The sequence below is a fragment of the Paraburkholderia caledonica genome (assembly GCF_000383275.1).
Classification (GTDB): Bacteria; Pseudomonadota; Gammaproteobacteria; order Burkholderiales; family Burkholderiaceae; genus Paraburkholderia; species Paraburkholderia caledonica.
This window is the reverse complement of the sequence record NZ_KB911044.1, coordinates 173,015-226,197: the sequence shown is the minus strand read 5'-3', so window position 1 is coordinate 226,197 and position 53,183 is coordinate 173,015. Positions and strand designations below refer to the sequence as shown.

The 53,183-nt window shown below is 62.8% G+C and carries 47 protein-coding genes (1 of these 47 cut by a window edge); 14 read left to right on the top strand and 33 right to left on the bottom strand.

The features are described 5' to 3' along the window. From ilvA to mprF, 7 genes are all read right to left on the bottom strand, one after another. Positions 1-957, bottom strand: a 957-nt coding sequence (gene ilvA / locus H281_RS0127055; RefSeq protein ID WP_020070273.1) for a threonine ammonia-lyase, biosynthetic, incomplete at its 3' end; no start/stop codon positions are given. A 242-nt stretch (positions 958-1,199) separates the two neighbouring features. Next, positions 1,200-3,059 (bottom strand): alpha/beta hydrolase family protein, encoded by a 1,860-nt coding sequence (locus H281_RS0127050; RefSeq protein WP_020070272.1) that lies wholly within the window; start codon positions 3,057-3,059, stop codon positions 1,200-1,202. Between the two features lie 40 nt (positions 3,060-3,099). After that, on the bottom strand, positions 3,100-3,360 hold the full coding sequence (locus H281_RS0127045; protein ID WP_020070271.1) for an acyl carrier protein: 261 nt from the start codon (positions 3,358-3,360) through the stop codon (positions 3,100-3,102). Beyond that, entirely contained in the window at positions 3,361-5,034 is a 1,674-nt protein-coding gene (locus H281_RS0127040; protein ID WP_020070270.1) for an amino acid adenylation domain-containing protein, read from the bottom strand. 122 nt (positions 5,035-5,156) lie between these two features. Continuing rightward, positions 5,157-5,552 carry a hypothetical protein gene (locus H281_RS0127035; protein ID WP_020070269.1) on the bottom strand — a complete coding sequence of 132 codons (396 nt, stop codon included), beginning with the start codon at positions 5,550-5,552 and terminating at the stop codon, positions 5,157-5,159. A gap of 33 nt (positions 5,553-5,585) precedes the next feature. Next, the gene (locus H281_RS0127030) at positions 5,586-6,863 is read right to left on the bottom strand and encodes a virulence factor family protein (RefSeq protein WP_020070268.1); all 1,278 of its coding nucleotides are present in this window, start codon (positions 6,861-6,863) and stop codon (positions 5,586-5,588) included. Next, positions 6,860-9,412, bottom strand: a complete 2,553-nt coding sequence (gene mprF / locus H281_RS0127025; protein ID WP_241077915.1) for a bifunctional lysylphosphatidylglycerol flippase/synthetase MprF — start codon at positions 9,410-9,412, stop codon at positions 6,860-6,862. The genes H281_RS0127030 and mprF overlap by 4 nt, the downstream gene beginning before the upstream one ends. A gap of 511 nt (positions 9,413-9,923) precedes the next feature. On the opposite strand from mprF, the gene H281_RS37025 reads away from it, so the two are divergent. After that, entirely contained in the window at positions 9,924-10,064 is a 141-nt protein-coding gene (locus H281_RS37025) for a hypothetical protein (RefSeq protein ID WP_020070266.1), read from the top strand. 193 nt (positions 10,065-10,257) lie between these two features. On the opposite strand, the gene H281_RS37020 is transcribed toward H281_RS37025, so the two are convergent. Next, the gene (locus H281_RS37020; protein WP_020070265.1) at positions 10,258-10,410 is read right to left on the bottom strand and encodes a hypothetical protein; all 153 of its coding nucleotides are present in this window, start codon (positions 10,408-10,410) and stop codon (positions 10,258-10,260) included. 232 nt (positions 10,411-10,642) lie between these two features. Between H281_RS37020 and H281_RS0127010 the strand changes: the two genes are divergently transcribed. Further along, complete coding sequence (locus H281_RS0127010; RefSeq protein ID WP_020070264.1) at positions 10,643-12,040, top strand: MFS transporter; 1,398 nt, start codon at positions 10,643-10,645, stop codon at positions 12,038-12,040. A gap of 23 nt (positions 12,041-12,063) precedes the next feature. Here the strand turns inward: H281_RS0127010 and H281_RS0127005 are convergent, their stop codons facing one another. Continuing rightward, the gene (locus H281_RS0127005; protein ID WP_027804980.1) at positions 12,064-12,558 is read right to left on the bottom strand and encodes a DUF421 domain-containing protein; all 495 of its coding nucleotides are present in this window, start codon (positions 12,556-12,558) and stop codon (positions 12,064-12,066) included. 379 nt (positions 12,559-12,937) lie between these two features. Between H281_RS0127005 and H281_RS0127000 the strand changes: the two genes are divergently transcribed. After that, a complete protein-coding gene (locus H281_RS0127000) occupies positions 12,938-13,174 on the top strand; it encodes a hypothetical protein (RefSeq protein ID WP_020070262.1) in 237 nt (78 codons plus the stop codon). Between the two features lie 74 nt (positions 13,175-13,248). Here the strand turns inward: H281_RS0127000 and H281_RS0126995 are convergent, their stop codons facing one another. Next, on the bottom strand, positions 13,249-14,265 hold the full coding sequence (locus H281_RS0126995; RefSeq protein WP_020070261.1) for an NAD(P)/FAD-dependent oxidoreductase: 1,017 nt from the start codon (positions 14,263-14,265) through the stop codon (positions 13,249-13,251). Positions 14,266-14,624: 359 nt separating this feature from the next. Between H281_RS0126995 and H281_RS0126990 the strand changes: the two genes are divergently transcribed. Continuing rightward, positions 14,625-15,062 carry a carboxymuconolactone decarboxylase family protein gene (locus H281_RS0126990; protein ID WP_020070260.1) on the top strand — a complete coding sequence of 146 codons (438 nt, stop codon included), beginning with the start codon at positions 14,625-14,627 and terminating at the stop codon, positions 15,060-15,062. A 175-nt stretch (positions 15,063-15,237) separates the two neighbouring features. On the opposite strand, the gene H281_RS0126985 is transcribed toward H281_RS0126990, so the two are convergent. Further along, positions 15,238-16,788 (bottom strand): methyl-accepting chemotaxis protein, encoded by a 1,551-nt coding sequence (locus tag H281_RS0126985; RefSeq protein ID WP_020070259.1) that lies wholly within the window; start codon positions 16,786-16,788, stop codon positions 15,238-15,240. A gap of 281 nt (positions 16,789-17,069) precedes the next feature. Between H281_RS0126985 and mdtD the strand changes: the two genes are divergently transcribed. The 5 genes from mdtD (at position 17,070) to H281_RS0126960 (ending at position 21,503) form a co-directional block, all read left to right on the top strand. Next, positions 17,070-18,461 (top strand): multidrug transporter subunit MdtD, encoded by a 1,392-nt coding sequence (mdtD, locus tag H281_RS0126980; RefSeq protein ID WP_020070258.1) that lies wholly within the window; start codon positions 17,070-17,072, stop codon positions 18,459-18,461. A 180-nt stretch (positions 18,462-18,641) separates the two neighbouring features. Continuing rightward, on the top strand, positions 18,642-19,562 hold the full coding sequence (locus H281_RS0126975; protein WP_020070257.1) for a LysR family transcriptional regulator: 921 nt from the start codon (positions 18,642-18,644) through the stop codon (positions 19,560-19,562). 55 nt (positions 19,563-19,617) lie between these two features. Continuing rightward, positions 19,618-19,797 carry a hypothetical protein gene (locus H281_RS0126970; RefSeq protein WP_020070256.1) on the top strand — a complete coding sequence of 60 codons (180 nt, stop codon included), beginning with the start codon at positions 19,618-19,620 and terminating at the stop codon, positions 19,795-19,797. 212 nt (positions 19,798-20,009) lie between these two features. Then, complete coding sequence (locus H281_RS0126965) at positions 20,010-21,137, top strand: glycosyltransferase family 2 protein (RefSeq protein WP_020070255.1); 1,128 nt, start codon at positions 20,010-20,012, stop codon at positions 21,135-21,137. Positions 21,138-21,281: 144 nt separating this feature from the next. After that, positions 21,282-21,503, top strand: a complete 222-nt coding sequence (locus H281_RS0126960; protein ID WP_020070254.1) for a hypothetical protein — start codon at positions 21,282-21,284, stop codon at positions 21,501-21,503. 48 nt (positions 21,504-21,551) lie between these two features. On the opposite strand, the gene H281_RS0126955 is transcribed toward H281_RS0126960, so the two are convergent. Then, positions 21,552-22,856 (bottom strand): MFS family transporter, encoded by a 1,305-nt coding sequence (locus H281_RS0126955; protein ID WP_020070253.1) that lies wholly within the window; start codon positions 22,854-22,856, stop codon positions 21,552-21,554. Between the two features lie 269 nt (positions 22,857-23,125). Here H281_RS0126955 and H281_RS0126950 point away from each other — a divergent pair, with 269 nt between their 5' ends. Further along, positions 23,126-24,163: a GSU2403 family nucleotidyltransferase fold protein gene (locus tag H281_RS0126950; RefSeq protein ID WP_020070252.1), complete on the top strand. Its 1,038-nt coding sequence runs from the start codon at positions 23,126-23,128 to the stop codon at positions 24,161-24,163. A gap of 164 nt (positions 24,164-24,327) precedes the next feature. On the opposite strand, the gene H281_RS0126945 is transcribed toward H281_RS0126950, so the two are convergent. From H281_RS0126945 to corA, 11 genes are all read right to left on the bottom strand, one after another. Next, positions 24,328-26,043 (bottom strand): SpoVR family protein, encoded by a 1,716-nt coding sequence (locus H281_RS0126945; protein ID WP_020070251.1) that lies wholly within the window; start codon positions 26,041-26,043, stop codon positions 24,328-24,330. Further along, positions 26,040-27,311 carry a YeaH/YhbH family protein gene (locus H281_RS0126940; protein ID WP_020070250.1) on the bottom strand — a complete coding sequence of 424 codons (1,272 nt, stop codon included), beginning with the start codon at positions 27,309-27,311 and terminating at the stop codon, positions 26,040-26,042. The genes H281_RS0126945 and H281_RS0126940 overlap by 4 nt, the downstream gene beginning before the upstream one ends. Before the next feature lie 123 nt (positions 27,312-27,434). Further along, a complete protein-coding gene (locus H281_RS0126935) occupies positions 27,435-29,357 on the bottom strand; it encodes a PrkA family serine protein kinase (RefSeq protein WP_013339422.1) in 1,923 nt (640 codons plus the stop codon). Between the two features lie 902 nt (positions 29,358-30,259). After that, positions 30,260-31,021, bottom strand: coding sequence for a 2-keto-4-pentenoate hydratase (locus H281_RS0126930; RefSeq protein ID WP_020070249.1), 762 nt, complete (start codon positions 31,019-31,021; stop codon positions 30,260-30,262). A gap of 426 nt (positions 31,022-31,447) precedes the next feature. Continuing rightward, positions 31,448-33,262, bottom strand: a complete 1,815-nt coding sequence (locus tag H281_RS0126925; RefSeq protein ID WP_020070248.1) for a methyl-accepting chemotaxis protein — start codon at positions 33,260-33,262, stop codon at positions 31,448-31,450. A gap of 488 nt (positions 33,263-33,750) precedes the next feature. Beyond that, positions 33,751-34,674: a ribokinase gene (gene rbsK / locus H281_RS0126920; protein ID WP_020070247.1), complete on the bottom strand. Its 924-nt coding sequence runs from the start codon at positions 34,672-34,674 to the stop codon at positions 33,751-33,753. A gap of 80 nt (positions 34,675-34,754) precedes the next feature. Further along, the gene (locus H281_RS0126915) at positions 34,755-35,795 is read right to left on the bottom strand and encodes a LacI family DNA-binding transcriptional regulator (RefSeq protein WP_020070246.1); all 1,041 of its coding nucleotides are present in this window, start codon (positions 35,793-35,795) and stop codon (positions 34,755-34,757) included. Positions 35,796-35,945: 150 nt separating this feature from the next. Further along, positions 35,946-37,022, bottom strand: coding sequence for an ABC transporter permease (locus H281_RS0126910; protein ID WP_020070245.1), 1,077 nt, complete (start codon positions 37,020-37,022; stop codon positions 35,946-35,948). Next, positions 37,019-38,614 (bottom strand): sugar ABC transporter ATP-binding protein, encoded by a 1,596-nt coding sequence (locus tag H281_RS0126905; RefSeq protein ID WP_020070244.1) that lies wholly within the window; start codon positions 38,612-38,614, stop codon positions 37,019-37,021. The genes H281_RS0126910 and H281_RS0126905 overlap by 4 nt, the downstream gene beginning before the upstream one ends. Positions 38,615-39,135: 521 nt before the next feature. Continuing rightward, positions 39,136-40,098, bottom strand: a complete 963-nt coding sequence (locus H281_RS0126900; RefSeq protein ID WP_020070243.1) for a sugar ABC transporter substrate-binding protein — start codon at positions 40,096-40,098, stop codon at positions 39,136-39,138. 353 nt (positions 40,099-40,451) lie between these two features. Beyond that, complete coding sequence (gene corA / locus H281_RS0126895; protein ID WP_027777171.1) at positions 40,452-41,429, bottom strand: magnesium/cobalt transporter CorA; 978 nt, start codon at positions 41,427-41,429, stop codon at positions 40,452-40,454. 228 nt (positions 41,430-41,657) lie between these two features. Here corA and H281_RS37015 point away from each other — a divergent pair, with 228 nt between their 5' ends. Together H281_RS37015 and H281_RS0126885 are read left to right on the top strand one after the other, a co-directional pair. Continuing rightward, positions 41,658-41,798, top strand: coding sequence for a cytochrome bd-I oxidase subunit CydX (locus H281_RS37015; RefSeq protein WP_164701951.1), 141 nt, complete (start codon positions 41,658-41,660; stop codon positions 41,796-41,798). After that, the gene (locus tag H281_RS0126885; RefSeq protein ID WP_020070240.1) at positions 41,795-42,415 is read left to right on the top strand and encodes an AAA family ATPase; all 621 of its coding nucleotides are present in this window, start codon (positions 41,795-41,797) and stop codon (positions 42,413-42,415) included. Before H281_RS37015 ends, H281_RS0126885 begins: the two co-directional genes overlap by 4 nt. Before the next feature lie 102 nt (positions 42,416-42,517). Here H281_RS0126885 and H281_RS0126880 read toward each other — a convergent pair whose 3' ends face one another. The 3 genes from H281_RS0126880 to H281_RS0126870 form a co-directional block, all read right to left on the bottom strand. Beyond that, on the bottom strand, positions 42,518-43,624 hold the full coding sequence (locus tag H281_RS0126880) for a saccharopine dehydrogenase family protein (RefSeq protein WP_020070239.1): 1,107 nt from the start codon (positions 43,622-43,624) through the stop codon (positions 42,518-42,520). Between the two features lie 406 nt (positions 43,625-44,030). Next, positions 44,031-44,489, bottom strand: a complete 459-nt coding sequence (locus H281_RS0126875; protein WP_020070238.1) for an Lrp/AsnC family transcriptional regulator — start codon at positions 44,487-44,489, stop codon at positions 44,031-44,033. A 66-nt stretch (positions 44,490-44,555) separates the two neighbouring features. Next, complete coding sequence (locus H281_RS0126870; protein WP_020070237.1) at positions 44,556-45,440, bottom strand: LysR family transcriptional regulator; 885 nt, start codon at positions 45,438-45,440, stop codon at positions 44,556-44,558. Positions 45,441-45,639: 199 nt separating this feature from the next. Here H281_RS0126870 and H281_RS0126865 point away from each other — a divergent pair, with 199 nt between their 5' ends. Both H281_RS0126865 and H281_RS0126860 read left to right on the top strand, forming a co-directional pair. Then, entirely contained in the window at positions 45,640-46,158 is a 519-nt protein-coding gene (locus H281_RS0126865; RefSeq protein WP_020070236.1) for a Spy/CpxP family protein refolding chaperone, read from the top strand. 190 nt (positions 46,159-46,348) lie between these two features. After that, the gene (locus H281_RS0126860) at positions 46,349-46,792 is read left to right on the top strand and encodes a PGDYG domain-containing protein (RefSeq protein WP_020070235.1); all 444 of its coding nucleotides are present in this window, start codon (positions 46,349-46,351) and stop codon (positions 46,790-46,792) included. A 5-nt stretch (positions 46,793-46,797) separates the two neighbouring features. Here the strand turns inward: H281_RS0126860 and H281_RS0126855 are convergent, their stop codons facing one another. From H281_RS0126855 to H281_RS0126825, 7 genes are all read right to left on the bottom strand, one after another. Next, positions 46,798-47,163: a DUF3022 domain-containing protein gene (locus H281_RS0126855; RefSeq protein ID WP_020070234.1), complete on the bottom strand. Its 366-nt coding sequence runs from the start codon at positions 47,161-47,163 to the stop codon at positions 46,798-46,800. 100 nt (positions 47,164-47,263) lie between these two features. Then, the gene (locus tag H281_RS0126850; protein WP_020070233.1) at positions 47,264-48,133 is read right to left on the bottom strand and encodes a YhfC family intramembrane metalloprotease; all 870 of its coding nucleotides are present in this window, start codon (positions 48,131-48,133) and stop codon (positions 47,264-47,266) included. A 119-nt stretch (positions 48,134-48,252) separates the two neighbouring features. Beyond that, positions 48,253-49,335 carry a LacI family DNA-binding transcriptional regulator gene (locus H281_RS0126845; RefSeq protein ID WP_027804978.1) on the bottom strand — a complete coding sequence of 361 codons (1,083 nt, stop codon included), beginning with the start codon at positions 49,333-49,335 and terminating at the stop codon, positions 48,253-48,255. Positions 49,336-49,399: 64 nt separating this feature from the next. Beyond that, the gene (locus H281_RS0126840; protein ID WP_020070231.1) at positions 49,400-50,365 is read right to left on the bottom strand and encodes a 2-hydroxyacid dehydrogenase; all 966 of its coding nucleotides are present in this window, start codon (positions 50,363-50,365) and stop codon (positions 49,400-49,402) included. 4 nt (positions 50,366-50,369) lie between these two features. Next, the gene (locus H281_RS0126835) at positions 50,370-51,659 is read right to left on the bottom strand and encodes an MFS transporter (protein ID WP_020070230.1); all 1,290 of its coding nucleotides are present in this window, start codon (positions 51,657-51,659) and stop codon (positions 50,370-50,372) included. 168 nt (positions 51,660-51,827) lie between these two features. After that, positions 51,828-52,817 (bottom strand): sugar kinase, encoded by a 990-nt coding sequence (locus tag H281_RS0126830; protein ID WP_020070229.1) that lies wholly within the window; start codon positions 52,815-52,817, stop codon positions 51,828-51,830. An 88-nt stretch (positions 52,818-52,905) separates the two neighbouring features. Next, on the bottom strand, positions 52,906-53,183 hold the final stretch of the coding sequence (locus H281_RS0126825) for a TIM barrel protein (RefSeq protein WP_020070228.1). 496 nt of this gene lie beyond the right edge of the window; only the last 278 of its 774 coding nucleotides appear in the window; the start codon falls outside the window, past its right edge — the gene reads right to left on this strand; it ends in the stop codon at positions 52,906-52,908.

Here is a 53,183-nt window from a genome sequence, read left to right as displayed (position 1 = left end):
CGTCTGGTTCTCGACCCCTTCGCGCTCCGCATACTGTTTGGCGCCCGCCACAGCGAGCGAGCCCGCCGGTTCGAGCACGCTGCGGGTGTCCTGAAAGACGTCCTTGATCGCGGCGCACAGCGCGTCGGTGTTCACGAGCAGCACGTCGTCCAGATATTCGCTGCACAGGCGGAAGGTTTCTTCGCCGACGAGCTTCACCGCGGTGCCGTCGGAGAACAGGCCGACCTCGTTGAGCGTGACGCGCTCGCCGGCTTTCAGCGATGCGGCCATCGCGCACGAGTCGTCGGTCTGCACGCCGATCACCTTGATCTCGGGACGCACCGATTTGACATACGCCGCGACACCCGCCGCGAGTCCGCCGCCGCCGATCGGCACGAAGATCGCGTGAATCGGGCCCTGATGCTGGCTCAGGATTTCCATGGCAACCGTGCCTTGCCCGGCGATCACATAGGGATCGTCGAACGGATGCACGAAGGTCAGCCCGCGTTCTTCCTGCAGTTGCACCGCGTGGCCGTAGGCGTCGCTATACGACTCGCCGAACTGCACGACCTCGACGGTCGGGCCGCCATGCGCGCGCACCGCGTCGACCTTGACTTGCGGCGTGGTGACCGGCACCACGATGATCGCCTTCACGCCCATGCGCGCCGCAGACAGCGCGACGCCCTGCGCATGATTGCCCGCCGACGCGGTGATCACGCCGCGCGTGAGCGCCTCGGCGGGAATATGCGCCATCTTGTTGTACGCGCCGCGCACCTTGAACGAGAACACCGGCTGGTTGTCCTCGCGCTTCAGATAGACCGGATTGCGCAGCCGCGCCGACAGTTGCGGCGCGCGTTCGAGTTCGGTCTCGCGCGCTACGTCGTAGACGCGTGCGGTAAGGGTTTTCTTCAGATAGTCGTGTCGAAGCGCGACGCTGTCAGCCGTTTCGGCGACCTGTTCGAGATGGTGTGACGGCAAGGCAAGCTCCTGTGCGGCAAGCGCGTAGCATCGAAAGGCGACCAGGAGGCGGGAGCAGGCGGACATAAAAAAACCCGCCTCGTGGGGCGGGTTATGTGTGACTGCTATCAGACGCGCGCTAACCCACCATTCGATGAATGATGCTAATAATCAGCGCAATACGGATGTCGAGGCAGTTCATGTGGCCGATCATCGTTGACTTGTCGAGGTTTGTCAATGGCGGTGCCGTAAGCCGCGATCTCTCACGGACGCTGCGGTTTCAGCTTCCGTTGCAATTTTGCTCGTCTCTGTGGAACACGTAATCCACCTGCAAAAGCCATTGATCCGGCGCGCGCGCCGAGTATGCGCTCGCGCAAAAACGCATCCACCTGCGCCATCATCGCTTCGCGCGCGCAGCGTGAAAAGAGCGCGTGATCGACCTTGCTGATCTTCTGCACCGAGAGATTCTTCAGCTTGCGCAACCTGGCTCCGTCAGGGCCAAAGTGGATGTCGAGTTCGTCGAGGCCGTCGTCGAGCGTTCCGTATAGCAGCGCGGTTTGCACGCCTTTGCGCTCCAGATCGAGCACGAGTCTGCGGATGGCGCTGCCTGGCGTGCGCTCGCCGACGAGCGTCTCAAGCACCGCACCCACGCGTGCGGCGACGCGCGCGGACCATCTGCGCGCGAGCTCGGCGGTGATCGCGCGAGTATTGGCCTGGCCGCTCAGCAAGCGCAGCCATTTGCGCGGATTGCGCATCGCCCGCCGATACACCTCGCTCGGCGCGACGTACTGCGCACCCGGCCGCACACGAGCGCCGCCCCACTTGAAAAACGGCAGATTGATGCACGCGCAACCAACCACGGCGGAATGCGCGAGCGCGGTGTGCAGGCTCACATAAGCACCACTGCAGACGCCGGCCATAACGACCTTTGGGTAGCCAGCGGCTGTCAACCAGTCGACGCCCGCGCAGGCATCGTCGATCGAGTAGGTCGAATAGAGTGCGTCGAGCGTAAGCGTTGCGTCGCGGCGCAGGCTGTCGCCGAGACCGCTCAGATCCATGCGTAGCGATGCGATGCCCTGCGCCGCGAGCCGCCGAGCCATCAGCACGGTGAAGCGGCTGTCGCCGATCCGGTGCACACCACCCGTGTTGACGAACAAAACAGCGGGCGCTGCGTCGAGCGCGCGCTGCGGTTCGCACAGCACACCGACGTAGCCGCCGAACACGACCGGTGTCTCGCGCCCGTGCGCAAAAGCGATACTCGCCGATGCCGCGGCGTCCAGCACTTCCACCTTCGGAAGCGGCGCTGTCGCAGTGCCGGCGCCGAGCCATTGCAGCACGCTGTCGAACGCACGGCGAGGCGGCTCGCTGTAGCTCGGATCGGTCAGAAACTTACTGTATTCGCCGAAGAACTGCACGTCCGCTTGCGCGCCGAGCGCCTCGTAACGAGCGGCGAGCCGCTTCAAGCGGGGGCTGCCGGCCAGATCCTGCAACAGCACACGGCGCGCGGGAAGCCCGGTGCCAGCCGCGCTGCCGCACGGAGCGCCACACTCCGCAGCCCGTTCGAGATCGACTTTTGCAAGCAGTTCGAGCGTGTCCGGATAGAGCCTGAAGCCGTGCGCGCCGACGGTGTGCGGCAACTCTTCGTCGAGATGCAATCCGAGCGCGGTCTGGGCGGCGAGCCACGTATGCTGCTGAAGCTCCAGTTCGCGTATGTATGCCTTGCCGGAAATCACGGGCATCAACAGTACGAGATTGTCGACGCCGCCCAGTTCTTGCGCAGCGAGTGCGGCGAGTGTGGCGCCTACGCGCAGACCGCACAGCGTGACGCGCTTCACGCCGGTTTCCGCACGCAGAAATTCAACCGCGGCCTTGATGCTGTCGATCCATGCGCGCCAGCGCAGCGGGTCTTCCTCGTTGCCGCCCGAGTCGCCCGTGCCGGGATAGTCGAAACGCAATGCGACGGCACCGCGTGCGGCCAGCAGGTCCGCGAGTTCGCGCCAGCCGCGGTACACGGAAAGCGCCTCATAGCCGAACGGATTGCACAGCACCACGCCCATCTCGGGCTGCAAAGCGGCCGGCCCATGCAGCCATCCCGAACAGCCGTTGAACGCAACCGGTCTCATCGTGCTCGTGACCGCTGCCAGAGATTGCCGGAGCACAGCCTCAGCTTCGCGTTGCAATCGACTCCTCCGGCACGAGTTGCGCGATCACGCCGGCCAGCGCGGCGATGCTCGCGAACATGTCGTGGGTGATCAGCGAGCCCGGAATCTCGACCCCGAACGCTTCTTCGACGGCCAACATCACCCGCACGGTGCCTAGCGACGACAAACCGGCAGCGTATAGATCGTCGTTATCGCCTAGCGTATCGATTTCGACATCGAGGCAGGCGGTCTCCTCGAGAATGCGGCGCACATGATGTTTCATTTATTTCCCCGATTGCGTGAATTTCTCGCGCGGCACTCGAACGTCGCCGTCGCGGATGCTGTGTGTCCGTAAGGAGAACGCATCGCCGCTCGCGCAATGAGCCGCGAGCGCCCTTCTGTCGATCTTGCCGTTTGCGTTCAGCGGCATTGCGTCGAGCGCGATGACTCGCTGCGGCACCGCGTAGGCCGGCAGGCGCTGACGGCATGCATGCAGAATCTGCGCGACGTCGACCGGCGTGTGCGTCACGAACGCAAGCAAGCCGTGCGCGCTGCCTGCTTCATCGACGGGCCATGCGATCACTGCGCAAAGCGCGGCGCGGCTACTCGTCTGAACCACCTGCTCGACTTCCTCGATCTCGATGCGGTTGCCGCGAATCTTCACTTGCGTATCGAGACGCCCTTGAAAGACGATGCCCTGTTGCGCGATCTCGCGTGCGGCGTCGCCGCTTCTGTACCAGTGCGATGAGCGCAGGCCCGCATAGCGCCTGGTGACGAAGCGGCAATTGTTGGGTTCGTCCGCGCGCAGGTAGCCTGCCGCGACCTGTGGGCCGCCGATCAGCAATTCACCGCTCTCGCCTTGTGCGACCGGCTGCAGGGTTGCGTCGACGATCAGCAGTTCCATGCCGGGCAAGGCCTGGCCAAGCGGCATGACGGCGTGCGTTGGATCGGCGAGAAATTGCGGCGTGGCTTCGAACGCGGAGCACGCGACGGTCGTTTCCGTCGGGCCGTAGAGGTTAAAAATGCGGCTCTGCGGCGCCGCCTGCTGCCATGCCTGCGCGAGTGACACGGGCAGCGGTTCGCCGCCGAAGCACGTCACGCGCAGACTCGCGAACTGGTTGGGCGCGAGCTTGCGCAACTGCCGCATGAAGGCAGCCACCGAGGGCACGCTGTTCCAATGCGTGATCGCATGTTCGCGGATGAAAGCCGCGTTGTAGATCGGCTCGACCGTTTTCGGCACGTACAGGCAGGCAGCGTTCGCCCAGCACACGAACATGTCGTGCACCGAAGGATCGAAGGACAGTTCGCAAAATTGTGCATAACGTGCATCAGGTAGCCGGCCGAGCAATTGAAGTTGCGCAGCGACGTAGGCGCAGGCGTTCGCGTGCGCGATCGGCACGCCTTTCGGCGCGCCGGTGGAGCCCGACGTGAAGAGAACGTATGCGTGATCGTTCGGAGCGCGTTCAACGGCGCGGCCAGGGTGGACGCACAATGAATTCGGCAATCGAGGCAGATCCGCCACGCGGCGACCAGCCGGAGAGTCGTCCATGCCGCTGGGATCTTCCTCATCGTCGATGAAAAAGATTTGGGGGCACTCGTCTATCAGCATGAGCACTTCATCGAGCAACGCCGTACAGCGGCGATCGACCAGCAGCACGGGCGCCTCCGACTGCTCGACGGCCGCCGCGATACGGGCGGCGGGCAGCGTCGGATTGAGCGGCACGTAGGCGAAGCCCGCCTTCATGACGCCGAGCAAACCCGCATAGGCGGCGACGCTGCGGTGTGCGAAAAGCAGACAACGGCGAACGCCGTCGGCGGGCATCGCGGATGTCAGTCCGGCCGCGATACGGCTCGCACGCGAAGCGAGTTCGCCATAGCAATACAGGTGTTCGTCGACCCAGAGCGCGGGCCGCTCGGGCTCGCTTGCGGCAGTGTCGAAGAAAAAGGAATCCAGCATTCACGGCCTCGCGTTGCACATGCACGGTCCCGCCGCGCACGGTCGGCAACCGGGCGAAAGCGGTTCTCCGTCATGTCGGACACACACTGCCGAGCGGACGCAGTGCGCGGTGGCGCACTGAGTTACCGCAGCAGAATGTCGTAACCAGGATGAACGAAAACGGCGCCTTGCATCGTCAGTTGCGCGAGCAAATACTCGTGCAACCGGCCGCTGAAGGATTTGGAATGATCATAGGATCCGGCCGCGCTGGTATATGTACGATAACGCTCTCTCATCGCGATCGAGCGTGCGGGAGAACGCGCGTCGCGCTGGCTGCGGACGCGGACGCGGTGATGATTGGGTGCACGTCGCGCGCGAGCGCTGAGGAGAAAAACGCGCTGATGAACCGCGCGCGTTTTTGAAGAACCGGCAGCGATGGCTGCGGGGATATGTGGGGCGGACGCCGAGAACGGGACGCTCGAACGACGAGGCAGCGCAACGCTGATGAAACGTCGCTGCAACGTCGATGAAACACCCATGCAACAACAGCGCATGACGCGCCGTTTGAACAATCAGTCTTGCACGCCGCTCTGCTTCCTGAACGCGGCGAGAATGCGTCGTTCGAGCACGTTGTAATCGCCGCCGAAGTGGTGATCGCCCGACGTCCGGATCACTTCGATGCCCGTCTTCGTCAGCGCGGGACACAACGTGTCTTCTTCGTCTGCGCCGTAGATGCACTGCACGATCGCGGGCGGCACGCGAGTCAACTCGGGACGCACCTTCAACGCCTTATCGCTTGCCGGCATGCCGAGCCAGCCGCCTACGCGGATCTGGAAGTCGGCGTCCGGCGCGAAGCCGAGCAGCGAAATCAGCGACACCTTCGCGCGCAACGCGTCGGGCAAGCGGTTGTATGCGAAAGGCATTACGTCCGCGCCGAACGAATAGCCGATAAGCGCGACGTGCTGCGCGTGCCAGCGCGCGCCGTACGTTTGCATCACGCGTGCGAGGTCGCGGCTCGTCTGCGCGGGCGGCTTCTCGCTCCAGAAATAGCGCAGGCTGTCCCAGCCGATCACCGACACGCCGTCTTTCTGCAACGCCTGCGCGATGGTCTTGTCGAGATCGCGCCAGCCGCCGTCGCCGGAGATCACGATCGCCATCAAGCCGTTCGGATGCGCCGCCGGCAACTCGATCAACGGCAGATCGGAGACGTCGTCGTCATGGGCCGATATGGTTTGCAGATGCGGCGCAATCAACGTGACGAGCCGCGCGCGATCGGCGTTGCCCGTCGACGCTTTTTCTACAAAGCCAGGAATCTTGTCGCGAATGATGGTTGCATCCGGCGGGCAAGGCCGGAAACGCCGATCGAGCGTGGGTTCGGCATCCACGGAAACAGCACCTGCAATCGTGTTCGAAGGCGCCTGTTCGAGCACCTGCATGGCGAGCGTCGCGCCCTGCCCGGTGCCCGCGACGATCGGCGCGAAATAATGGCTCGACTGCGATTGCCGTTCGAGTTGATGGCTCAACGCTTCGGCGTCGCCCACCAGCTGATTGCAGGTTTCCTTCTTCTGCGCCAGATCCGTCGCGAGGTTCGCCGCATACCGTGCCGTATCCACGCCAACGGTCAATGCGCCGGCCTTGGCGAGCGCCTCGGCGCTTTGCTGATCGGCCGCGCTCCAGCCGCTTGCCTGCGAGTAAAGCACCACGAAACCACGCAACGGACCCACCGGCTGTGTGACGGTGACGTTGCCGTAGCGGCCGCCGGGAATGGTGGTCGACGCCGCATTGGCGAGCGCGCTGCAACTGACGACGCCTGCTACGACAGCAAGCCTGAAAAACGAATGCAAGGTCATGAACGCCGGCCTCCTGCCAGCAATGACAGGTCGGCGAGCGTGAAAACCACGCCTACCGAACCCGACGCCGCGAGATAGCGCGGCTCCCAATGCGGCTGGAACTTGCTCTTGAAAGCGCGCAGTCCGCGGAAGTTATAAAAGCGGCCGCCGAAGCGCCACACGATGCCCGCAACCCGATGCCAGCGCGACGCGAGCGGCGTCGGCTGCATACCCGAGAGCGGCGCGATGCCGAGACTCAGCGAGCGGAATCCGGCCTGTTTCAGATGCAACGCGAGCTGCGTGAACAGATATTCCATTGCATACGGCGACGCGCTTTCCACGTGACGCATGACGCCGACAGTCGCCTCGGTGTTCAGGTCGGTCGTCATGAACGTGACGAAGGCAACTGGCTCGCCGTTCTGGCGCACCAGCATGACCGACTGCGCGGCGAGGTATTCGTCGGTGAAAGCTGCGACCGAAAAGCTCTTCTCACGCGCGTCGCGGCTGTTGAGCCAGCCGTTGGAAATGCCGCGCAACGTTTCGAGCGACGCCGGCACATTCGCCTGATCGATCACTTCGACGGTGAAGCCGTCGCGCTCGCCGCGCTTGAGCGCGTAGCGAAGATGCGCGCGGTGTGAACCCTTCAGATCGAAATCGTCGAGCACGACATGGGCTTCCTCGCCGAGCTTCATCAGCGAAAGGCCCGCGTCGAGGTACAACGGCAAAGCGTTGGCGCGCACCTGATAGAACGCCGCGCGTCCGCCATGCGCATGCGCGAGCGCAACGAACTTACTGATGAGGCCCGCCCACTCTTCGCGCGGCCCGACCGGATCGTGCAGCGCGGCCCACGTGCGCCCATATTTGGCGTACATCAGGAAAGCTTCACGCGATTCCGAGAACAGAAAACTCTTGTCGCCCATCAGCGCGAGACCGGCGTCGCTGCGCTCCTGCGCACGCACGATGCGCGCCGCGTCGTGCAGATCTTCCGGCGCCGGTTTCACGAAGTGGCCCGGCGCGGGGCGCAGCAACTGCCAGAACGAGAACGTCGCCGCAAACAGACTCGCGGCCAGCGTCGCGCGCAGCGCACGCGGCGCGCGTTCGTCGAAAGCGAATTGCCACCACAGGTCGCGCGTATAGGGAACGTCGCGAAAAGCGAACAGCATGACCCAAGTGGCGAGCATCAGCACCATCGCCACCGACACGAGCCAGCCGGCCGTGAAGCGCTCCGCAAACAGCGACGAATGACGATTGAAACGCCGGCGCGTTGCAAGCAGCAGCACGATCAACGTGCACAGCACACCTGCCTCGACGAATGCGAGACCCTTGGTCAAGGACAGCGCGAGACTCACCACGGCGAGAGCCAGGGTCATCCACCAGGCGGCGTCGAGACGCCTTAGCAGACCGCGCGCGACGAACAGCAACAGCACGCCGAGCACACTGCACAGCATCTGCGAGCTTTCCAGAACCCACAGCGGCAGCACGTCGCGCAGAATATGAAGACGCTGCCAGAACGCGGGCGTTGCGCTGGAGATAACCAGCATGCCGCCGACCACGAACGTGACGAGGCTCAGGAAGAGCGGCGCAAGTCTCGACGCGCCGGCGGCGTGCCGCAACGGCAGGCGGCCTTTCAACGCGCGGCCTTCGAAACCGGCGAGCAGCGCAGCCGAAACGACAAGCGGCACGCCAAAATAGATCGCACGATAAGCGAGCAACGCAGCGACCATCTGCTGCGTGGCCACACTTCCGTTCAGCGTGAACACCATGGCCGCTTCGAATACGCCGACGCCGCCAGGTGTATGGCCGATCATGCCGAGCAGCATGGCCGCGGCATAGACGGTGATGAACGTGACGAAGCTCACGTCGGCGTGCGGCAACAGCGCCCACAGCGCGAGGCCGGCGGCAACTACATCGACCACAGCCAGTCCCACCTGTTCGAGCAGATCGCGGCGAGCGGGAATGTCGAACGACAGCCACTGCCAGCGTGTGCGGACCGAGCGTGTTTCGACGCGGCATGCAGCGCACAGCAAACCGAGCGCAACCAGCAGCAACGCACCCACCCAGCGGACGGTGGCCGGCGACAGATGCAGCATCGGGGCAAGCCTGCCGCCCACGCACACCATGCCGAGCGCCGTCATCAGTACAAGTGCGAGCGCGAGCGAAACGCTCGTGAATACGGTCATGCGGCCGATCTGTGCGGGCGTGATATTCGCCACGCCGTACACGCGGGCGCGCACCGCGCCGCCAGTCAATGCGCCGAAGCCAGTGGCATTGCCGAGCGCGGAGCCCGCCGTGGCGCCGATCCACAGCGCTGCGCGAGGCACGGCCGCGCCCAGATAGCGCAGGCCGACTGCATCGCGACCGACCAGCGCCACATAACTCAGCGCGGTGGCGGCGAGCGCGGCGGTCCACTCGCCGGCCGTCAGCCGGCGCAGCTCGTGCATGACCGAGCGGTAATCGACGGCCTGCGACAGATGCTGGAGCACGACGAGCAGCAGCGCGCAGATTGCAAGCGCGAAAACGGGCGAGAGTAATCCCCTGATGCGAGAGGTCTTCGATGCACGAACGAACATCGCGCCTATGCGGCCGAAATTATTCTTATATCGATGGAACATGGTCAATGCGGGCCTTGCGTGGAGCTGTCGCGGCGACGGGCCGTCTGCCGCAAGGTCGCCAGTTCGGCGATTACAACTGGATAACGGCAGACAGGTTAAAAGGTTGACAGTGCAGGCCTTGGCGCCGGGGTTTAACCTGGGCCGATTGTGTGCAACGGGCGGGCTTCGCGGAGCGTTCTGGCGCCGGGTCGGCGGGTGTTGAATCCAAGGGGCTGAAGTTTAAACGCTTATTCGGCGCCGCGAACGAAGATTCGCAAATTGCCGGAACGGAACGCTGCTGTAGCCGCTTTGCGCGCGCACTAGCGTGGGTTAAACGTGCATATCCGCCGGGTGGTCCGAGTGGGAAAACTTCGTGGGCGCGAATAGCGCCGGTTAAGCTTTTCGCCGCATCTGCCGTAATCGCAAGCATCAGCCTCACGAGATGCGACGTGTTAGCCGCAAGAACGAGGCACTTGACTGGAGAACGATGATGGCAGAACAGGATTGGATGATGGCGGGCTTGTATCTGGTCGGTCTGGTGTCGACCGCGCTCGTGATGAGCGCTTTGTCTGCGCGAGCAACGAAAGTGCGTCAAACGCTTGCGCGAGTACCGCGTCGCTCGGGTGAATGAGCGGGACACAGACTACGAATTAGCAGACGCACAAAGCACAAGCGGCGCAAATGCGCCGCTTGTTTCTGCTTGCTTCTCTCTGATCGCCCTGCGAAGGCTATCGCTTTACCGCGCAGTATCGGCGGAAAGCGTCAGCGCGGCGCAAGCAAGCTTGCACCCGGCCTTTCGAGGCGCGGGCACCAGCGCGCGAGCCTTACTGCGGGCGGCGATGCGCTTCAGCGATCACAGCGCAGTTTTGCAGATGCAGATTCAGCGCGTGCAGCGCGAGTGCGCGCAGCTTTGCGAGCCAGTTACCGTTGGTGGCGATGGTGTTACGAGCGGATGCAGTGTTAGAGGCGGTGTTCATGGTCGGGCTCCTGTATAGGGTTTCTACCTAGGGAATAACCCGATTATAGTCTTCTTATTGCGCAGCGCAACAAAAAACAAACATGTTGCGCAAGAGTCACGGACGTGGACCTGACTCGCACGGCCGACCGGGGCAAAAAAGGGCGCAATGGCAGCGGGCAGTATTAACAAACCGCACCGTACAGGTGCAATAATGACCCTTTTGCCCGCGACAGCCCGCCGCGGCCTCCTCCATGACCGTCGCCGAGAAAGCCCTTATTGCGCCTCTGATCGTCGCGTGCGCGATGTTCATGGAAAGCGTCGACGCAAACGTGATCGTCACTGCCCTACCCGCCATGGCGCGCGACTTCGGGCGCGACCCCGTCACGCTCAAAATCGCGGTGACCAGCTACGTGCTCGGCCTCGGCGTATTCATTCCGGTGTGCGGCTGGCTCGCCGACCGCTTCGGCGCACGCACGGTATTTCGCACCGCCATCGGCATCTTCGTCACGGGGTCGCTGTTGTGCGCGGCCTCCAACTCGCTTGCCACCTTTACCCTCGCGCGTTTCGTGCAAGGCGTCGGCGGCGCGATGATGGTGCCGGTCGGGCGAATCATCATTTTCCGGGTTGTGCACAAAACCGATTTCATCCGCGCGATGAATTATCTGAGCGTGCCCGCCATGCTCGGCCCCGCGGCCGGCCCGCTGCTCGGCGGCTTTATCACGACCTATCTGCACTGGCGTCTGATCTTTTTCATCAACGTGCCGATCGGGATTCTCGGCATCTATCTGACGAACAAACACATTGCGAACACGCGCGAGCCGCACCCGGGTCCGCTCGACTGGATCGGCTTTTTTCTGTCGGCGGCGGGCGCGGTGCTGCTCTTGCTGGGATTGTCGCTGATTGGCGGCGAACTGATTTCGAACCTCGACGCGTTTGGCATGTGCGCGGTGGGCGCTGTCCTGCTTGCACTGTATGTCGCGTATGCGCAGCGCGCACGGTTGCCCCTGCTCGACTTGCGCTTCTTCAAGGTGCCGACGTTTCAGGCAAGCGTGCTCGGCGGGTCGTTGTTCCGCATCGGCCTCGGTGCACTGCCGTTCCTGTTGCCGCTGATGCTGCAGGAAGGTCACGGCATGAGCGCGTTTCAATCGGGGCTGATCACCTGCGCGTCCGCATTCGGCGGAATGTTCATGCGCACGGTTGCGTCGCGCGTGCTGCATCGCTATGGCTTTCGTTCCGTGCTGGTGGTCAATGCCGCGCTGTCGGGCGTTTCGATTGCGGCCTGCGGACTGTTTTTTCCTGGTACGCCAACGTGGATCATCTGGGTGGTCGTTCTGCTTGGCGGCTTCTTTCCCGCGCTGCAATTCACGAGTCTCAATTCACTGACCTATGCCGAAATCGCGAGCCGCGATGTGGGACGCGCAACGAGCCTGGGCAGCGTCGTGCAGCAGATGTCCCTCGGCCTCGGCGTGACGGTCGGCGGCATCGTGTTGCAGATTTCGCGTTTGCTGCACGGCCATGAAGCCATCATGTGGTCGGATTTCTGGCCCGCGTTTCTTGTAGTCGGACTGTGCTCTTTCGCGTCCATTCCCGTTACGCTGCGCCTGCCGCCTCGCGCCGGCGAGGAAATCTCACGCGGCGGCCGCGGCTGACACCGGAGCATCGGCCCGCCTGCTCACTGGTCCTTATGGATCACGCTGACGTCGCCATTGCGTTCGAGAATGGCGGCCGCCACCTTGTCCATCGACCGCGAGCCGGTTTTCTGGCGCACGCTTTCGCATACATCGTTCCGTGTCATCAGCGCAGCTTTCATTTCCCGTTCGTTGAACGCACCGTTGTGGTAGACCTCGCGCTCGACTCCGCCGATGAGCCGCTCGATCGCGGAAGATCGCACGCACGCCCATGCAAGGACGCGATGACACACCACGATCATCAACGACGCGAGAACCGTCGCAACGAACGGAGATGCGCCGACAATCGCACGGCCCAACGTCGCGCCGAGCAGAATCACCACGACTGAATCGAACGGCGAGCGCTTTCCGAACGAACGCCGGCCTGAAATCCTGATCAGCACAAGCGTGACGACGAACACCACGAAGGCGCGCAAGCTCATCTGCAGCGGGTCGAGATCCCTGCCTTGCCCGAATAGCAGATAGATCGCGTCCATCATTGTTTGTCCTCCTTGTAGCGGTCTCGCGCCGCCTGTCTTTTTGAGGTGTTCTGTGAAACGGGTGACGACGCCGCATGAGAGGGTCGAGCGCACGTTGCCTGCTGCGTCAAACCCGTCGATCAGACAGTTGAATGCACGGGAGTAAAGCCAGGCGGCATCGGCAACTTCTCCGCGCATGTCTGCGTTCAGCAAACCGCATGCCGTTCGCAACGCCGCAGTTCGTGAGATGACGCTCGTATCGCGATGCGGTGCGACGCATTGCACCTCTGCCGTGATGTTCACCAATCTTTTGCCCGAAGCTTTCGGACCGCTGTCACTCGTCAGGTCCCGCAATTGCTTGGACCACTTACGATTGGATCAACAACACAAGGAGCTTCCATTGAAACGCGCATCTCTTGCCACGGCTCTCGTGGCGTCACTCGCTTTCATGCACACTGCAGCGCACGCCGAAGGCTGCACCAAGGGCGCGGTTGTCGGCGGCGTCGGTGGCCATGTTGCGGGCGGTCACGGCGTGGCCGGCGCAGCAGCAGGCTGTGCGATCGGCCATCATGAAGCGAAGAAAAAGGACAAGGCCGCAAGCGCCGCGGCTGCCGCAAGTCAGCCTGCGGGAAAATAGCGCGTCGTGATGTAAAAAAGACCCGGCGCGATCCAGCGATCGCAACCGGGTCTTCTGCAAGCGTGTGCGCGACGTTATCCTGCCGCGCTGACCTTTTCCGCAAGTTTTGCGTCGTAACTCGAATGGACATGCACGCGTTTCTTGTCCGGATACGCGTATGAATAGGCCTTTCTCAACGCGAGCGACGCCTCGTGAAAGCCCGACAAAATGAGCTTCTGCTTGTTCGGATAATTGGCGATGTCGCCGACCGCAAAAATGCCTGGTCGCGAGCTTTCGTAGTTGGATGTATCCACGTCCACACGGCCGCCGTGAATGCTCAAGCCCCACTGCCCGATCGGACCGAGATCGGCGACCGGTCCGTACAGCACGACGAGCTGTTCGGTTGGCAGTTCGGTCTCACCCTCGATATGTCGCAATGTGATGGATTTGAGCGCATCGGCTTTCTCATCGCTTGCAACAGTAAGCCCCGAAATCGCGCCGACGATAAAATCCATCTCCCCCGCTTCCACTGCGCGCCGCATTAACTCGACGCTGGAGTCGGCCGCGCTAAAGCCATTACGACGATGCACGAGCGTGACGCGCCGAGCGACCTTGCGCAACGCAAGCGCCCAGTCGAGCGCGGAATCACCGCCACCGGCCACGACAACGGTCTTGTCGGCGAAATCGGCGAGACGCTGCACGCTGTAATGCACATAGCGCGATTCGAGCGGCGCGGCTTCCGCAAGCGGCAGCTTCTGCGGCACGAAGGCGCCGTTGCCGGCCGCAAGCAGAATTGCAGCGACGTCGAACACGAGACCGCGATCGGTCCGCACGGTCCAACGGCCGTCGCTGCGTTGTTCGACCGATTCGACCCGTTGTTCGAGATGAATAGGAACATCGAACGGCTTGCATTGCGCGAGCAGTCGGTCCACCAGTTCGCGCGCGGTACAGGACGGAATCGCGGGAATATCGTAGATCGGCTTGTCCGGATACAGCTCGGTGCATTGACCGCCAATCTTGTCGAGCGCATCGACTATCTGGCAGGACAACCCGATCACCCCGGCTTCGAAAGCGGCAAAGAGGCCAACGGGGCCCGCTCCGACGATTAGCACATCGGAACGGATGGATTCAGAGGGCGGCTCCGGGACCGGCTCGGAGGCAGTCCGTGAAACTGGCTGCGGATTTGACCGCAAAGCTGATTCTGAGCCCTTTAGTGATGGAGGCTCGGCGGCGGACGTCATTCAGTATCTCTTCGATGGGACCAGTGACCCACCATACCGAATCGCCGTAGGCGCGGCAACGATGCCATTACAGTGAGCAAGGACGCTCGGCGAGCCGCCCACCGGTTTTCACAACGCAAAAGTGGTTACCTGAAAATCGCCAAAAATGGCCATTTTGCAAAGCCAGTGCCGCGATTAGTATTCACTCATCGCATCACTGATGCGTTCCACTAAACGCCAAGGAGTGAATCATGCAACAACGTCTCGATTTCTACAAAGCCGGTCCCGCCGCTATCAAAGCCATGCTGGGTCTTGAAGAACGCATCGGAAAATCGTCGATAGAAAAGTCGCTCGCGGACCTGGTTCGCCTGCGCGCATCGCAGATCAACGGCTGTGCTTTCTGCGTCGACATGCACACTGCCGACGCCCGCAAAGCCGGCGAAACGGACCGGCGCCTCGCCACCGTCGTCACCTGGCGCGAAACGCCGTTCTTCACCGATCGCGAGCGCGCCGCGCTGGAATGGACGGAAGCCCTCACGCTCGTCTCGCACGACCATGTGCCCGACGCCGTGTGGGAAGCGGTGCGCCCGCATTTCGGCGACGAAGAACTGGTCGACCTGACGCTGCTTATTTCGGCGATCAACGCGTGGAACCGCTTCGCCATTTCATTCCGCAAGATGCCTGCATGAGCGCTGGTTGCGCGAATGCATTGCACCGCGCTTCGCGTTCTCATCTGGCTCAGTGAAGCCGTGAATCAAGCAGTGAATCGCAACGCGAAGCGTGAGCGGGCAGCCGCGGCATCAAGCGGTATCCGATGGTTTGCAATGCGCTCGCTTCGCACCACATCAAGGCGATCAACGCAATTCAAGCGAGCGCGACCTTGAACGCCCCGGTCAGCTCGCTCAACTGCCGCGCCTGATCTGCGAGCGAGTTCGCAGTCGCCGCGCTTTCCTCCACGAGCGCCGCGTTCTGCTGGGTCACCTCGTCCATCTGCGTGACGGCGAGACTCACCTGCTTGATGCCTTCGCTCTGTTCCTTGGAAGCCGCCGCGATTTCTCCCACGATGCGCGCCACGCGCTGGATCGCGGCTTCTATTTCCCGCATGGTGCTGCCCGCGCGATCGACAAGCGCCGCGCCGCTTTCCACGCGCGAATTCGACTCGGCGATCAGCGAGCCGATCTCCTTCGCGGCGGCCGCTGAACGTTGCGCGAGACTGCGCACTTCGCCGGCCACGACAGCGAAGCCGCGTCCTTCTTCGCCGGCACGCGCCGCTTCGACTGCCGCGTTCAATGCCAGAATGTTCGTCTGGAACGCAATGCCTTCGATCGCGGCGATGATGCCCGTCATCTTCGCGGCCCCGGCATGAATCGCGTGCATCGTCTCCACCATGCCTCCCACTGAATCGCGCCCCTGAACGGCCATTTCCGACGCGCTGGTGGCCAGTTCGCTCGCATGGTGCGCATGCTCGGCATTGAGCTGCACGGTCGAGGTCAACTCTTCCATCGCCGCGGCGGTTTGTTCCAGCGACGCCGCCTGCTCCTCCGTGCGCTGCGACAGATCGAGATTGCCCGCCGCGATCTGCTGTGTCGACGACGCGATCGAATGCGATCCCGCGCGCACGCTCGTCACCGTCGCGCGAAGCTTGTCCTGCATCGACGCGAGTCCGCGCAGCAGTGTCGCCATTTCGTCGTTCGAACGGATCGCGACGCGCGTCGTCAGCTCGCCTGCGGCAATCGCATCGAACTGGCGAAGCGCGGCGTGCAGCGGGTCCATGATCGCGCGGCGCAACGTGCGCCAACTGAAAAATGCGACTGTGAGACCGATCAGCACGCTGCCGATGCTCGCACTCAACAATCCATGAAAGAGCGCGGCGGAGCGCTCGTTGGCGTCGGCGGCCTGCTGGTTCAGATAGGCCTCCAATGCGCCCTGGCTCGCGTTCATCGCGGTGTACAAAGCGATTAGCCGATTTGCGCGCGTCTCGTCCATCCAGCTCGCGTCGCCGGTGCGGATTGCGTCGATCAACTGGTCGATGCCGTCGCGACGCACGGCGGTACGCTTTGCGTCGAGGTCGTCGGTGAGGCGTTGCAGTTCGGGCGTCTTCGGCAGATCGCGGAAACTGCGCCACCATGTATCCGATTCGCCGAGCAACATGCGCGCGCGTTCGAGTTGCGCGTTCAGTTGCGGCGAGTGCGGATTGCTCATTGCCCAGTCAAGCCCGAAGCGCGCCCGCGACATGGCCGTGCCCGACTTGCCGAGCGCCACCACCGACGCGAAATGTACGTTGTACGCCTCGCGCTGTGCCTGGTTGCTTTCGGCCATGCCGAAAATGCCGAGCGCGCCAATGACAACGAGCAGCGCGCCGAGGAATGCAATCGTGATTGCGATGCGTAGATTGATGGTGAGCTTTCTGGTCATGACGGTGTGTCTCTTCCCCGGCGATCGTTATTTTTCCTCAAGCGGCGCTTGTTCCTTATATGAAACAACGTACCGTATATGGAAAATTATAACGACGCAGGTTCGTGTCAAAAAACAAAATCGACACGGGTGGCGTGGGCGCGACACTGCCCGGCTCACGCGCCCCGCCGCCGTCAGGAAAACTCGCCGGACTTCCCGCGCCGTCGCGATGCCCATATCATTGAAGCGTTTGCTGACAAAACCTCAGACAAGGGCGCCGTGCGCCGACCATTCGCCATCACATGACCAGGGATTCGTCGCATACCGCGCTACTGTGGATCGTCGCCGCCGGCTTCTTCATGCAGTCGCTCGACACCACGATCGTCAATACGGCGCTGCCGTCGATCGCGCGCAGCCTGCACGTCGCGCCGCTTGCGATGCAGCCGATCGTGGTCGCCTACACGTTGACCATGGCGATGCTCACGCCCGCATCCGGCTGGCTCGCCGACCGCTTTGGCACGCGGCGCGTCTATTTCGCCGCGATCCTGATTTTCGTGATCGGCTCGGTCTGTTGCGCGAGCGCGCATACGCTCGGCCAACTCGTGATCGCGCGCGTGCTGCAAGGCGTGGGCGGCTCGATGCTGCTGCCAATAGGACGCCTTGCCGTGCTGCGCAGCGTCTCCGGCGAACAATACGTCTCCGCGCTCGCGTTCATTTCGGTCGCGGGACAACTGGGCCCGATCGCCGGGCCGACGCTCGGCGGCTGGCTCGTCGAGGCAATCACATGGCACTGGATCTTTCTGATCAACGTGCCGATCGGCGCCGCGGGTCTCTACGCGGTGCAGCGCTTTCTTCCATCGCACGGCGAGCGGCAGGCGCCGCCGTTCGATTTCATCGGCTGCGGGTTGCTGTCGCTGTGCATGATTGCCTTTTCGCTGGCCGTCGACGCCCCCGCGCCGACCCACCAGGCTGCGTGGTCGGCGGCATTGTTCGCGCTGGCGGCAGTGAGCGCGCTCGCTTATATCCCGCACGCACGACGGCGGCGCAACCCGCTCTTCAAGCTCGCGCTCTTCGGCGAGCCGAACTTCAGCGTGGGTCTGATCGGCAATCTCGTATGCCGCATCGGCTCGAGCGCCGTGCCGTTCCTCGTGCCACTGCTGTTGCAACTGGAACTAGGCTATACGCCGCTGCATTCCGGTCTGATGATGCTGCCCGCGGCCCTCGCGGGCACGATCGTGAAACGCTGGATCGCGTCGCTCGTGCGACGCTTTGGCTACGACCTGTTTCTGCTGGTCAATACGCTGGTGGTGGGTTCGTCCATTGTTGCCTTCGCCTTGATCACGCGCGGCACGCCGCTTTTCGTCGAGATAGTGATTCTGGCGGTGTTCGGTGCGGCCAACTCGATGCAGTTCGCCGCGATGAACAGCGTCACGCTCAAGGATCTCTCGCATGAAGACGCCGGCAGCGGCAACAGCCTGTTTTCAATGGTGCAGATGCTGGCGATCGGCCTCGGCGTATCCATTGGCGGCGGCCTCGTGAAACTCTTTTCCGCGCAATGGGGCTCGGCCGCGCTCGGCTTCCGCCTGAGCTTCGTGTGCGTCGGCGCGATCACGCTGATGTCGGCATGGGTGTTCCGTCACCTCGACACCGCGCCCCGCGTGCGTGCGCCGGCCAGCCAGGGCGTCGGGCGTTGAAGGAAGCGTCACTGCGCGCTCGTCGTGTTGCCTGGTTGCCTGGTTGTTGCCTGGTTGTTGCCTGGTTGTAGGCTGTTGATGCGATACGCATAAGCGGATTCCGCTCTGTTCTCGCTCGGGTTCCGGCACGGCGTTTCGCGTTAGCATGGACGCCGTTCACGAATAAGAAAGGACTTACAGATGCCATTTGACGAGCGCATGCTGAACGGCATGGGCGTGCTGACAGCGATCGTCGACTGCGGGAGTTTCGCGGCGGCAGGCGTGGCGCTCGACATGTCGCAGTCGGGTGTGAGCCGTTCCGTCGCGCGGCTCGAGGCGCGCCTGGGTATCCGGTTGTTCGACCGCACCACCCGCTCGGTTACGCTCACCGACGAAGGCCGGCGCTTCTACGAACAGATCGTGCCGCTGCTAAGCGGTCTCGAAGAAGCGGCAGCCTCGGCCGCGCAAGGCGCGACAGCGGTGCGCGGCCGCCTGCGCGTCAACATGGACCCGTTCTTTTCGCGGCTGGTGCTTGGACCGAGACTGGGCGGTTTCGTCGACAGACACCCCGATCTGCAACTCGAACTGATCACGCGCGACCAGTTGGGCGATATGGTCGGCGACGGTTTTGACGTCGCGATCCGCTTCGGCGAGCCGCCGGTGTCGTCGCTGATCGCGCGCAAGGTGCTCGACACGCGCATTCTCACAGTCGCCGCGCCTTCGTATCTGAAGAAGCACGGACATCCATCCAACCCTGCGGAACTCGAGAGCGGCGCGCATGCATGCATCAAGTTTCGCGATCCGCTTACCGGTTATCCGTTCACGTGGGAGTTTCATCGCGGCCGCAGGAAAATGGTCGTCACGCCTCAAGGCCGGCTGACGGTGAACGACGTCGGCACGCTGCACAGCGTATGCACCGCAGGCCAAGGGGTCGCGCAGATTCTCTCGCTCGGCGCCGAGTCGCTTGTGACGAGCGGAAAGCTCGTCGAACTCTTTCCCGAGTGGGGCGACGAGGTTTATCCGCTGTATGCGCTGTACCCGTCACGGCACCATCCGCCAGCCAAGGTGCGGGCATTCCTTGACTTCATTATTTCGCTGACGGGCGCCGGACAGACCGACTGAACGCGCGCAGGCCCGGGCTTTGCTCCACATGGTGAGTCTTCACAAGGAGAAAGCCATGGCCGACACCAAGCAGCAAACCGGCGATAAGCCGGACGACATCGCCCATCCGCAGCCGGCAGTGCATAGCGACAACGAGAAAAGCAAGCTGCCGGAGCGCGGCGACGAAGGACGCGATCAGTCGCCAGCCGATCGCCCCGGCCAGAAGCCGGGCGAAGGCGAACCGTCAGTGGGTTGAAATTAAGCGTGGGTCTACAAGCGGCTTTGCTGCATTTGCGCGGCAAAGCTGCATAAATTTTTCCCTTCCACCGCCTTTCATACGCCAGACATTTTTTCCGTTTTTTTACCGAATATTTTTTCGGCGTGGTGAACTATTTTTCTGCTTGCAGCGACGTATGCGACCAGGCAGACCGGCTGCCGCCCCTTCAACAGATAACAAAGGCGACGCCCATGTTCATCCCCTCGCCCTCTTTCCAGTCCGCCAGAGTGTCGATCTGCCTGCCGACGTGCAACCGGCCGGAGCTGGTTGTCGAGTGCATCGACTCGTGTCTTGCGCAGACCTACGGCAATGTGGAAATCGTGATCGGCGACGACTCGACCGATGCGCGCACCGAACAACTCATCGCGTCGCGTTACAGGAACGAGCGGCGCATCCGCTATACGAGGAACGAGCCGCCGCTCGGTCAGGCGCGCAATGTCGCGAGCCTCTTCCAGCGTGCGCGTGGCGACAGGATTATGCTGATTCACGACGACGACCTGCTTGCCACCGACGGCGTCGAGAAACTGGTGTCGCTCTGGCACCTGCATCCACGGCTCGATGCCGCGTTCGGCGCGCAGTATGAGGCTGATCATTCCGGCGCGATCGACGTCGAGGCGAGCACGCGGCTCAATGCGGCGTTCCGCCGTACAAAGGACGCCGAAGGGTTGCAACCGCTGCCCGGCAGGACCGGCCTCATTCAGATGTTCCCGAACAACGGCTGGATGGCCGACGCGCGGCTCGTGAAACGCATCGGCTACAAGGAACAGTACGGCGTGTGCTGCGATTTCGTATTCGGCACCGAACTTTGCCTCGCGGCGCGCGAGGTGTTTTATCTGCACGATTACGTGTCGGTGTATCGCAAAACCGCGACGTCCATTTCGCAGAGCACGCGCGGCACGTCGTCGGCGGCCACGCTCAGTGCTTACGCGTTCGTCAAGATGCTGAAGCTGCCGCCGCAACTGGAACCGTCACGCAAGCTCGCGCTGCGGCGGCTCGCGCCCATCGTGGTGTCGGTACATGCGAGGAACCGTCAGGCGCGGCTTGGCTTCAAGATCGCGCTTGCTCATCTGTTTGCGTACCACTATGGCTTGAGCGCGCGGCTTTACTACCATTTGCTGATGCTCTCGCGAGCCGCGATGAGCGCGCGCGATCGGGCCGTGGCGATCGCCGCCTCTGCTGCGCCTGTCGCGCCTGTGGGTTCGGTCGCTCTTGTCAGTCCGGTCGCTCCTGTCGCGTCGGCGGCCTTGAACGGCGAAACCGGCGCGGTAGTGAGAGATTTCGTCGCCGAATTGGCCGCCGATACGACCGAGCCCGGCTGACCGTCCGCGTCTCGCGGGCATGCGCGGTCAGCGTTTTTTCTGCTAAGCATCCTCTGCTTAGCAAACACGTATTTGTTGCTTGGACTCGCGCACGCCGCTGATTACGATGAGCCGGACACGTCATCAGCTTCGAGGTGATTCGCCATGTCCGACAGTGCCTGTTTCAAGCCGCGCGTGATCGAGCCGGTTGCCGTCAATCAGCCGGAGGGTTTAGGACTTGCGGTGGAGTTGTGGCTCGCCCAGCCCGTTGACGGAATTGCTGGGCGAGCCGTGCGGATTCATTTGCGCAGCGACGCGAAAATGGCGCAGGCCGAAGCGCTGCGCGATCTGCTGCACGTGCTCGGCACCGAAATCGTGGTGTCCTGAGCAGGTGTGCGGCGCGCTTATGGAAAGCGCGCACGTGGGTCGGGAGACTTACGGTTCGTGACGCAGGTAGCCTTCTTTCGACGGATCGCGCATGCGCAACGCGACGAGGCCGGCAATGGCGCACAGCAACGTGACATACCAGTAGAACATCGACTCGCTGCCGACCGACTTGAGCCACAGCGCCACGTATTCGGCCGAGCCGCCGAAAATAGCATTGGCCACCGCATATGAGAGACCGACGCCGAGCGCGCGCACTTCCGGCGGGAACATCTCCGCCTTGATCAGGCCGCTGATCGACGTATAGAAGCTCACGATCGCGAGCGCCAGCACGACGAGCGCAAACGCCGCATAGGGGCTCGTCACGTCTTTGAGCGCATGCAGAAGCGGCACCGTGCCGATGGTCGCGAACAGGCCGAAGCACAGCATCGAATTGCGGCGGCCAATGCGGTCCGACAACGCGCCGAAGGCCGGCTGGAGCACCATGTAGACGAAGAGCGCCGCGGTCATCACATTGCTTGCCGTCTTGGCGCTCATGCCCGCCGTGTTCACCAGATACTTCTGCATGTACGTGGTGAACGTATAGAAAATCAGCGAGCCGCCCGCGGTGAAACCGAGCACCGTCATAAACGCGACGCGGTGCTTCCACAAGCCGCGCAACGTGCCCGCTTCCTTGCGCTGACGCGTCGCGGCGGTGGTGGTTTCATCGAGCGATTTACGCAGATACAACGCGATCAACGCGGCTACCGCGCCGATCACGAACGGCACTCGCCAGCCCCATGCCTTGAGCTCCGCAGTGGAGAGCGTTTGTTGCAGCACGACCAGCACGAGCAGCGCGCACAGCTGGCCGCCGATCAGCGTCACGTACTGGAACGACGCGAAGAAGCCGCGCCGTCCCTTGAGTGCGACTTCACTCATATAGGTCGCACTGGTGCCGTATTCGCCGCCCACCGACAGTCCCTGGAACAGGCGCGCCACTAGCAGCAGCGCAGGCGCGAGCGCGCCGATCTGCGCGTACGTGGGCAACACGGCGATCACGAGCGAGCCGCCGCACATCATGAACACCGACACCATCATCGCCATGCGGCGGCCATGCTTGTCGGCGAGACGGCCGAAAAACCAGCCGCCGATCGGGCGCATCAGGAAGCCCGCCGCGAACACGCCGGCCGTGTTGAGCAATTGTGTCGTAGTGTTACCGCTCGGAAAAAATGCGGGGGCGAAATAAAGCGCGCAGAACGAATAGACGTAGAAGTCGAACCATTCGACGAGATTGCCCGATGACGCGCCGACAATCGCAAAGATGCGGCGCCGTGTGTCGTGTGCGGAGGCCACGCTGTGGTCTGTGAGGTCGGTCATGTTGTGTCTTCCTTGTCTCTTGAACGGAGGCGGCGGTCATGGCGCCGCCTTCAGCACGCAGTTTTCAGCGTGGGCGAATTTTACAGAATCGCAAGTGGAAGTTGGGGGATTGTTGGCAAGCGCTACGGCGCGCGCCGCTGGCCGACCGGTCCCGCGGTTTTAAGTCAGTTTTGCGATTTATCCCTCGTGGTTGGATCGTGAGGTATAAATTTGACGCCGGTCTATTTATACCCTAATGTTTAATCACAGGGTATAAGGAGACGTCAGCCATGGCCAGCTTCCACAACGACGCACTGCAAACGCTGTATTCGTCCGTCACCGAGCGCGCCAGCGCACAAGGCCACATTCCCCTGCACTCTCCGGGATCGGCCGCCCAGAAGACCGTCGACGGGAAAACGTACACCTACTGGCGCGTCTATCTGGCATCGGGAAAGCATAAGGAAACGTCGCTTGGCCGCGCCGGCGAGCCTGCTACCGAAGCTGCGCTCGAGGCGAAACTACTTGAGAGCGCGGAGATGCGCGCGCTTGCCGCCGAGGTCCAGATACTGCGCAAGGCCAACTTTGCAGCCGCGGACAACTCTTCGGCGCTCACGCTGGCAACGCTCTTTAACGCGGGCATTTTCAGCCACGGCGGCGTGCTGGTCGGCTCCCACGCCTTCGGCGCGCTTCTGAACAGCCTCGGCGTCCGGCTGCCTGCGAATTACAGGACAGAAGACATCGATATTGGCAGCACCGGCAGCATTTCGGTGGCTATCCCCGAAGAGCGCAGCTTTCTCGACATCCTTCGTGATAGCGGTATTCCGTTTCTCGAGGTGCCGGAACTGGACTCGCGAAAGCCGTCCACGTCGTTCAAGGCGCGTGGACAGCCCCTCAAGGTGGACTTACTCGTGCCGGGTACCGAGGCTTACGAGACGAAGGCCCTGCCGCACTTGCGCGCCCACGCGACCGGGCTTCCCTACTTCAGGTATCTGGTATCGAACCCTACGCGCGGCTTTATCCTCGGCAAGGAACACGTTGTGCCGGTGATGCTGCCCGACCCCGCCAGATTCGCGCTTCACAAGCTTATAGTCAGCACGCTTCGCGACCCGTCGCGTGCGCTGAAGGCAGACAAGGACCGGCGGCAGGCCGCCGTGTTGATCGACGCGCTCGCGGAAAAGTTTCCGGACTGGCTGACGACAGCCGCCGACGAACTGGAGGAGAACGCGCGCACTCGGGTCGCAGCGGCGGCCACTCAGGCGTTGAACCTCGCCCCGGGCTTGTCGGAGCGGGCGCGGGATTTTCTGGCTGATCTGGGCGCCCGGGCGTAAGCCATAACCCGTGAGCAGATTCGAGCGCCGACCGTCACGACTCACCCGTCGGGAAAGCCAGGCTCGACTTTGGACTCCACAAAGAGACAGGCGCGCCGGCCACAACAGCGGCGGGCGCGCCCAAGAGACCCCTAAGCGCCCCTAAGCGCCCCCTAACCGCCGCGTTACGCCCTCACGGCCGGCGGCACGTAGCGGCACTCGTAACGCTTCCTGACCGTGCCGTTTTCATCGACGCTTTCGAGATACACGTCGAACTGCCACAAACGAGCCATGTGCTTGAGCACTTCGTCGCTATCGGATGAAAGATGGCGGTTGTCACTCATGAAGTGCCGCAGCGTCAGACTGCGGTCGCCACGTGTATTCACCGACCACACCTGGATATTCGGCTCGCGATGATGCATGTCGTACTGCCGCGATAATGCCTGGCGCACATATTGATAGCCGCTGTCGTCGTGAATCGCGGAGACTTCGAGCGCGTCGCGCATATCGTCGTCGAGCACCGAGAACAGACGCATTTCCCGGATCAGATGCGGCGACAGGTACTGCGCGACAAAACTCTCGTCCTTGAAATTGCGCATTGCGTAGTGCATGGCGGGAAGCCACGGACTGCCGGCCAGTTCCGGGAACCACTTGCGGTCTTCGTCGGTAGGGTTTTCGCAGATGCGGCGAATATCGCTCATCATCGAAAAACCTAGCGCGTACGGATTGATACCGCTGTAGTAAGGCTTCGTGACGGGCGGCTGATAGACCACATTGCTGTGCGAGTGGAGAAACTCCATCATGAAGCCGTCTTCCAGCTTGCCCTGGTTGTACATCGTGTTGAGCAGCGTGTAGTGCCAGAACGTGGCCCAGCCTTCGTTCATGACCTGCGTCTGCCGCTGCGGGTAAAAGTACTGTCCGACCTTCCGCACGATGCGGATCACCTCGCGCTCCCAAGGCTCCAGCAACGGCGCGTTTTTCTCCGCGAAATACAGCAGATTTTCCTGCGGCTCCGGCGGATAACGCTCCTCGATTTCCTCGGGCAACGGCGTATGCCGCGTGGGCAGCGTACGCCACAGTTCGTTCACCTGCGACTGCAGGTACGCCTCGCGTTCGCGGCGCGCGGCGAACTCCTTTTCGAGCGACAGCTTCTGCGGACGCTTATAGCGATCGACGCCGTAGTTCATTAGCGCATGACACGAATCGAGCAGTTCTTCGACACGGTCGAGCCCGAAGCGCTCCTCGCACTCGGCAATGTAGTTCTTCGCGTAGACGAGGTAATCGATGATGGCATGCGCATCCGTCCACAGCCGGAACAGATAGTTGCCCTTGAAGAACGAGTTATGCCCATACGCCGCATGCGCGATGACGAGCGCCTGCATCGTCATCGTGTTCTCTTCCATCAGATACGCGATGCAGGGGTTCGAATTGATGACGATCTCGTACGCGAGCCCCATCTGCCCGCGACGGTAGCTTTTTTCGGTAGAGAGAAAGTGCTTGCCGAACGACCAGTGCCGGTAATTCACCGGCATGCCGACGGATGCATAAGCGTCCATCATCTGTTCAGCGCTGATGAGTTCCAGCTGGATCGGATACACGTCGAGCTCATATTGCTCTGCAACACGGGCAATATGCGAGTCGTACTCTTCGATCAACTCGAAGGTCCAGTCGGACGGGCACGGCAGAGGCCGTCTATCGGCTACGTTCATACGGACTTCCCTTTGCCCCTCAGTGGGCGTTCCGGTGTGTCCCCGTGCTTCAGCGTTGTCGACTGCTCCGGCTGCGACGGGTCGGACCGCGTCCGCCGCTGCCTCGGCATGCCCCGACTGACGCTGCGGCACGCCTTTCCCACGCTCCGGCTGATAGCCGCGCGCTTCGTTGTGCAAGTGCTTGTCCGTCATGACGACGCCACCTGCTTTTCGAACAACTCGCGAAACACCGGATAGATGTCAGCCGCGGTTTCGACTTTCTTCATCGCCATATGCGGCTGGCTCAACGCCAGTTGCGCATACTCGAGCCACAGGTTCTGCTCTTCGGGCGTCACCTGAATATACGCAAAATAGCGCACCTTCTCCAGGATGTCATCCGAGAGTATCTTGCGGCACTTCGGCGAGTCGTCGGTCCAGTTGTCGCCGTCCGACGCCTGCGCGCCGTAAATGTTCCATTCAGTCGGCGAATAGCGCTCGTCCATGACCTTCTGCATCAGTTCGAGCGCGCTCGACACGACCGTGCCGCCGCTTTCCGTCGAATGGAAGAAAGTGTCTTCGTCGACCTCTTCCGCGCGCGTGTGGTGGCGGATGAACACCACCTCGATCTTTTCGTAATTGCGCTTGAGAAACAGGTACAGCAGGATGAAAAAGCGCTTCGCCAGATCCTTGCGCTGCTCATCCATCGAACCCGACACATCCATCAGACAGAACATCACGGCCTGGCTGGACGGCGTCGGCTGCTTCACGCGGTTCACGTATCGCAAATCGAACGGATCGATAAACGGAATGCGCCAGATGCGCCCGCGCAAGTGGTGGATTTCCTCTTCGAGCAGTTTGATGTCTTCGCGACGGTCGTCGGGGTCCGCTTTCATGACCTCGAGTTGCCGCTCCATCTCGTGCAACTGATTGACGAGCGGTGCGCCGAGTGCGATGCGGCGGCCCAGCGCGCTGCGCAACGAACGGACCACGTCGATATTGTTCGGCGTGCCTTCGGCTGCCCAGCCGGCGCGAATGCTCTTCCACGTGGGCACGGCCATCAGGTGAGTTTTGACGAGCCGCGGCAATTCGAGGTCGTCGAAGAAATATTGCATGAACTCTTCACGGCTCAGTTCGAACACGAAGTCATCCTGCCCTTCGCCTTCGTTACTGGCCTGGCCGCCACCGCCACCGCCGCCACCGCCTTGCGGACGCTGAATCTTGTCGCCGCGGATGTAGTCGGAGTTGCCCGGATGCACCATTTCGCGCCGGCCGCCCGGCCCGTGCCGGAACGACGGCTCTGCGATGTCCTTGCGCGGAATCGTAATGCTCTGCGTGTTCTGTATGTCTTTGATGCTGCGGTCGCGCACCGCTTCCGAAACGGCGCGACGAATATAGTTCTTAACGCGACGCAAAAAACGCTCGCGATTTGCAATGCTTTTGTTCTTGCCTGCTAACCTGCGGTCGATGATTTGATGAAGCACGCCTCGTCTCCCTTGTCGACTCGTCGCGAGACGTACGCTGCATGGTCCAGTGCTATGTCCATGCAGCTTGCGCCTCGCAGGGTGCCCGCGCGGTCGGACCGCGCGGGCGGCACGCAATGCGGATCATGACGACTTGCGCACGCGCAGATACCAGTCACAGAGCAAGCGCACCTGCTTCGGCGTATAGCCCTTCGCCACCATCCGGTTGACGAAGTCTTCGTGCTTGCGTTGTTCTTCCGCCGAGCCTTTGGCGTTGAACGAGATGACAGGCAGCAACTCCTCCGTGTTCGAGAACATCTTCTTTTCGATCACCACGCGCAGCTTCTCGTAGCTGATCCACGCAGGATTCTTCCCTGCATTCGCAGCTCTCGCGCGCAACACGAAGTTCACGATCTCGTTGCGGAAATCCTTCGGGTTGCTGATGCCGGCGGGCTTCTCGATCTTCTCCAGTTCGGCGTTCAATGCCGCGCGGTCGAAGCTCTCGCCAGTGTCGTGATCGCGGAACTCCTGATCCTGAATCCAGAAGTCGGCATACGTCACATAGCGATCGAAAATATTCTGCCCATACTCGGAGTACGACTCCAGATAAGCGGTCTGAATCTCCTTACCGATGAATTCCGCGTAGCGCGAGGCAAGCACGTCTTTAATAAACGACAGATACTTCTGCTCGGTTTCCGGTGGGAACTGCTCGCGCTCGATCTGCTGTTCGAGCACGTACATCAGGTGCACCGGATTCGCCGCGACTTCGGTCGAATCGAAGTTGAACACGCGCGACAGAATCTTGAACGCGAAGCGGGTCGACACGCCGGTCATCCCTTCATCCACGCCTGCGAAGTCGCGGTACTCCTGGTACGACTTCGCCTTCGGATCGGTGTCCTTCAGATTCTCGCCGTCGTAGACCTGCATCTTCGAGAAGAGGCTCGAATTTTCAGGCTCCTGCAAGCGCGTGAGCACCGACATCTGCGCCATCATTTTCAACGTGCCGGGAGCGCATACCGCATTGGCGAGCGACGAATTGCGCAACAGCTTCTCGTAGATCTTGATCTCTTCCGAGTAGCGCAGGCAGTACGGCACCTTCACGACGAAGATCCGGTCGAGCAATGCTTCGTTGTTGCGGTTGTTGCGGAACGCCTTCCACTCCGACTCGTTCGAGTGCGCGAGAATCACGCCGTCGAAAGGAATCGCGCCGAAGCCTTCCGTGCCCTTGAAGTTGCCTTCCTGGGTCGCGGTGAGCAGTGGGTGCAAGACCTTGATCGGCGCCTTGAACATTTCGACGAATTCGAGCAGGCCCTGATTCGCGAGACACAAGCCGCCCGAGTAGCTGTATGCGTCAGCATCGTCTTGCGCATACTGTTCGAGCTTGCGGATGTCCACCTTACCGACGAGCGACGAGATGTCCTGATTGTTCTCGTCGCCAGGCTCCGTTTTGGCGATACCGATTTGCCGCAGGATGGACGGATAGCGCCGCACCACGCGGAATTTACGGATGTCGCCGTTGTACTCGTGCAGGCGCTTGACCGCCCACGGGCTCAGAATGCTTTTCAGGTAGCGGCGTGGTATGCCGTATTGCTCTTCGAGGATCGGACCGTCCTCGTCGTAGTCGAACAAACCGAGTGGCGATTCGTTCACGGGCGAGCCCTTGATCGCGTAGAACGGCACGCGCTCCATGAGCTGCTTCAGGCGTTCCGCGATCGACGATTTACCGCCGCCGACCGGGCCTAACAGATACAGAATCTGCTTCTTCTCTTCGAGCCCCTGGGCCGAGTGCCGGAAGTAGGCGACCACCTGCTCGATCACCTCTTCCATTCCGTAGAACTCACGGAATGCGGGGTATACCTTGATGACCTTGTTCGCGAAGATACGCGACAGACGCGGATCGTTGCGAGTATCGATCTGTTCGGGTTCTCCGATTGCCGTCAACATGCGTTCGCCAGCCGTGGCGTACGCGGCGGGATTGTCTTTGCAGAGCGCGAGATACTCCTCGAGCGAGAGTTCGTCCTCTCGTGTTTTCTCGAAGCGGGTCGCGAAACTGCTGTAGATATCCATGCTACCTCCTCGCCGAAGTCTAGACCGATGTCGTGCGCGGCGCGCTATTCGGAAACGACATCGCTCGAATTCATCCTAAACCCTTTTAAATTTTTTTTCACGAACTACGTTGCGAAAATCGCGCCGCATTCGCCTCCCAACATTCATCACTTGGAAAGCTTGTTTCGACGACCTACAATCTTGCGCGTCGAAGGATCGAACAGCTCGCTCACCAAGCCACTCCAACACTTGCGTTCACGCGATGGCTGCACTCGCACACCGCGTACCTTGAAGCCAGCGCCTTGCAAAATTCGCGCTACGTCCCCGCTCTTTTTGCTATCGCACTTTCCTTCCTAACGCATGGACATGCGTTTGGTCTACATGTCTTCGCATCTGTTACATGTCTGTCGACCGCCGTCGCATGTGCGGCTCGCCGGCGTACTTCCATGCTGTTCGTCCATGTACGCGAGCTTTTGTTCCATCGTGATTCACATCGACTCAGAAATCGTTGTACCGCTCTCCATGCTTCGCTATCGAGCCACGCTTTCCCTGCTTCGCCGCTTTGACATAACCGCGTCGACGACATGGTTGCCTGCATCGCTCGCACTCACTCAGACTCTTGCAGAATGTGCGCCACCGGTATCGCGCATGTATGTTTCTTACCGCTCGCGGCCGCTCAGTTCGCTCGCTGTTCGCTCTCTCTTCGCTCTCCCTTCGCTGTCCCTTCGCTGTCCGTTAACTGGATAACGGCGCGGCATTCAAACGGTTCAATAGGGTATACGGCTAAGCAGTAAGCGCAGACGCATCAAATGTAAAACGGCCGCCCATCGGCAGCCGTTAAACGTGGTGTTTGTAATGCGCCGTTACAAGAACGACATCGGATAGAAACCGGGCACCGTGTCACATCACACAGTGTCACGGCTTCAGGTCAGTTCGATCTCGACCTCTCCGAGCCCGTCGATATGGCCGCGCACAACGCCGGGTTTGCCCACATTGTGCGCACCGACATAAGAGCCCGTGGTCAACGTCCACTCCGGCTCGATCGTGATGCCCATGGCGGCGCAATGGTTGACGAACCACACTAGCAGTTCGCGCGGGTCGCCCGCGGGATTACCGGTCGCGTCCGGCACGAGCGAATTGCCGTCGAAGCTCAGCTCCAGTTCCGGCGAAACAAAATCGAAGCCGCGCGCGAGTCCCGCGTACGGCACCGGGTGGCCGGTGATCAACGCTCCGTTATTTTGGGCATCGGCGAGTTGGGCAAGAGGCGCGATGTTGGGCCATTCCGCAAAGCGGCTATCGACGATCTCGATGGCCGGCAGCACTTCGCCGACCAGCGCGAGGACCTCGTCGCGCGCGTAGGCACGGCCGCGGGGCTCGATCGCCTCGGAGAAGCGGAACGCGATCTCGAGCTCGAGCAGCACGCGAAAGAAGCCCGCGTGAGCGACTCGCGCGGGCGAAGGCAGCACCAGCGAAGCGGGGATCGGCGCGCCAGAGGCGGCTCCGCCGGGCACCTTCGCGCCGATCTTCCACGCACCGGTGGAGTCGCCGAGACCCTCGATGACCGCCTGCTGGATCGCGTAAGCGGTGGCGGCGTCCGGCGGCATCTGTTCGGGCACGAGCCCGTCGATCGGGCGATGCTGCCGCCGTGCTTCGACGAGGCGGTGCGCGAGGTCGTGTGGCGTCATGTCGGTCCTTTATGGCTGGCGCATTTAACGGTTACTGCAGCGCGGTGGTTAGCGATGGTGAAGAGTAGTAAAGCGGCGACGAGACGTTGCTGAGCGGCACTTAGCCACGCGGCGGTTTGCGCGGCAGCGCCCCTCGGGGCCGGACAGCCGCAGCGTCGCCGACAGCCGAGCCGCGATCCGGTCACGAATTACCGTAGCCGCGCCCGTCAATGTACCGGATCGTGAAGCCCGCCAGGGCGTCGGCCGCTCGACAAACGCGACTTAATGCACACGCCATAAAAAAACCGCGCTTACATAAGCAAGCGCGGTCTCATTTGCAGTCGGCTCAGCCGCCAAGGCTTCCGCAGCCGACGCGTCGGGAACGATCATTGCAGCGCACGTTCCCGCGGCCCGAGCGGCGTACAGGCCACTACCTTAGACGTCAGGTCAGAACGTTTCCCAGTCCTGATCGCTGCCTGCGCTCGCGACGGCCGCAGCCTTGGCGGGCGCACGCGGCGCGGGAGCGGCTTTCGGTGCTGCAGGCGCGGGTGCCGGCGCGGCTGCTGCCGAAGGCGCGGGAGCAGCGCTTACGTGCTGAACCGGCGCCGCTGCGCTTGCGCGCGGGGCTGCACGAGGCGCCGACCGCGGCACAGCCGGGGCAACCCGTGCCGGCGTCGGCAGATGCCGGGACAGCGAGCCGCCCGGCATCTGCGCGCCACCGTCTTGCAGTTGGAACACGGCGACCGCGCCGCGCAGCTTGCCGGCCTGGTCTTCCAGAGAAGACGCCGCTGCGGCCGCTTCTTCGACGAGAGCGGCATTTTGCTGTGTCACTTCGTCCATCTGGGTGACGGCGCGCGCCACCTGGTCGATACCGCTGCTCTGCTCTTCAGAGGCCGCGGCGATTTCGCCCATGATGTCGGTCACGCGCTGCACCGCGCCGATGATCTCGGTCATCGTGCGACCCGCTTCGTCGACGAGCGCCGAGCCCGACTGCACGCGGTCCACCGACGTATCGATCAACTCCTTGATTTCCTTGGCCGCCGCCGACGAGCGTTGCGCAAGGCTGCGCACTTCCCCTGCGACGACCGCGAAACCGCGCCCGTCTTCGCCGGCACGGGCGGCTTCCACGGCCGCATTCAGCGCGAGGATGTTGGTCTGGAACGCGATTCCTTCGATGATCGAAATGATGTCGGCGATCTTCGCGGAACTCTGGTTGATCTCGCCCATCGTGCCGACCACCTGGCCGACGACCGCACTGCCCTTGTTGGCGATTTCCGATGCATTGGCCGCGAGCGAGCTTGCCTGGCGGGCGTTCTCGGCGTTCTGCTTCACGGTGCCGGTCAATTGTTCCATGCTCGACGCTGTTTCTTGCAACGCGGACGCCTGCTCTTCCGTGCGCGACGACAGGTCAATGTTGCCGGCCGCGATCTCGCGCGTCGCGGTAGCAATCGACTCACTTCCGCCGCGCACTGCGCGCACCGTTTCGGTGAGACTGCGCTGCATCTTCCCGATACCTTCGAGCACCTGCCCCATTTCGTCACGCGACGTGATGACGACCTGACGGCGCAGATCGCCCGCGGCGATCGCGTCGAAATGACCCAACGCCTCGGCGAGCGGGCGGGCGATTGCCCGGCTGAGCGCCACATACGACAGCAGCGCCGCGAGGACACCGGCGACGAGCGCGCCGAGACTGACCATGCGGAACATCTCGAAGCTCGACTGCGCGGACTCGAAACCCTGCCGGGCCTGATCGAACTGATATTTGCTGAGCGCCTCGTCGGCAGTCGCGAGTTCGTTGTAGGCCGCCTGCATGCGTTTCGCGCCGTCGATCAACTTGCTCTGATCGCCAGCCGTAACGATGGCTGAGAACGCTTCGGCTTGTTGATGCAGTGCATCGCGCTTGCCGACCACGACTTGCGTGAGGCGTTCTTCCTCCGGCTCACGCGGCAGGTCCATGTACTTTTTCCACCACATGTCGGACGTGGCACGCATGCCCCGCGCGCGCTCCAGCGTCGCCGTGACTTCCGGCGTACCCATCATGAACGCTGCGCGGTCAAGCGCGAGACGCTCGCGCGCCGCGAACAACTCGGCGTTGCCGATGTTGACCGCGCTCGGCATCGAGCTCATGAAGGTATCCTTGTACGCGTCGTTAGAACGGCCCATGCCGAACAGACCGAACGCGCCGATGCCGACGAGCAGCGCCGCGAGAAAAGCCATCGTCAGGCCGATCCGCGCCTTGATCGAAATTCCTTTGTTCAACATGCTTGTTCCTGTAGTAGACGGATGAGAGCGCGCGCTTAGACGCGTTGTTCTATTAGCCTCGTTTACGGCACGTAAGCGGGATACTTGAAGCGCTTCTAGTATGAAGAAAGGCGGTTGCCGGAAGTTAGCAAGAAATGCAAGGAAGATCGCGCGGGGGCGTGGTGCAGGAGATGAGACGCGGTGCGTGCAGCCGGGTTGACTGAGGCTGGGGTTTAGCGTTGAAGCGGGGAATGGTGAAGTGGCGACTGGCTAGCTGCTAACTATTTAATCGGCCGACGGGGTCGGCACTCGGCTTTTGGCGCTCGCTGATTCGGCCGCTCGGCGGATTAGCAGATCAGCAGATCCGCGCGAGCAAGAAACCGGGGCGGCGTGAAAGCGTGCCAAGCGCGGGTGCACAGCATACTCAACAAGCGCCGCACGCGCCGAACTTCGCAGCATGGCATGAAAGGACCGACGTCAGCAGCCCGGCGCCGCCCTCATCCCAACACTCAGCCTTCCACCTCTGTCCACGTGGGAATCGACGGCTGCGCGCCCGCGCGCGTGACCGACAGCGCCGCCGCGCGCTGCGCGAAGCGGATCGCCGCATCCACGCTCGCACCCTGCGCGAGTTGCGCGGCGAAACCGCCGATGAACGTGTCGCCGGCCGCCGTCGTATCGATGGCTTTGACCTTCGGCGCGTCGTACAAGGCCGGCGCCGCGCCTTCGAGCGCCGCCTGCACACCGCGCGGGCCGAGCGTCACCAGCACGTTGCGCGCGCCGGCCGCGCGCAACACGGCAGCCGCAGTGGCCGCTTCTTCGGGCGAGCCGACGGGCAAGCCGGTCAACGTCGCCGCTTCCAGTTCGTTCGGTATTAGATAGTCGATGAGCGGCAGCCACTCGGCGGGAAGCGGACCTGTGGCCGGCGCCGGATTCAGAATGACCGTCTTGCCGAGCCGCCGCGCCGTGGCCAGCGCCGCTTGCACCGTGTCGAGTGGTGTTTCGAGCTGGCAGATCACCACGTCAGCGGCGGCCAGAACCGCTTCATGACGCGCAATAGTTTCAGGCGTCACTTCGCCATTGCTGCCGGCGACGATCACAATCGCGTTCTGACTCGCATCGTCGACGACGATCAGCGCGACGCCCGTCGCCTCACGGCCGGTCTCGACCGCCGCGCAGTCGATGCCTTCCGCTTCGAGCCCCGCACGCAACTGGGCGCCGTTCGCGTCCGCGCCGACACAGCCGAGCATCGACACCTGCGCGCCGAGTCTGGCCGCGGCCACCGCCTGGTTGCCGCCCTTGCCGCCCGCGACCTGCGCGAACGTGCGGCCGGCCAGCGTTTCGCCGGGATGCGGCAAACGCGGCGCGCGCGCGACCAGATCCATGTTCAGACTGCCGACAACTGCCACGCGTGCACGCGTTTCGTTACTTGACACTCGCTTCTCCCGAAATCCAGCTTTCTGAACCCGCCGATGTGCATGGCGGCTCGACACACGTCCAAGCCGGCCGCCCGCGCTCAAGCCGCGAGATCGCGTTTTCCCGCGCCGGCCCATGCCGACGTCGATTCGCGCACGATGAGCCGCGGCGAGACCACACGTCGACGACCGGCTGGCCGCGCGCTCGCCGACGACTTGCCCGCGATGCGTTCGATCAGCGTCTGAGCGGCCATGTCGCCGAGCGCGCGCACCGATTGCCCGACGGTCGACAGCGCCGGATACGTAAAGCGTCCGAGTTCGATGTCGTCGAAACCGATGATCGAACAGTCGCGCGGCACGCTGATATTGCGCTCCGCCGCGGCGCGCAACGCGCCGATGCCCATCATGTCGTTGCACGCAAAAATAGCTGACGGCTTGAGCGTGTCGAACAGCTGCGCGGCCGCGCGATGGCCGCCGGTGCCCGAAAAATCGCTTTCGACGATCGCATTGGGCGGAATTTCGATGCCGCGTTCGGTCATTGCGCGGATAAAGCCGTGCACCCGCATCGCGCTCACCGCCGTCTCGACCGGCCCGCTGATGCAGCCGATCTGCACATGTCCAAGTTCGAGCAGATGACGGGTAGCCAGATATGCACCCTTTTCATGATCGATCTGCACGAGATCGGCGTTCACGCCTTCAATGTTGCGGTCGACGATCACGAGCGGCTCGCGCGCGTCGGCGAGAGTCTGCGCGAGTACCGCGTCGTCGCCGGCGGACGCGACGATCAGTCCGTCGATCCGCTTTTCCTGCAGCACGCGCAAATAATTGCGCTGCTTTGCTGGGTCGTCGTCGGAATTGCAGAAGAACACGCAGTAGCCGTTGCGGGCGCAACCGTCCTCGATGCCGCGCGCGAGCTCCGCAAAATACGGGTTCGTACTGTTCGGCACGACGAGTCCGATGGTCGCGGTAGCGCGCGCCTTCAGCGAACGGGCCACCGCCGACGGCACATAGTGAAGCTGGCGAATGGCGTGCTCGACCTTCGCGCGCACGTCTGCCGACACGGGACGCGAGTTGTTCACCACGTGGGACACCGTGGTGAAGGACACGCCCGCCACGGCCGCTACATCCTTGATCGTCGCCATAACCTGTTGCTCTCCCGCCTGTTTTTCCCGCCGGTCATGCTTACTGCCGACCTGCAAGACATCCTTATCGAAGGCACGTCACACTCGTCAATTCTTACGCTTTACTGCAAACAGCCCTGCAACCGCCCGACACGCGCTAATCTTCCAGTGTCAGGCACGCTTGCGGCGGCTGCGGTATGTATCCAGCACCACTGCCACCACGATCACCGCGCCTGTAATCATGCGTTTGGTCGGCTCGTTCGCGCCGATCTGCGCGAGCCCGGCCGCCAGCACCGAAATGATCAACACGCCAAAAAATGTACTGATAACCGAACCGCGCCCGCCCATCAGACTGGTTCCGCCAATCACGACCGCCGCGATTACCTGGAGTTCCACGCCGACACCCGCGTTCGGATCGGCCGCCTCCAGACGCGAAATCTGGAATAGCGACGCGAGGCCGGCGAGCGCGCCCATCAGGGCGAACACGATCACCTTATAAGGCCGCGGATTGACGCCCGCGAGCCGCACGGCCTCTTCGTTGGTGCCGATACCGACCAGATAGCGGCCAAACACCGTGCGCGTCAGCACGAGTTGCGCGATCACCATCACCGCCACCGCGATCAGGAACGCCGGCGAGATGCCGACCGCGATCGGGTTCGACAGGAAATCGAACGCGTCGCCGATGTACGCGGTGCGCGAATTCGTCATCTGATAGGCGAGGCCGCGCGCGGCCTCCAGCACGCCGAGCGACACGATGAACGACGGAATCCGCCAGCCGACCGTGACCGCGCCGGTAATCGTGCCTGTCAGCGCCGCGGCGGCGACGCCGAGCAGCGCCGACGGCAACGGGCCCCAGCCCCACTTCAGCGCCGCCACACTCACCACCGACGCGCCAAGTGCGAGCACGGAACCGACCGACAGATCGATGCCCGCAATGATCAGCACAAAGGTCATGCCCACCGACATCACGACCAGATCCGGAATCTGATTGGCGATCGTGCTGAACGTGTCGTACGTCAGAAAGTGCGAACTGAGCAGCGAGAACAACACGATCATGCCGAGCAATGCGCCGGCAAGACCGAGGTAATTCGAAAATCCCAGCCGCGTGCCGGCCGGCTTGCCGCTCGCGAGGGGCGCGGATGGATCGGCCGGGACCGCGTTAACGTTCCCGCTTGCATTGGTGTCGCCGTTTGCAGCCGCTCCGCCCTGCTTTGCGCCCGACGTTTCGCGCAACGATTGATCGGTCATGACAAACTCCCTGCTTCATTGGTATCGAGTGTGTGCAACAGCGCCTCGCGGCTGCGGTAGCCGGCAAAAGCGGCCGCCAGCAACGCGTCCTGCGACCATGTATCGCGTTCGAACACACCTGTCAGGCTTCCTGCGGACATCACGCCGATCCGGTCGCAGATCAGCATCAGCTCACGCAGGTCGCTCGACACCACGACGAGCGCGCGTCCTTCACGAGCCAGCGCGCCCATCAAGCCATAAATATCGAACTTCGCGCCGACGTCGATGCCGCGCGTAGGTTCGTCGAATAACAGCACGCGGCAATCGCGCGCGAGCCAGCGGCCGATCACGACCTTCTGCTGGTTGCCGCCCGACAGTTCGCCGACAATCTGCCCCGGTCCGGAGCTGCGAATCCTCATTGCGTCGATCTGCTTTTTCGCCAGCGCGTTTTCGCGCTTCGCATCGACGATGCCGTGCCGCGCCACGCTGCCGATGTTGCCGAGCGACACGTTGGCCGCAATCGGCTGCGGCAACAGCAGGCCCTCGCCCTTGCGGTCTTCGGTGATGAGCGCGATGCCCGCGCGCACCGCGTCCGACGGCGAATCGATCCGCACAGGCGTGGGCGGCGCACCCGGCGTGGCGGCCAGCGCCACCGCGCCGCTGTCTTTCTGATCGGCGCCATAAATCAGCCGCATCAACTCCGTGCGGCCCGCCCCGATCAGACCGCTGACGCCGAAAATCTCGCCCGCGCGGACTTCGAACGACACGTCGCGCACGACCTTGCCGCGCGTGAGCCGATCCACTTTCAGCAGCGGCGCGCCGATATTGCGCACGCCGAGATCGATCTGCTCGCCCAGTTCGCGGCCGACCATCCACGTGACGATTTCGTCGCTCGTCAGATTGGCCATCGCGTCGACGTGCACGAGGCGCCCGTCGCGCAGCACCGCGATCTGCTCGGCCACTCGCGCCAGCTCTTCGAGCCGGTGCGAGATATAGACCAGCGCGACGCCGCGCGCCTTGAGCCTGTCGATCTGCTCGAACAGCAGATCGACTTCGCGCGCGGTCAGCATCGCCGTTGGCTCGTCGAGGATCAGCACGCGGCAATCGTCGATCAGATTGCGGGCGATCTCCACCATCTGCTGATGGCCGATACCGAGTTCGCCCACTAACGTATCCGGATGGATCGCGTCGAGCCCGACCTGCGCCATCGCGTGCCGCGCGTCCTCACGCAGCTTGCGCCGGTCGATCCAGCCGAAGCTGAACGCGCCCGCGCGCGGCAAGCGGTTCAAAAACAGGTTTTCCGCCACCGACAACGTCGGCAGCAGGTTCAACTCCTGCATCACCATCCGCACGCCGAGCGCTTCGGCTTCGGTCCGGCTGGCCGGCGCGTAAGGCTGGCCGGCGAGGCGCATGGTGCCGGCGGTCGGGTCGACGAGACCGCCGATAATCTTGGACAGCGTGCTCTTGCCGGCGCCGTTCTCGCCGGTGAGCGCCAATACCTCGCCGGCGCGCAACGACAATGACACGTCGGCGAGCACGGGTTCGGCGTAAGTCTTGCCAATGCCGCTAACGGACAGAATGGCAGGCAAGGCGTCGTGGTCGGTTGAATCCATCGCGATCCTGTTTCACCGCGTCAGGCGTGCCTCGTACGATTGGCTCGACGAGGGCGCGTCCGGCGCCGTGTGGTCAATGCCGGCCCAGTGCGCGGAATGCGCAGGCGCTAAGGCTGCGCTCCCTCCGCCGCGCAGCCGCCGTCATGACGCTTACCTCTGAATTAACGGCGGCCCGGCAGGTTTCTTGAGCGGCTATTGAGCGTCTATTGAAAAGTAAGCGCGGAGTCGTGGTTTTTGGCGGCGCTGGTGGCGTGGTTTGGCCTGGTTTGGGCCTGGATGTAGCTTCGTGGTGGCGCGGCTGCGGTCTTTGCTTCGGCCTTGCTCTGCCATCGGCTTTGCTTACGCCTCGGCTTTCACCAAGACCTGGCACACCCGCAGCCGAATTCACTGTCGTCATTCGCAGCCACCACTACAGCCACTACCGGGCCCCGTTCACGGCGAGATTCCAGCCGCGTTCGCGTCGCCTCGTCAGCGCGACTCCGCGCGCCCTGCCAGTCGATCAGGGTCGGTGTCGGCGACGCTTACTTCGTCACCAGATCGCACGGCGTTTCCACCACGCCCGACAACTGCGATTGCTTCTTGTGCTCGCTCAGGGCTTTCAGCGCGGTATCGATACCGAACACCGCCTGCTTCGCGGCGTACTGGTCGGCGGTGGCGAGCACGCGGCCGTCTTTCAGCATCGGCTTGATCGCGTTGATGTTGTCGTAACCGACTACCATCACCTTGCCTTGCTTACCCGCCGCGCGCACCGCGGAGACCGCGCCGATCGCCATGTTGTCGTTGCCCGCGAGCAGCGCCTTCAGGTTCGGGTACTCGTTGAGCATGGCCGACGCAACTGCATTGCCCTTGTCGATTTCCCATTCGCCCGACTGCACCGAGACGACCTTCGCGCCGACGGTCTGCATCGCGTCCTTGAAGCCAGCAGTGCGCTGCTGCGCATTGGTGGTGGTCGAGACGCCCTCGATGATGCCGACCTCGTCGCCCGCCTTCAGCTTCTTCGCGAGGTAGTCGCCGACCTTTTGCGCGCCCTTGCGGTTATCCGGTCCGACGAACGGCACGTTCAGGTCCTTCGACTTCAACACGTCGGGGTCCAGCCGGTTGTCGATATTCACGACGATGATCCCCGCGTCCACGGCCTTCTTGACGACCGGCACGAGCGCCTTCGAATCGGCCGGAGCCAGCACGATCGCGTCCACCTTCGAGACGATCATCTGTTCGACGATGCGAATCTGGTTCGCCGTATCGGTCTCGTCCTTGATGCCGTTCGTAATCAGGTCGAACTGCGACGAGTTGTGCTTCTGGTAATCCTTCGCGCCGGTTTCCATGGTCAGGAAAAACTCGTTGGCGAGCGACTTCATCACCAGCGCGACTTTCGGCTTATGCGCGGGTGCGTTCTGGGCATAAGCTGCGGAAAACGGCAAGGCGGTGCTAGCGGTGGCGAGGATTGCGGCCGCGACGATGCGGCGGCGAATGCGGTTGCTCATGCATATCTCCTGGGTTTGTCGGTTCAAGGTCGAACCGTATTTTTAGTTACGCGCAAACGTTTGCGGGACTCATTCTCAGCGCACTGCGACTGAATTGTCAACGAATCGTGGTGTTGCAGTGCACCGGCACGCACAAACTGCAGTGTGCTGCCAGCCAGACGCAGTCGGCCCCTCGCCTCGCGCCGAAGCGTGAGCCGTGCGTCTGTACTGATGGTGTGTAGCAAAAGGGTCCTCGCTCGGTCGGCGCGTGACGGTTTTGCCGCCGGCTGCAACTTCGGCAGTCGGCGGGCCGCCTATGCTGGACTTTTATTGCGCCGCATGCAAGCGGGGACCACACATTGGCGTGAGTCGGATCAGAGCCAGCCGGCCTTACGGAAACGCAAGTAAAGGATGACGTCGACGGTCAGCATGATCGCGAGGCACAGCGGATAGCCGTAGCGGAAATGCAGTTCCGGAATGTTCTGGAAGTTCATGCCGTAGATACCGGCGATCATGGTCGGCACGGCGAACAGCGCGGCGAACGAACCGAGCCGTTTAGTCACTTCGTTCTCCGCCAGCGAGATCATGCCGAGGTTCACCTGCACCGCGGTCACGACCATTTCCCGCCGTCCGTCGATGATGCGCACGATACGGTCAAGGTGATCGTAAACATCGCGAAAGTAAGCTTGCATGCCTTCGCACACGCTCGGAATGCGCCCGCCCGTCAGCTTGCTGATCGCCTCCTGCAACGGCGCGATGTGATGCTGAAGAATCACGAGGCGCCGCTTTAACGAATACAGATCCTGGATGATCGCGCGCGAGCCCGCCGAGTCGTTACGCTCGAAGATGCGGTCTTCAATCGCTTCGATTTCGGTGTTCATCGCCTCGACGATCGGAAAATAGCGGTCGACAATGTCGTCGGCGAGCGCATACAGCACGAACGCCGCGCCCGCCTTGAGCAGCTGCGGCTCGCGCTCGCAGCGCGCGCGCACATTCTGAAAGCCCGCGCGGGTGCCGCGTCGCACCGACAGCACGTAGTTAGCTCCGACGAATACGTCTACTTCACCGATCAGCAGTTCGCAATCCTCGTCCATCTCCAAGGTATGCATCACGGCGAACAGCGACTCGCCGTACTCTTCGATCTTCGGACGCTGATGGCCGTTCTGCGCGTCTTCGATCGCGAGGTCGTGCAAGCCGAATTCGTGCTTCATCACTGCGAGTTCGCCGGGGCCCGGGTCTTTTAGCGCGACCCAGACGAAGCATTCGGGGCGGGCGACATAGTCGCTGATGCTATCGATGTCGATGTCTGCCAGCTTCCGGCCGTCCTGATAGGCGGCACAATTGATCAGCATTTTGATTACCCTGAAAGCGAACAGAACGGCCTTGCAACGCGTTGCGTATGCGTAGCCCGATCTGCATGAATGGAGTGCGATAGCCGCCATGTTAAGGGCTGGCGGCGGCTCTCATGTATCGAATTGTTAAGCGCCGCAAATACCGTGCATGGGCGCGCGCATCCGACCTTGCGTGCCGCCGCGTTCTTCTTCATGATCGTCGCAAACAGCGAAACCAAGGAGACCGCAATGTGCTACATCAACTGGATTGCCGGCATGGATCCGGCGTTGGGCGTTGGCGTCGCCAATGCAATCTTGCTGCAAGCTAATAGCAAGTTTGCGCGCGAGTCGCAACGCACGGCAATCGAAGCGCAGGGTCAATTTTCGTGAGCCGTCTGATCTTTATTTGCGGTCACGCAGGCACGGGCAAGACGACGCTCGCAAAGAAACTGATCGGCCCACTGATGAAAGCAACGGGTTCGCCGTTCTGTCTGCTGGACAAGGACACGTTGTACGGCAGCTATAGCGCAGCCGCAATGCACATGCTGACCGGCAACGCGAACGATCGGGACAGCCCGCTTTTCCTCGAGCATCTGCGTGAGCCGGAGTATCGGGGTCTCGTCGAAACCGCGCGCGACAATCTGGAACTGGGCGTGAGCGCACTGGTAGTCGCGCCGCTCTCGCGTGAAGTCCGCGAGCGGCGGCTTTTCGATCGCGCCTGGCTCGGTATCGGCAAGGACGTCACCGTGCGGGTCGTGTGGGTGCAGGTGCCGGAGGAGACGGCGCATCAGCGGATCATGGCACGCGCCAATCCGAACGACGCGTATAAGCTCGCGCATTGGAACGAGTACCGGCAGCGGCGCTTCGTGCCGTCCGGCGACATGTGCCGCGATCTGCTGATGTTCGACAACACCGCGCCGAGCGCTGCGGATCACGACGCCCTGCTCGCGCGCATTCTCGGCGAACCGCATGTGGCGTCGGCAACGGTGCCTCCGCTGCCTGTCTGATGGCCGTGCCGCGGCGCAACGTGTAGCAAGCGCCGCGTGACCGAAGCAAACGAAAAACGCCCCGCATGCGGGGCGTTCGTTTTTGTCGACAGACGCAGCTTGTTAAACGGTCGCCGCGCTTTGCAGCGACTCCAACGCCTGACCTTCATACAACTGGCCGAAGCGGTTGCCAAGGAAGTCGCGCAGCGAGACCTGTTCCTGACGCACGAAACCGCGTTGCGGCAGCTTCTTTTCGCGGAACAGATCCAGCACTGCGCACATCGCGCCCGCCGTGGTGATTTGAATCGCGCTCATCGGCACGCCGCAAATCGTCTTTGCGAAGATCTTGCGCGTGAACACTTCCTGCACAAGCTGACCGTCGCGCATGCCGCTCACCGTGATGAACACGAGCACCACGTCCTGTGCGGTCGACGGCACCGAGCGGCGCATGATCGTTTTCAGCGTGTCGCGGTCGCTCGAAAGACGCAAGTCCTCGAGCAGAAATTGCATCAGATTGCGGTGGCCCGGATAGCGTACCGACTTGTAATCGAGCGACTCGACGCGGCCCGACAGCGTTTCGCACAGCGTGCCGAGACCGCCCGACGTGTTGAACGCTTCGTACTCGGTGCCGTCGAGCGAAAAATGTTCGAGACCTTCGAGCGGCTGCACCCACTGCGTGCGGCTGTCGCGGATCGCTTCGCACGGCTGGCAGTATTCGTTGATGAGGCCGTCCACGCTCCACGTGAGGTTGTACTTCAGCGCATTGGTCGGGAACTGCGGCAGCGCGCCGACGCGCATCTTGACATCGCGAATTTCGGTGAAGCGGTTCGCGAGTTCGTGCGCGGCGATGCCGATGAAACCCGGCGCGAGACCGCACTGCGGCATGAACGCGTGATCGGCGTCGTCGGCGATTGCGCGGATTGCGTGAGTGGCGCGCACGTCTTCGGTCAGGTCGAAGTAATGGACGCCTGCGCCTTTCGCGGCAGCGGCCACGTTCACAGCGAGGTAATACGGCAGCGCGTTGATGAGCGCGTCGAAGCCATGAACCGCGGCACGCAGCGCGGCTGCATCGGCGGAATCCACGCGGCGGGTTGAAATTCCCTGCGCGGCTAGTTTGTCGAGCGCATGCTGATCGCGGTCGAACGCGACGACGTCATAGTCGCCGGTTTCGCGCAGCATATGGGCGATGGTGTGACCGATCAGACCTGCACCAACGATGGCAACTTTCATATTCTTCTCCATTGTCGATCAGAGTTGGCGCTTTAGCGCTTACTCTGATCCCACGCACAGCGGTCGATCAGAGTTAGTGCTTCAGCACTTACTCTGATCCCATGCACAGCGGTCGATCAGAGTTGGTGCTTCAGCACTTACTCTGATCCCATGCACAGCGGTCGACCAAAGCCAGCGCTTCCGCGCCTGTCCGGCCTTTTCTGTGCGCTGTCTCCAGTTTCAGAATGCACCGCCCATGAAGGCGCGGCGCGCGGCGGGCTGAACCCTTGAGCGACAGTTTAGGGAGAAGCAAAAACAGTTCATACACGCAAAATGCTGCGCAATGACTACCAATTTCGACGTTTTGACGAACCACGCCGACGAAACGTCGAAAACGCATCAAAACGGCGTAAAAACACGGAGCACTTCACACCATCCCGCGGTCGATCTTGCGCGCGAGAATGATCGAGGTCGTAGTCCGCTCCACGCCTTCCAGCCCGCCGATCTGATCGAGCAGATCGTTCAGACGATCCGGCGAATCCGCGCGCAGCCAGGCCACGTAATCGAACTCACCGCTCACCGCGCATAACAGTTGCACCTCGGGCATCTTGCCGAGGCGCTTCTGCACGGCCGGCCCATGCTTCGGCGCAATGATGATGCCCACGTACGCGTAGATGCTCGAATCGAGCACGTCCTGGCCTAGCCGCACGCTGTAGCCCGCAATCACGTTGCTGCGCTCGAGCCGCGCAATTCTCGCGATCACGGTGGTGCGCGCCACGTCGAGTTGGCGCGCGAGATTGGCGACGCTCTCGCGCGCGTTCGCCTGAAGCAGCGCTACCAGATTGCGGTCGAGATCGTCGAGTTGGTCGAGGCGCGGAGGTCTCATCGAGGGAGAAGAAAGTGGTCGCAGTGCTGCGGATTATCGCGCGTCTTCAGTGTCAGGCGGCAAGCATCACGCGCCGAAACGCTCGATCACGAAGTCGATGAAACTGGTGAGCTTCGGCGTGGCCCGCCGGTCGCGCGGATAGACGAGATGCACCGGCGCGCCTTCAGGCAAATGCTCTTCCAGCACCGACACCAGTTCTCCGCTCGCAATCTCGCGTGCGAGCAGCGCCTCCGGCTGCAGCACGAGACCGAAGCCGCGCAACGCGGCCACCTTCAGCGCCTGACCGTTGTTTGCGCGAAAGCGCCCCGCGCGCAACGCGTTTTCGGCGGTGCTTTCCCCGCCCAGGCGCCACGCGCCCTCGCGGCCCCAATGGAGAAAACCGAGGCATTCGTGATGCGCGAGATCGGCCGGTGTACGTGGAATGCCCGCTCGCGCGAGATACGCCGGCGACGCACAGGCGCGCATGCGATAGGGTTTCAACGGCCGTGCAACGAAGCTCGAATCCTGCAGCTGGCCGATGCGCACGGCGGCGTCGAAGCCCTCTTCCACCAGGTCGGTCATGCGGTTCGACAGGTCGAGCTCGAGCGTGACCTCGGGCCACTCGCTCAGATAGTCGGTCATCGCGGGAGAAAATATCTCGACGCCATACGTGAGCGGCACTGTGACCTTGAGCACGCCGCGCGGCGCGGCGGCCATGGACTCCGCGAGCGACTCTGCGTCCTTCACGTCGGCGAGAATGCGCCTGCATTGCTCGTAGTATTGCCGCCCGATCTCCGTGAGGCTTTGACGGCGCGTCGTACGCGTGAGCAAGCGCGTGCCGAGCCGGGCTTCGAGCGAGCGGATGTGTTTGCCGACCATCGCCGACGAAATCTCGAAGCGCTCTGCCGCCGCTGTCAGGCTGCCCGCCTCGACCACGGCCACGAAAATCTCCATGCTGACGAATTTATCCACCCGCTATTTCCTGTTCGTTTCGGTTGTAAGCGTTTGTCGCATAAGAGCCGCATTGTAGGGATAACGTGTTACTAATAGCGCCCACGGCCAGGTTGAGCGATCCGCACGTAGTGCTGTCGCGCGCAATGTGGCGCATTGCCGGGACCGCTCGCCACACGCCTTGTCCCACTTCCAATTCGAACAGACATCAGGAGTTTCGATGAAAAAAGCACTGGTCATGCTGGCCTCCGCAGTCGCGATGAGCGGCGCATTCGCACAAGCTTCCGCACCCGTTGCGGCGTCTTCGGGCACGGCGGCTTCCGCAGCCGTCGCGAAAGGCGGTCATGAGCGCAATGTCGAAGACCGCATCGCCTACCTGCATTCGCAACTGAAAATCACGCCGGAGCAGGAAACGCAGTGGAAGGCGTTCGCCGACGTCATGCGCGGCAACGGCGAGACGATGGGCGAACTGTTCAAGCAGCGCCGCGCCGCCACGAGCGTGTCAGCGCTCGACGACATGAAGCAGTACGCGACCATCGCACAGGCGCACGCAGACGGCATGAAAAAGCTGGTGGACGCATTCGATCCGCTTTACAACAGCTTCTCGCCCGAACAGAAGAAGCTCGCCGATGTAACGTTCCGTCAACATGGCGCAGACGGCCGGCCGCGTCATCATGGCAAGGGTAAGAGCGACAAGTCGGCACCGGCTGCGGCGAGCGACGCCACGGTCAAGCCGTAACTGAGCGGTCACGCGACTCATCTGGCACACGCGCCTGGCGCAACTTCGGCCCAGGGCGCGTTGCGGTTCTTGCCGCACCGTGCCCGACGTGCCAAAAAAGGCCGGCAACTGGATGCGTCTGGCATGATGAAGGTCCGCGATAGCCGACGCGAAGTCGCGACGTCGCCGTCAACAACCCTTTGCCTGCATCATGAACGATCTGAAAAACCTCGACCTGCGCGATGATCCCGCCGCCCGGCGTGTCGTCAAAGACGAAACGGTCAATGTCGAATTCGCCGCCACGCACGGCGAACTGATGAGCCTGGAAGGCCCCAATCGCTACCTGCCTGGCGACGCTTTGATCACCGGATCGACCGGCGACCGCTGGGTCGTTTCGCGCGAGCGCTTCGACGCCAAATACGTTCCGGCCGACGCAGCGCATATGCATACGCATGGTGAGGCCGGCGCGTATCGCAATCGCCCCGCTGTCGTGCTCGCAAAACAGATGAACGATGCGTTCTCGCTAGCCCGTTCGGCGACCGGCGGCGACGTGCTGCGCGGCGCGGCCGGCGACTGGATCATGCAGTACGCGCCGGGCGATTACGGCGTCGTGCAGGCCGCGCGCTTCGCGAAGGTCTACCGTTTCGCAGACTGAAACCGTCACGCGAACTCGTCGCCGAGATCCACCGTGACTTCGCGCGGCACCGCTTCCCCGTTCGCATACTGCTCCTCGAGCGAGCCGATGCTCGCCTCCACATACGCGCGCAACACTGCGAAGCTGCGGCCTCGCAAGCGCGCGGGCAACGCGCGATAACGTGCGAGCGCCGCCGGCGCGATTTCCACCGTCATCACGATGCGCCGTGCGGCCGCGCCGAAGCGCATCGCCACCCAGTGAATCGCAAGCGTCGGCGTGCCGTCTTCGGCCGGCCGCTGGATAAACTGTGTCTGCTCTGGAAAGAGATCGCTGATAACGCGCGCCAGTTCCTCGAACTCGGGATTAGCGCAGTCGTATTGGTAAGCTTCCATGGATGTGCCGAAAGAGAGTGATCAGCCGTAGCAGGCGGCCGATTGTAAAGCAGCGACCGCGAGCGCCGGCTGTGAGCACGGGCTATGAAGCACGGCTGCGCTAGCGAGGCAGTTCCGTCATGCGCTCAGCGCCTGGCCGTCTGAACGTCCGGAATAGCAAGCCTGCTACGACGAGCGCTCCCAATGCATAGACGGCATCGACTGCGGCGAGCGGCACGAGTTGCGCCTGGAACAGTGCGGCGGGCACGTCCACGAGCGCATGCAACACGATCGCGAGCGGCAGGATCCCGCGCCAGCCGGCCCGCAGGCCGCGCCACATCAGCACCGACAAACCGATCTGAAAAATCAGCGCGGCCACGCGTTCGAGCGCAAAAATACCGGCTGTTTGCGGCGTCAGGCTGGCGAGTATCAGATGGATGCGCATCAACGATTCGGTCGGCAGGTTGCTCAGATAACCGTCGAGCTCGCCGCGATTTTCCAGCACCGCAAACAGAATCCATTGAATCTGCACCAGCACGCCGACGAGCCACGCTTCCGCGCCGCCATGACCGAGGCCGTAGGTGAGCGCGGTGCCGTCATCGGTGCGCGTAGCCTGCGGCGTTGAAGCCACCGCCGCCGCACTGGCCGCCGCACTAGCCGCCGCACTCGCCGCCGCACGTTTCATCAGCAGGCGCATGCCGATGAAGCGCCCCACTTCCTCGCAGATGCCTGCCGCGAGCGCACCGTAGACGACGAACGCGAGCGGATTCGACAGGAACGTGGCCGTCGCCTCGTTCCGATGCAGCATGTAGTCGTTCAACGCGCGCTCGATCACCATGGCGAACAGCGCGAACACGGCGATGCCGGCGATCGCGTCGCGCGGCTTTAGCGCGAGCGGCCGGCGCAGGCGGCGGTAAAGGACAAAGGGCAAAGCGGCGACCAGCAGCGTCGCGAGGACGAGGCTCGACAGGGTAAGCGGTGCAACAACCATGAGTTTCCTTGCGATGACAGGCGCGCAACCGCTGCGCGCCGCAGCCCGAATCATCGCAGATCGGCGGAAAGTCGGCCTGGAAGCTCGCGCGGATGTCGGCTCAGGCGTGGGCCTTCACGTCAGCCCGACGTGGACGCGCGGACGATCAGTTCGCCCGGCAACAGGCAGTCGCGCGCGCCGGTCTCGACGCCTTCGATGCGCTCATGCAGAAACTCGACCGCCCGGTAGCCAATGTCGTAAGTCGGCTGGCGGATGGTCGTGACGCCCGTCAATTCCGCCCAGTCCGGGTCGTCGATGGAAAGCAGCGCGACGCGTGCCTGCCAGCCCGCGCCGTAACGCGCCTTCAGATGCAGCGCAAGCCGCAACGCGACGGGCGCATTCGCCGCGAATACCGCGACGCGCGCGGCGTTGCCGGCGGCGCCCGGGTGCTCGCTCGACGCGTCGATTGCGCGGTCCAGCGCCGCGAGGCTTTGCTCGGCCTGCTGTGCGTCCGCGAGATCGAGCACGAGCGTATGGCCGCGCGCGGCGTGCGGGCCCGTCGCTTCATGAGCGGCCATGGCCTCGCGGAACGCCGCCTCGCGCAGCCGCCGCGAGCTGACCTGCTCGAACGGTTGCACGACGAACCAGATGTCGCGAAACCCACCGTCGAGCAGATGACGTGTGCCGAGTTCCGCCGCCGCCCGATTGTCGAGCCCGACGATATCGGCGACGAGTCCTTCGACCGAGCGGTCCACCAGCACCGCCGGAATTCCGCCGCCGCCCACGGGGCGCAGCGTTTCCTCGCGCACGCCGAGCGCATTCACGATCACGCCTTCGACGCGGTACGTGGTAAGCAATTGCAGATAGCGCCGCTCCATTTCCACTTCGTTGGCCGCATGGCAGATGAGCGGCATCAGGCCGAGCGCGTGGCACGCGGCTTCGACGCCTTGCAGCACCTCGACGGTATAGGGATTGGTGAGGTCGGCGAGCAGCATGCCGATCAGCCGGTTGCGGCCACGCTTCAGCCCGCGCGCCATCTGGTTGGGCTGATAGTCGAGCCGTTCGATAGCGGCCTCGATACGCGCGCGCAACTCTGGCGACAACACACTCATCTCGCCGTTCAGATAACGCGAGATGCTGGTTTTGCCGGTGCCCGCTTCGCGCGCGACATCGGTGATCGTTGCGCGGCGCGGTGCGGCCTGGCGAGTCGGCGCAGTGCTCATTGGAGCCACGCAGTGCAGCGCGAGACGCATGCGCCGGCAGGCAAACGCTTGTTCACGGCGCTCCTCACTGTTGCAGCACTTCGCGATTGACAATGTTGGTCGTGAGCGTGCCGTTCAGCGCGGCAACGAGATTTTCTGCAGCGTTACGCGCCATCGCATGGCGCGTCTCGCGCGTCGCCGAACCGATATGCGGCAGCGCCACCACGTTCGCCAGCTTGAGGAGCGGCGAATCGGCCGGCAGCGGCTCGGTCTCGAACACATCGAGACCCGCGCCGTGAATCGTGCCGTTTTGCAGCGCCTCGATCAGCGCCTTTTCGTCGACGGTCGCACCGCGCGACGCATTGATAAGAATCGCGCTCTTCTTCATCGAGCTGAGTTCCTTCGCGCCGATCATGTGCCGCGTTTGCGGCGTGAGCGGCACCTGCAGACAGACGAAGTCGGCGTTGGCGAGCAGTTCCGGCAACTCGACGCGCCGCGCGCCGTAAGCCTCTTCCGCCTCGCGGTTCGCACTGCGGTTCGTGTAGAGCACCTTCATGTTGAAGCCGAGCGCCGCGCGCCGCGCGACCGCGCCGCCAATGCGTCCGAGCCCGACGATGCCAAGCGTCTTGCCCTGCACGTCTACGCCGAATTGCGCGGGCCCAATGCTCTGCTGCCACTGCCCTGCCTTCACCCATGCGGCGAGTTCGACCACGCGGCGCGCTGACGCGAGAATCAGCGAAAAGACCGTGTCGGCGGTCGATTCCGTCAACACGTCCGGCGTATGCGCGAGCACGATGCCGCGCCGCGTGAGATCGGCGACGTCGAACTGATCGAAGCCGACGGAGATCGTCGACAGCGCCTTTAACCGCGTCGCGCCTTCCAGCATCGCCGGCGTGATCTTCACGCTCGCGCCGATGCCGCCGTCCGCGTCGCGCAAAGCGGCGACGAACGCGTCATGCTGGGCGGGATCCACCTGCACGACTTCCACGTGCTGTTGCAGGTACGCGAGCACATCTTCAGGCAGTGACTTCCAGGCGACGATCTTCTTCATCGGCTTATTTTCCTTGCAACGGTGTGGCGAGCTTGTGCGGCGTTTCAACCGTCTGCTGTTGCGGCTTGACGATCAGCGTAAGGATCACCGCGGCGATCAGCGCCACGCTCATGAATGCATACGATGCCGCGGGCGACCCTGTCGCGCCGTTCAGATAGCCGACCACATACGAGCCGACGAACGAACCGAGCGCGCCCATGCTGTTGATCAACGCCATCGCGCCGCCCGCGACGTTCTTCGGCAGCAGCTCCGGCACGATCGCGAAGAACGGACCGTATGGTGCGTACATCGCGGCGCCTGCAATCACGAGCGACGCATACGAAAGCCAGAAATGCGTGGAGCCGAGCGCATACGACGCCGCGAACGCGATCGCGCCGATCAGCAGGAACGGCCAGACGAACACTTTACGGCGGTTGAGTTTATCCGATGCCCACGACGCCGCAAGCATCGCGATGGTCGCGGCGAGATACGGCAGCGCCGACAGCCAGCCGGTTTCGACCATGCCGAGCGAGGAGCCATTCTTCAGGATCGACGGCAGCCACAGCACGAAACCATAGACGCCGATGCTCCAGCAGAAGTACTGCGCGCACAACTTGATCACAGCCGACGAGCGGAACGCTTCGCTGTAATTGCGCACCGGCTTGATCGCGGCCTGCTCGGCGCGCAGCGTTTGCGCAAGGTCGTCTTTCTGCTGCTGCGTGAGCCAGGACACCTGCTGCGGCTTGTCCTGCACGATGAACCACCAGCACACCGCCCACAGGATCGCGGGAATGCCTTCGGCGATGAACATATTGCGCCAGCCGAACGAATGCACGAGATAGCCGGATACCACCGACATCCACAGCACCGTAACCGGATTTCCGAGAATCAGAAACGTGTTGGCGCGCGAGCGCTCGCTCTTCGTGAACCAGTTGCTGATGAAGATCAGCATGGCCGGCATCACCGCGGCTTCGACCACGCCGAGCACGAAGCGGATCACCATGAGCGACGGAATGTTGCTGACCATGCCGGTCAGCGCAGCGCAACCGCCCCACAGCACGAGGCTCCAGAACACGAGCTTCTTGACGCTGCGGCGCTCGGCGTAGATCGCGCCCGGAATCTGAAAGAAGAAATAGCCGAGGAAGAACAGCGCGCCGATCAGCGAAGAAAGTCCCTTGCTGATGCCGAGGTCCTGATTGATGCCGGCCGCTGCCGCGAAACCGTAGTTTGCGCGATCGAGGTAAGCGAGGCTGTAGGTGATGAATACGATCGGCATGATCGTCCACCAACGGCGAATGGCGAGAGATGAAGTCATGGGTGTCTCCTTAACGGCTTCCCGAAACAATGATGAGCTGAGCTTGTGCGGCGCTTGCCAAGCGCTCTTGCTGTTATCGATGCAGCCCGGCTTGCGGCTCCGTGCAGAACCGCGATGCTGCCGGGCTACGTAATGCTTTTTTCGGCGGTGCTTGCCAATGCATGTGCCTCAAGCTGCGCGTGTCAGGCTCGCGTTCGACAGATCGGCGCGTTCGATCGCATCGAGTTCGGCGCGAACCGGCAGCCCTTCTGAATCGCCGATCACCTGGATCGCCAGCGCGCCGATGCGGTTGCCGCGCGCGACGGCCTGCGGCAGCGTCCGGCCTTCGAGCAGCGCGCTGATCACGCCGACCGCGAAGCCGTCGCCCGCGCCGACCGTATCGACGACCTTCGCGACCGGCTGGCCGGCAATCACGCCGGCATCATCGGCGGTGCGAAAATACGCGCCCTCGGCGCCGAGCTTGACGACCACGCCACGCGCGCCCTGCTCCAGATAAAACTTCGCGATGTCGTCAGGCTTCGTATAGCCGGTCAGAATCTCACCCTCGCCGATGCCGGGCAGCACCCAGTCTGCGAGCGCGGCGAGCGCGTTCAGACCTTCCACCATCGCGGCGCGCGACGGCCACAGCGTCGGGCGCAAATTCGGATCGAACGAGATGGTTTTGCCGGCCGCGCGCATTTCACGTGCCAGATGAAAAGCGAGTTCACGCGAACTCGCCGAGATCGCGGGCGCGACTCCCGTCAGATGAAGATGACGCGCGGGCAATACGTAGTCGGCCACGTAGTCGGCGACCGAAAGATGGCTCGCCGCCGAGCCTCGTCTGAAGTATTCGACAGCGGGATCGCTGCCGTCATCGTTCTTCGACTTCAACTGGAAACCGGTCGGGTAGCGCTCGTCGGTGCTCACGCAGCGCTGGTCGATGCCTTCTTTCGTCAGCGTATCGCGCACATACTGGCCGAATGAATCGTTGCCCACGCGGCTCATCCAGCCGACCTTGAAACCGAGCCGTGCAAGACCGATCGCGACATTCAGGTCGGCGCCCGCAATGCGCTTCGTGAAATGGCCGACGCTCGCGAGCGGGCCAGTCTCGGTCGCCACGAACATGGCCATTGCTTCGCCGTAGGTGATGATGTCCAGTGCTGCGCTTGTGTTGCTCATGCTTCGCTCCTGCGTGTACGTCGGGCTTGTCGCCGCTGCCGGTTTCTTTCCGCGCTCGTTGCTGCTTCTCTCAGGTTCTACTCGCCGCTCACGCGGCAGCCAGCCACGCGACGCGGCGCGCCGCGTCTTCGTCGATACAGGCGGCGTCGAATGGAAACTCGATTCCGCGCGGCACGTGGCGCGGCAGTCGGTGCAGCACCTCGGCAAAGCGGGCGTCGTCGACGGCGGGCGCCACCGCAAACCGCCGTGCACCCTCGCCCGCCGCGACCTTGCAGTGCACGTACTCGACGTAAGGCGCCAGCGCCGCGGCTGCGTTCAGGGACGACACGCCGCACCACGCCCAGTTGCCGACGTCGAAAGTCATGC

Coding starts and splice junctions, on each gene's coding strand:
- H281_RS0127050 (WP_020070272.1), bottom strand. CDS start 3,059: ATGAGACCGGTTGCGTTCAACGGCTGTTCGGGATGGCTGCATGGGCCG.
- mprF (WP_241077915.1), bottom strand. CDS start 9,412: ATGTTCGTTCGTGCATCGAAGACCTCTCGCATCAGGGGATTACTCTCG.
- H281_RS0127005 (WP_027804980.1), bottom strand. CDS start 12,558: ATGATGGACGCGATCTATCTGCTATTCGGGCAAGGCAGGGATCTCGAC.
- H281_RS0126930 (WP_020070249.1), bottom strand. CDS start 31,021: ATGACGCCACACGACCTCGCGCACCGCCTCGTCGAAGCACGGCGGCAG.
- H281_RS0126840 (WP_020070231.1), bottom strand. CDS start 50,365: ATGAAGAAGATCGTCGCCTGGAAGTCACTGCCTGAAGATGTGCTCGCG.
- H281_RS0127035 (WP_020070269.1), bottom strand. CDS start 5,552: ATGGGTGTTTCATCGACGTTGCAGCGACGTTTCATCAGCGTTGCGCTG.
- H281_RS0126965 (WP_020070255.1), top strand. CDS start 20,010: ATGTTCATCCCCTCGCCCTCTTTCCAGTCCGCCAGAGTGTCGATCTGC.
- H281_RS0126925 (WP_020070248.1), bottom strand. CDS start 33,262: ATGTTGAACAAAGGAATTTCGATCAAGGCGCGGATCGGCCTGACGATG.
- H281_RS0126845 (WP_027804978.1), bottom strand. CDS start 49,335: ATGAGCACTGCGCCGACTCGCCAGGCCGCACCGCGCCGCGCAACGATC.
- H281_RS0126875 (WP_020070238.1), bottom strand. CDS start 44,489: ATGAGACCTCCGCGCCTCGACCAACTCGACGATCTCGACCGCAATCTG.
- H281_RS0126850 (WP_020070233.1), bottom strand. CDS start 48,133: ATGGTTGTTGCACCGCTTACCCTGTCGAGCCTCGTCCTCGCGACGCTG.
- mdtD (WP_020070258.1), top strand. CDS start 17,070: ATGACCAGGGATTCGTCGCATACCGCGCTACTGTGGATCGTCGCCGCC.
- H281_RS0126975 (WP_020070257.1), top strand. CDS start 18,642: ATGCCATTTGACGAGCGCATGCTGAACGGCATGGGCGTGCTGACAGCG.
- H281_RS37020 (WP_020070265.1), bottom strand. CDS start 10,410: ATGAACACCGCCTCTAACACTGCATCCGCTCGTAACACCATCGCCACC.
- H281_RS0126865 (WP_020070236.1), top strand. CDS start 45,640: ATGAAAAAAGCACTGGTCATGCTGGCCTCCGCAGTCGCGATGAGCGGC.
- H281_RS0126855 (WP_020070234.1), bottom strand. CDS start 47,163: ATGGAAGCTTACCAATACGACTGCGCTAATCCCGAGTTCGAGGAACTG.
- corA (WP_027777171.1), bottom strand. CDS start 41,429: ATGCTGATCAATTGTGCCGCCTATCAGGACGGCCGGAAGCTGGCAGAC.
- H281_RS0126960 (WP_020070254.1), top strand. CDS start 21,282: ATGTCCGACAGTGCCTGTTTCAAGCCGCGCGTGATCGAGCCGGTTGCC.
- H281_RS0127040 (WP_020070270.1), bottom strand. CDS start 5,034: ATGCTGGATTCCTTTTTCTTCGACACTGCCGCAAGCGAGCCCGAGCGG.
- H281_RS0126900 (WP_020070243.1), bottom strand. CDS start 40,098: ATGAGCAACCGCATTCGCCGCCGCATCGTCGCGGCCGCAATCCTCGCC.
- H281_RS0126915 (WP_020070246.1), bottom strand. CDS start 35,795: ATGGCGACGATCAAGGATGTAGCGGCCGTGGCGGGCGTGTCCTTCACC.
- H281_RS0126835 (WP_020070230.1), bottom strand. CDS start 51,659: ATGACTTCATCTCTCGCCATTCGCCGTTGGTGGACGATCATGCCGATC.
- H281_RS0126905 (WP_020070244.1), bottom strand. CDS start 38,614: ATGGATTCAACCGACCACGACGCCTTGCCTGCCATTCTGTCCGTTAGC.
- H281_RS0126945 (WP_020070251.1), bottom strand. CDS start 26,043: ATGACGGACAAGCACTTGCACAACGAAGCGCGCGGCTATCAGCCGGAG.
- H281_RS37025 (WP_020070266.1), top strand. CDS start 9,924: ATGGCAGAACAGGATTGGATGATGGCGGGCTTGTATCTGGTCGGTCTG.
- H281_RS0126950 (WP_020070252.1), top strand. CDS start 23,126: ATGGCCAGCTTCCACAACGACGCACTGCAAACGCTGTATTCGTCCGTC.
- H281_RS0127030 (WP_020070268.1), bottom strand. CDS start 6,863: ATGACCTTGCATTCGTTTTTCAGGCTTGCTGTCGTAGCAGGCGTCGTC.
- H281_RS0126935 (WP_013339422.1), bottom strand. CDS start 29,357: ATGGATATCTACAGCAGTTTCGCGACCCGCTTCGAGAAAACACGAGAG.
- H281_RS0127010 (WP_020070264.1), top strand. CDS start 10,643: ATGACCGTCGCCGAGAAAGCCCTTATTGCGCCTCTGATCGTCGCGTGC.
- H281_RS0126990 (WP_020070260.1), top strand. CDS start 14,625: ATGCAACAACGTCTCGATTTCTACAAAGCCGGTCCCGCCGCTATCAAA.
- H281_RS0126880 (WP_020070239.1), bottom strand. CDS start 43,624: ATGAAAGTTGCCATCGTTGGTGCAGGTCTGATCGGTCACACCATCGCC.
- H281_RS0126970 (WP_020070256.1), top strand. CDS start 19,618: ATGGCCGACACCAAGCAGCAAACCGGCGATAAGCCGGACGACATCGCC.
- H281_RS37015 (WP_164701951.1), top strand. CDS start 41,658: ATGTGCTACATCAACTGGATTGCCGGCATGGATCCGGCGTTGGGCGTT.
- H281_RS0126985 (WP_020070259.1), bottom strand. CDS start 16,788: ATGACCAGAAAGCTCACCATCAATCTACGCATCGCAATCACGATTGCA.
- H281_RS0126910 (WP_020070245.1), bottom strand. CDS start 37,022: ATGACCGATCAATCGTTGCGCGAAACGTCGGGCGCAAAGCAGGGCGGA.
- H281_RS0126955 (WP_020070253.1), bottom strand. CDS start 22,856: ATGACCGACCTCACAGACCACAGCGTGGCCTCCGCACACGACACACGG.
- H281_RS0126860 (WP_020070235.1), top strand. CDS start 46,349: ATGAACGATCTGAAAAACCTCGACCTGCGCGATGATCCCGCCGCCCGG.
- H281_RS0126830 (WP_020070229.1), bottom strand. CDS start 52,817: ATGAGCAACACAAGCGCAGCACTGGACATCATCACCTACGGCGAAGCA.
- H281_RS0127045 (WP_020070271.1), bottom strand. CDS start 3,360: ATGAAACATCATGTGCGCCGCATTCTCGAGGAGACCGCCTGCCTCGAT.